Annotated in this window: 58 protein-coding genes and 2 pseudogenes (1 of these 60 cut by a window edge); 36 read left to right on the top strand and 24 right to left on the bottom strand. The window is 45.8% G+C overall.

Annotation, left to right across the window (positions count from 1 at the left end; all coding sequences use genetic code 11):
• The 7 genes from yflR to nosA all read left to right on the top strand — a co-directional run.
• Nucleotides 1-965, top strand: partial view of a two-component sensor histidine kinase CitS gene (yflR, locus tag BGM23_RS17955; RefSeq protein ID WP_046664323.1) — the 3' portion only. Its footprint begins 664 nt before the window's first position; 965 of the gene's 1,629 nt are visible here — the last part of the coding sequence; the start codon falls outside the window, past its left edge; its stop codon occupies nt 963-965.
• Nucleotides 937-1,617 carry a two-component response regulator CitT gene (gene citT, locus BGM23_RS17950; protein WP_038428596.1) on the top strand — a complete coding sequence of 227 codons (681 nt, stop codon included), beginning with the start codon at nt 937-939 and terminating at the stop codon, nt 1,615-1,617. Before yflR ends, citT begins: the two co-directional genes overlap by 29 nt.
• Nucleotides 1,618-1,619: 2 nt before the next feature.
• Nucleotides 1,620-2,579, top strand: a complete 960-nt coding sequence (locus BGM23_RS17945; protein WP_029946126.1) for a tripartite tricarboxylate transporter substrate binding protein — start codon at nt 1,620-1,622, stop codon at nt 2,577-2,579.
• 26 nt (nt 2,580-2,605) lie between these two features.
• Nucleotides 2,606-2,731, top strand: coding sequence for a hypothetical protein (locus BGM23_RS22315; protein ID WP_003233716.1), 126 nt, complete (start codon nt 2,606-2,608; stop codon nt 2,729-2,731).
• A gap of 43 nt (nt 2,732-2,774) precedes the next feature.
• Nucleotides 2,775-4,076, top strand: a complete 1,302-nt coding sequence (gene citM, locus BGM23_RS17935) for an Mg(2+)/citrate complex secondary transporter CitM (protein ID WP_003242978.1) — start codon at nt 2,775-2,777, stop codon at nt 4,074-4,076.
• A 55-nt stretch (nt 4,077-4,131) separates the two neighbouring features.
• Nucleotides 4,132-4,926, top strand: coding sequence for an MBL fold metallo-hydrolase (locus BGM23_RS17930; protein ID WP_003233712.1), 795 nt, complete (start codon nt 4,132-4,134; stop codon nt 4,924-4,926).
• 118 nt (nt 4,927-5,044) lie between these two features.
• On the top strand, nt 5,045-6,136 hold the full coding sequence (gene nosA, locus BGM23_RS17925; RefSeq protein ID WP_003233711.1) for a nitric oxide synthase: 1,092 nt from the start codon (nt 5,045-5,047) through the stop codon (nt 6,134-6,136).
• On the opposite strand, the gene BGM23_RS17920 is transcribed toward nosA, so the two are convergent.
• Nucleotides 6,127-6,402 (bottom strand): acylphosphatase, encoded by a 276-nt coding sequence (locus BGM23_RS17920; protein ID WP_003233709.1) that lies wholly within the window; start codon nt 6,400-6,402, stop codon nt 6,127-6,129. The genes nosA and BGM23_RS17920 overlap by 10 nt on opposite strands.
• 66 nt (nt 6,403-6,468) lie before the next feature.
• Here BGM23_RS17920 and BGM23_RS17915 point away from each other — a divergent pair, with 66 nt between their 5' ends.
• Nucleotides 6,469-7,134, top strand: coding sequence for an MOSC domain-containing protein (locus tag BGM23_RS17915; protein WP_038427523.1), 666 nt, complete (start codon nt 6,469-6,471; stop codon nt 7,132-7,134).
• A gap of 40 nt (nt 7,135-7,174) precedes the next feature.
• On the opposite strand, the gene BGM23_RS17910 is transcribed toward BGM23_RS17915, so the two are convergent.
• The 4 genes from BGM23_RS17910 to map all read right to left on the bottom strand — a co-directional run bounded on the left by BGM23_RS17910 (nt 7,175) and on the right by map (nt 8,876).
• A complete protein-coding gene (locus BGM23_RS17910; protein ID WP_003233704.1) occupies nt 7,175-7,312 on the bottom strand; it encodes a YflJ family protein in 138 nt (45 codons plus the stop codon).
• Between the two features lie 156 nt (nt 7,313-7,468).
• Entirely contained in the window at nt 7,469-7,624 is a 156-nt protein-coding gene (locus tag BGM23_RS17905; RefSeq protein ID WP_032722995.1) for a hypothetical protein, read from the bottom strand.
• Between the two features lie 106 nt (nt 7,625-7,730).
• Nucleotides 7,731-8,045 (bottom strand): DUF3243 domain-containing protein, encoded by a 315-nt coding sequence (locus BGM23_RS17900; protein WP_003233700.1) that lies wholly within the window; start codon nt 8,043-8,045, stop codon nt 7,731-7,733.
• An 81-nt stretch (nt 8,046-8,126) separates the two neighbouring features.
• A complete protein-coding gene (map, locus tag BGM23_RS17895; RefSeq protein WP_003223067.1) occupies nt 8,127-8,876 on the bottom strand; it encodes a type I methionyl aminopeptidase in 750 nt (249 codons plus the stop codon).
• 171 nt (nt 8,877-9,047) lie between these two features.
• On the opposite strand from map, the gene nagE reads away from it, so the two are divergent.
• Nucleotides 9,048-10,406, top strand: a complete 1,359-nt coding sequence (nagE, locus tag BGM23_RS17890) for an N-acetylglucosamine-specific PTS transporter subunit IIBC (RefSeq protein ID WP_003243372.1) — start codon at nt 9,048-9,050, stop codon at nt 10,404-10,406.
• A 32-nt stretch (nt 10,407-10,438) separates the two neighbouring features.
• Here the strand turns inward: nagE and ltaS are convergent, their stop codons facing one another.
• Nucleotides 10,439-12,388 carry a lipoteichoic acid synthase gene (ltaS, locus tag BGM23_RS17885; protein ID WP_003233694.1) on the bottom strand — a complete coding sequence of 650 codons (1,950 nt, stop codon included), beginning with the start codon at nt 12,386-12,388 and terminating at the stop codon, nt 10,439-10,441.
• A gap of 100 nt (nt 12,389-12,488) precedes the next feature.
• On the opposite strand from ltaS, the gene BGM23_RS21585 reads away from it, so the two are divergent.
• The 3 genes from BGM23_RS21585 to BGM23_RS17875 all read left to right on the top strand — a co-directional run bounded on the left by BGM23_RS21585 (nt 12,489) and on the right by BGM23_RS17875 (nt 14,577).
• Nucleotides 12,489-12,626, top strand: coding sequence for a hypothetical protein (locus tag BGM23_RS21585; protein ID WP_072557053.1), 138 nt, complete (start codon nt 12,489-12,491; stop codon nt 12,624-12,626).
• An 18-nt stretch (nt 12,627-12,644) separates the two neighbouring features.
• Nucleotides 12,645-13,037, top strand: a complete 393-nt coding sequence (locus BGM23_RS17880; protein ID WP_003233692.1) for a DnaJ family domain-containing protein — start codon at nt 12,645-12,647, stop codon at nt 13,035-13,037.
• A gap of 124 nt (nt 13,038-13,161) precedes the next feature.
• On the top strand, nt 13,162-14,577 hold the full coding sequence (locus BGM23_RS17875; protein WP_029726873.1) for an alanine/glycine:cation symporter family protein: 1,416 nt from the start codon (nt 13,162-13,164) through the stop codon (nt 14,575-14,577).
• On the opposite strand, the gene BGM23_RS17870 is transcribed toward BGM23_RS17875, so the two are convergent.
• The 4 genes from BGM23_RS17870 to BGM23_RS17855 are packed head-to-tail and all read right to left on the bottom strand — an operon-like array spanning nt 14,574 to nt 18,566.
• The gene (locus BGM23_RS17870; RefSeq protein WP_029726872.1) at nt 14,574-15,650 is read right to left on the bottom strand and encodes an endospore germination permease; all 1,077 of its coding nucleotides are present in this window, start codon (nt 15,648-15,650) and stop codon (nt 14,574-14,576) included. The two genes, BGM23_RS17875 and BGM23_RS17870, sit on opposite strands and share 4 nt — an antisense overlap.
• 23 nt (nt 15,651-15,673) lie before the next feature.
• Complete coding sequence (locus BGM23_RS17865) at nt 15,674-15,874, bottom strand: hypothetical protein (RefSeq protein ID WP_003233686.1); 201 nt, start codon at nt 15,872-15,874, stop codon at nt 15,674-15,676.
• A gap of 15 nt (nt 15,875-15,889) precedes the next feature.
• Complete coding sequence (locus BGM23_RS17860) at nt 15,890-17,044, bottom strand: Ger(x)C family spore germination protein (RefSeq protein WP_003243672.1); 1,155 nt, start codon at nt 17,042-17,044, stop codon at nt 15,890-15,892.
• Nucleotides 17,025-18,566 (bottom strand): spore germination protein, encoded by a 1,542-nt coding sequence (locus tag BGM23_RS17855; RefSeq protein ID WP_003233683.1) that lies wholly within the window; start codon nt 18,564-18,566, stop codon nt 17,025-17,027. The genes BGM23_RS17860 and BGM23_RS17855 overlap by 20 nt, the downstream gene beginning before the upstream one ends.
• A gap of 192 nt (nt 18,567-18,758) precedes the next feature.
• Here BGM23_RS17855 and treP point away from each other — a divergent pair, with 192 nt between their 5' ends.
• From treP to BGM23_RS17835, 4 genes are all read left to right on the top strand, one after another.
• The gene (gene treP / locus BGM23_RS17850) at nt 18,759-20,171 is read left to right on the top strand and encodes a PTS system trehalose-specific EIIBC component (RefSeq protein WP_003233682.1); all 1,413 of its coding nucleotides are present in this window, start codon (nt 18,759-18,761) and stop codon (nt 20,169-20,171) included.
• A 70-nt stretch (nt 20,172-20,241) separates the two neighbouring features.
• Nucleotides 20,242-21,930, top strand: coding sequence for an alpha,alpha-phosphotrehalase (gene treC / locus BGM23_RS17845; protein WP_029726871.1), 1,689 nt, complete (start codon nt 20,242-20,244; stop codon nt 21,928-21,930).
• A gap of 20 nt (nt 21,931-21,950) precedes the next feature.
• Nucleotides 21,951-22,667, top strand: a complete 717-nt coding sequence (gene treR, locus BGM23_RS17840) for a trehalose operon repressor (RefSeq protein WP_003233679.1) — start codon at nt 21,951-21,953, stop codon at nt 22,665-22,667.
• Nucleotides 22,668-22,806: 139 nt separating this feature from the next.
• Nucleotides 22,807-23,472, top strand: a complete 666-nt coding sequence (locus tag BGM23_RS17835) for an NAD(P)H-dependent oxidoreductase (protein WP_029726870.1) — start codon at nt 22,807-22,809, stop codon at nt 23,470-23,472.
• A gap of 37 nt (nt 23,473-23,509) precedes the next feature.
• Here BGM23_RS17835 and BGM23_RS17830 read toward each other — a convergent pair whose 3' ends face one another.
• A complete protein-coding gene (locus BGM23_RS17830) occupies nt 23,510-27,898 on the bottom strand; it encodes a multifunctional 2',3'-cyclic-nucleotide 2'-phosphodiesterase/3'-nucleotidase/5'-nucleotidase (protein WP_029726869.1) in 4,389 nt (1,462 codons plus the stop codon).
• A 242-nt stretch (nt 27,899-28,140) separates the two neighbouring features.
• On the opposite strand from BGM23_RS17830, the gene yfkM reads away from it, so the two are divergent.
• Nucleotides 28,141-28,659, top strand: a complete 519-nt coding sequence (gene yfkM / locus BGM23_RS17825; RefSeq protein WP_003233673.1) for a general stress protein 18 — start codon at nt 28,141-28,143, stop codon at nt 28,657-28,659.
• 39 nt (nt 28,660-28,698) lie between these two features.
• Here the strand turns inward: yfkM and BGM23_RS17820 are convergent, their stop codons facing one another.
• Nucleotides 28,699-29,889 (bottom strand): MFS transporter, encoded by a 1,191-nt coding sequence (locus BGM23_RS17820; RefSeq protein WP_003243812.1) that lies wholly within the window; start codon nt 29,887-29,889, stop codon nt 28,699-28,701.
• Nucleotides 29,890-29,981: 92 nt separating this feature from the next.
• Nucleotides 29,982-30,197, bottom strand: coding sequence for a DUF1128 domain-containing protein (locus BGM23_RS17815; protein ID WP_032723004.1), 216 nt, complete (start codon nt 30,195-30,197; stop codon nt 29,982-29,984).
• Between the two features lie 202 nt (nt 30,198-30,399).
• Between BGM23_RS17815 and yfkJ the strand changes: the two genes are divergently transcribed.
• The 3 genes from yfkJ to BGM23_RS17800 are packed head-to-tail and all read left to right on the top strand — an operon-like array spanning nt 30,400 to nt 32,059.
• The gene (gene yfkJ, locus BGM23_RS17810) at nt 30,400-30,870 is read left to right on the top strand and encodes a protein-tyrosine-phosphatase (RefSeq protein WP_014479169.1); all 471 of its coding nucleotides are present in this window, start codon (nt 30,400-30,402) and stop codon (nt 30,868-30,870) included.
• A 17-nt stretch (nt 30,871-30,887) separates the two neighbouring features.
• Complete coding sequence (locus BGM23_RS17805; RefSeq protein ID WP_046664321.1) at nt 30,888-31,208, top strand: hypothetical protein; 321 nt, start codon at nt 30,888-30,890, stop codon at nt 31,206-31,208.
• 23 nt (nt 31,209-31,231) lie between these two features.
• Nucleotides 31,232-32,059 carry a YihY family inner membrane protein gene (locus BGM23_RS17800; RefSeq protein WP_014479170.1) on the top strand — a complete coding sequence of 276 codons (828 nt, stop codon included), beginning with the start codon at nt 31,232-31,234 and terminating at the stop codon, nt 32,057-32,059.
• Between the two features lie 198 nt (nt 32,060-32,257).
• Here BGM23_RS17800 and BGM23_RS17790 read toward each other — a convergent pair whose 3' ends face one another.
• The gene (locus tag BGM23_RS17790; protein ID WP_003233661.1) at nt 32,258-33,433 is read right to left on the bottom strand and encodes an MFS transporter; all 1,176 of its coding nucleotides are present in this window, start codon (nt 33,431-33,433) and stop codon (nt 32,258-32,260) included.
• A gap of 167 nt (nt 33,434-33,600) precedes the next feature.
• Between BGM23_RS17790 and cax the strand changes: the two genes are divergently transcribed.
• Nucleotides 33,601-34,656, top strand: coding sequence for a calcium/proton exchanger (cax, locus tag BGM23_RS17780; protein ID WP_003242902.1), 1,056 nt, complete (start codon nt 33,601-33,603; stop codon nt 34,654-34,656).
• A gap of 70 nt (nt 34,657-34,726) precedes the next feature.
• The gene (locus BGM23_RS17775) at nt 34,727-35,521 is read left to right on the top strand and encodes a YfkD famly protein (RefSeq protein ID WP_003233657.1); all 795 of its coding nucleotides are present in this window, start codon (nt 34,727-34,729) and stop codon (nt 35,519-35,521) included.
• Between the two features lie 37 nt (nt 35,522-35,558).
• On the opposite strand, the gene mscC is transcribed toward BGM23_RS17775, so the two are convergent.
• Together mscC and yfkAB are read right to left on the bottom strand one after the other, a co-directional pair.
• Nucleotides 35,559-36,401 (bottom strand): mechanosensitive ion channel protein MscC, encoded by an 843-nt coding sequence (mscC, locus tag BGM23_RS17770; RefSeq protein ID WP_074794627.1) that lies wholly within the window; start codon nt 36,399-36,401, stop codon nt 35,559-35,561.
• Complete coding sequence (gene yfkAB / locus BGM23_RS17765; protein ID WP_003233655.1) at nt 36,402-37,523, bottom strand: radical SAM/CxCxxxxC motif protein YfkAB; 1,122 nt, start codon at nt 37,521-37,523, stop codon at nt 36,402-36,404.
• A gap of 144 nt (nt 37,524-37,667) precedes the next feature.
• Between yfkAB and BGM23_RS17760 the strand changes: the two genes are divergently transcribed.
• Nucleotides 37,668-37,853, top strand: coding sequence for an SE1561 family protein (locus BGM23_RS17760; protein ID WP_003223132.1), 186 nt, complete (start codon nt 37,668-37,670; stop codon nt 37,851-37,853).
• 100 nt (nt 37,854-37,953) lie between these two features.
• Nucleotides 37,954-38,745: a delta-lactam-biosynthetic de-N-acetylase gene (gene pdaA, locus BGM23_RS17755; protein ID WP_014479173.1), complete on the top strand. Its 792-nt coding sequence runs from the start codon at nt 37,954-37,956 to the stop codon at nt 38,743-38,745.
• 36 nt (nt 38,746-38,781) lie between these two features.
• Here pdaA and BGM23_RS17750 read toward each other — a convergent pair whose 3' ends face one another.
• Together BGM23_RS17750 and corA are read right to left on the bottom strand one after the other, a co-directional pair.
• The gene (locus BGM23_RS17750; protein WP_015715507.1) at nt 38,782-39,642 is read right to left on the bottom strand and encodes an NAD(P)-dependent oxidoreductase; all 861 of its coding nucleotides are present in this window, start codon (nt 39,640-39,642) and stop codon (nt 38,782-38,784) included.
• Between the two features lie 98 nt (nt 39,643-39,740).
• Nucleotides 39,741-40,700, bottom strand: a complete 960-nt coding sequence (gene corA / locus BGM23_RS17745) for a magnesium/cobalt transporter CorA (protein WP_003233650.1) — start codon at nt 40,698-40,700, stop codon at nt 39,741-39,743.
• A 117-nt stretch (nt 40,701-40,817) separates the two neighbouring features.
• On the opposite strand from corA, the gene BGM23_RS17740 reads away from it, so the two are divergent.
• From BGM23_RS17740 to BGM23_RS17690, 12 genes and pseudogenes are all read left to right on the top strand, one after another.
• Nucleotides 40,818-41,681, top strand: coding sequence for a DNA-3-methyladenine glycosylase family protein (locus tag BGM23_RS17740; RefSeq protein ID WP_015252552.1), 864 nt, complete (start codon nt 40,818-40,820; stop codon nt 41,679-41,681).
• Between the two features lie 113 nt (nt 41,682-41,794).
• Nucleotides 41,795-43,195, top strand: coding sequence for a 23S rRNA (uracil(1939)-C(5))-methyltransferase RlmD (gene rlmD, locus BGM23_RS17735; protein ID WP_003233644.1), 1,401 nt, complete (start codon nt 41,795-41,797; stop codon nt 43,193-43,195).
• A 600-nt stretch (nt 43,196-43,795) separates the two neighbouring features.
• Complete coding sequence (locus BGM23_RS17730) at nt 43,796-44,062, top strand: YfzA family protein (RefSeq protein ID WP_009966802.1); 267 nt, start codon at nt 43,796-43,798, stop codon at nt 44,060-44,062.
• Between the two features lie 736 nt (nt 44,063-44,798).
• Nucleotides 44,799-45,776 carry a tRNA dihydrouridine synthase gene (locus BGM23_RS17725; RefSeq protein ID WP_046664319.1) on the top strand — a complete coding sequence of 326 codons (978 nt, stop codon included), beginning with the start codon at nt 44,799-44,801 and terminating at the stop codon, nt 45,774-45,776.
• A 195-nt stretch (nt 45,777-45,971) separates the two neighbouring features.
• Nucleotides 45,972-46,424, top strand: coding sequence for a DUF6884 domain-containing protein (locus BGM23_RS17720; protein ID WP_003233638.1), 453 nt, complete (start codon nt 45,972-45,974; stop codon nt 46,422-46,424).
• 67 nt (nt 46,425-46,491) lie between these two features.
• Nucleotides 46,492-46,581, top strand: a pseudogene (locus tag BGM23_RS22220) (hypothetical protein); the annotation flags it as partial.
• Nucleotides 46,582-46,812: 231 nt separating this feature from the next.
• Complete coding sequence (gene acoA / locus BGM23_RS17715) at nt 46,813-47,814, top strand: acetoin:2,6-dichlorophenolindophenol oxidoreductase subunit alpha (RefSeq protein ID WP_003242898.1); 1,002 nt, start codon at nt 46,813-46,815, stop codon at nt 47,812-47,814.
• Between the two features lie 3 nt (nt 47,815-47,817).
• Nucleotides 47,818-48,845: pseudogene (gene acoB, locus BGM23_RS17710) on the top strand (acetoin:2,6-dichlorophenolindophenol oxidoreductase subunit beta).
• A gap of 13 nt (nt 48,846-48,858) precedes the next feature.
• On the top strand, nt 48,859-50,055 hold the full coding sequence (acoC, locus tag BGM23_RS17705) for an acetoin dehydrogenase complex dihydrolipoyllysine-residue acetyltransferase (RefSeq protein WP_029726865.1): 1,197 nt from the start codon (nt 48,859-48,861) through the stop codon (nt 50,053-50,055).
• Between the two features lie 20 nt (nt 50,056-50,075).
• Nucleotides 50,076-51,452, top strand: coding sequence for an acetoin dehydrogenase complex dihydrolipoyl dehydrogenase (gene acoL, locus BGM23_RS17700; RefSeq protein ID WP_029726864.1), 1,377 nt, complete (start codon nt 50,076-50,078; stop codon nt 51,450-51,452).
• 115 nt (nt 51,453-51,567) lie between these two features.
• Nucleotides 51,568-53,385 carry an acetoin dehydrogenase operon transcriptional activator AcoR gene (acoR, locus tag BGM23_RS17695; RefSeq protein ID WP_029726863.1) on the top strand — a complete coding sequence of 606 codons (1,818 nt, stop codon included), beginning with the start codon at nt 51,568-51,570 and terminating at the stop codon, nt 53,383-53,385.
• A 53-nt stretch (nt 53,386-53,438) separates the two neighbouring features.
• Complete coding sequence (locus BGM23_RS17690; protein WP_003244276.1) at nt 53,439-53,618, top strand: small acid-soluble spore protein H; 180 nt, start codon at nt 53,439-53,441, stop codon at nt 53,616-53,618.
• A gap of 35 nt (nt 53,619-53,653) precedes the next feature.
• Here BGM23_RS17690 and BGM23_RS17685 read toward each other — a convergent pair whose 3' ends face one another.
• The 6 genes from BGM23_RS17685 to BGM23_RS17660 are packed head-to-tail and all read right to left on the bottom strand — an operon-like array spanning nt 53,654 to nt 57,496.
• Entirely contained in the window at nt 53,654-53,983 is a 330-nt protein-coding gene (locus tag BGM23_RS17685) for a YnfA family protein (protein ID WP_010886445.1), read from the bottom strand.
• A 49-nt stretch (nt 53,984-54,032) separates the two neighbouring features.
• The gene (locus tag BGM23_RS17680) at nt 54,033-54,575 is read right to left on the bottom strand and encodes a YfjD family protein (RefSeq protein WP_029726862.1); all 543 of its coding nucleotides are present in this window, start codon (nt 54,573-54,575) and stop codon (nt 54,033-54,035) included.
• Nucleotides 54,576-54,584: 9 nt separating this feature from the next.
• Entirely contained in the window at nt 54,585-55,142 is a 558-nt protein-coding gene (locus tag BGM23_RS17675) for a YfjD family protein (RefSeq protein ID WP_029726861.1), read from the bottom strand.
• A gap of 31 nt (nt 55,143-55,173) precedes the next feature.
• Nucleotides 55,174-55,941 (bottom strand): hypothetical protein, encoded by a 768-nt coding sequence (locus BGM23_RS17670; RefSeq protein ID WP_003243767.1) that lies wholly within the window; start codon nt 55,939-55,941, stop codon nt 55,174-55,176.
• 11 nt (nt 55,942-55,952) lie between these two features.
• The gene (locus BGM23_RS17665) at nt 55,953-57,176 is read right to left on the bottom strand and encodes a hypothetical protein (RefSeq protein ID WP_003243998.1); all 1,224 of its coding nucleotides are present in this window, start codon (nt 57,174-57,176) and stop codon (nt 55,953-55,955) included.
• Between the two features lie 5 nt (nt 57,177-57,181).
• Entirely contained in the window at nt 57,182-57,496 is a 315-nt protein-coding gene (locus BGM23_RS17660; RefSeq protein ID WP_029726860.1) for a WXG100 family type VII secretion target, read from the bottom strand.
• Nucleotides 57,497-57,671: the final 175 nt, after the last annotated feature.

The following is a 57,671-nucleotide window of genomic DNA, read 5'->3' as shown; positions in this document are numbered from 1 at the left end:
TTTTCGCGATTCGAGAAGGGATTATTGCCACCAATCGTGAAGGCGTCGTCACCATGATGAACGTATCGGCGGCCGAGATGCTGAAGCTGCCCGAGCCTGTGATCCATCTTCCTATAGATGACGTCATGCCGGGAGCAGGGCTGATGTCTGTGCTTGAAAAAGGAGAAATGCTGCCGAACCAGGAGGTAAGCGTCAACGATCAAGTGTTTATTATCAATACGAAAGTGATGAATCAAGGCGGGCAGGCGTATGGGTTTGTCGTCAGCTTCAGGGAGAAAACAGAGCTGAAGAAGCTGATCGACACATTGACAGAGGTTCGCAAATATTCTGAGGATCTCAGGGCGCAGACTCATGAATTTTCAAATAAGCTTTATGCGATTTTAGGGCTGCTTGAACTTGGGGAGTATGATGAAGCCATTGATCTGATAAAAGAGGAATATGCGATACAAAATGAACAGCATGATCTTTTATTCCATAACATCCATTCGCAGCAGGTGCAGGCCATTTTGTTAGGGAAAATAAGCAAGGCATCGGAAAAGAAGGTCAAGCTGGTGATTGATGAGAACAGCTCACTCGCGCCTCTTCCTGCGCATATCGGCTTGTCCCATCTTATTACGATTATTGGCAATTTAATTGATAACGCTTTCGAAGCTGTAGCGGAGCAAAGCGTGAAGGAAGTTTTGTTTTTTATCACGGATATGGGCCATGACATTGTCATTGAAGTATCAGACACAGGGCCCGGTGTGCCGCCAGAGAAAATAGAAGCTGTGTTTGAGAGAGGCTATTCTTCAAAGGGGATGAGGAGAGGCTACGGTCTGGCCAATGTGAAAGACTCAGTGCGTGAACTGGGCGGCTGGATCGAACTGGCGAATCAAAAAACTGGCGGGGCGGTATTCACTGTGTTTATACCGAAGGAGAAACAAAGGGGGAATCCATTTGATTCACATCGCGATTGCGGAGGATGATTTTCGAGTTGCGCAAATCCATGAGAGATTGATTAAACAGCTTGATGGATTCAAGATTATCGGCAAGGCGGCTAACGCAAAAGAGACATTGGCGCTTTTGAAGGAACACAAGGCTGATTTGCTTCTGCTGGATATTTATATGCCGGACGAGCTTGGGACCGCATTGATTCCTGATATACGAAGCCGATTTCCTGAAGTGGACATTATGATTATCACAGCGGCAACAGAAACCCGTCATTTGCAGGAAGCGCTAAGGGCGGGAATTGCCCACTATTTGATCAAACCCGTAACAGCTGACAAGTTCAGGCAGGTGCTGCTTCAGTATAAAGAAAAAAGGAAGCTGCTCATGTCTCAGCCGGAGGTCAGCCAATCCATGATCGACCATATTTTTGGGAACAGTGTGAAGACAGCTTTGCCGGCAGAGAATTTGCCGACTGGCATTAATTCGATTACACTGCGAAAAATTAAGGAAGCGCTTCAGACTGCGTCAGAAGGATTGACAGCGGAGGAACTTGGGGAAAAAATGGGGGCGTCACGAACAACTGCCCGCCGTTATGCCGAGTACCTTGTGTCAAAGGAAGAAGCAAGAGCCGAGCTTGAATACGGGATTATCGGCAGGCCGGAGAGAAAATATTATTTGGCGGCGGATTAGATATGAAAAAATCTATAATCCTATTGATTATTCTATTGATCTTTATGCAGGGTGATATCAGGCAGGCGGCTGCGCCGCGCCTGCCGGACGGGCCGATAGAAATTGTCGTCCCTGCCGAACCTTCTGGCGGCTGGGATGTCACAGCGCAGGCGATCCAATCAGTTTTGAGGCAGAAGCAGATCGTGAAGGGTGATGTTCATATTGTCTATAAATCCGGCGGCGGGGGAGAGAAAGGCTGGAAATATGTCAACAAAAGCAGCAAACAAACCATCAGCATGACGTCCAGCCTAATATTGAGCAATGATCTTCTCGGGCAAAGCAAATTAAAAATGGCCGATTTTACGCCGCTCGCCATTCTCTCCAAGGAATGGCAGACGGTTGCATTGCCAAAAGGATCAGCGTTAACAAATGGCAAGGATGTGCTGAATGAGATCAACATGCATCCCGGCAAGGTGAGAATCGGCTTTGCCCCGGGGTTTGGCAATGATGATCAGCTCTCGTTCGTCAGAGCGGCAGATATGTACGGCATTGACCCGTTTGACATTCAATTCTCACAGTATGACAGCAGCGAACAGCTCATTCAGGCGCTGATCAGACATGAGATAGAAGCGGCCTCCATGACACTTTCTGAAGCGAAACCATATGAACGAAACGGCGATATCACGTTAGCCGCTGTAACATCTGATAAAAGACTTCCCGGTTTTCCAAATGTACCGACGTGGAAGGAGCAGGGAATCCCGTTTGTTTTTTCTCATTGGAGAGGGATTTTGGGCCCGAAAAATATGTCTGAGGAAGAGATTTCTTACTGGGATCAAGCGCTAAAGAAGGTCACCTCTTCACCTGAATGGAAGCGGAAAATAAACGAACAGGACTGGGAAAGCTTTTATTTAAACAGCAGGGAAACGAAACGGTTTTTAGAAGAGCAATCTGCTTTTTATCAAAGCATCATGACAGGAAATTAAGATCCCGGCATCCCGGGATTTTTTTCATGCCGAAAATTGATCAAAAAGAACAAAACGGTTTTAAAAAATTAAAAATACAAAAAAACCAAATTATTTACTTGCGGTTGGTTTTCCCATACGATGGCAAAAAGGCAAGACAAAAAGGGGAGTAAGGGAGAAAAAAATGTAAGCGGATTCATTTAAGGGGGAATGGATGTGTTAGCAATCTTAGGCTTTCTCATGATGCTTGTGTTTATGGCATTGATCATGACAAAACGGCTTTCTGTTTTAACAGCATTAGTTTTGACGCCGATTGTGTTTGCGCTTATCGCCGGATTTGGATTTACTGAAGTTGGGGACATGATGATTTCCGGGATTCAGCAAGTCGCGCCGACTGCGGTCATGATTATGTTTGCGATCTTATATTTTGGAATTATGATTGATACAGGCCTGTTTGATCCAATGGTTGGCAAAATTTTAAGCATGGTCAAAGGAGACCCTTTAAAAATTGTTGTCGGGACAGCGGTTCTTACAATGCTCGTCGCCTTGGACGGAGATGGCTCGACAACGTACATGATTACGACAAGCGCCATGCTTCCGCTCTATTTGCTGCTAGGCATCCGGCCAATTATCTTGGCAGGAATCGCGGGAGTCGGCATGGGAATCATGAACACGATTCCATGGGGAGGTGCGACGCCGAGGGCGGCGAGTGCGCTGGGGGTTGATCCAGCTGAGCTTACAGGGCCGATGATTCCTGTCATTGCAAGCGGGATGCTTTGTATGGTGGCAGTTGCGTATGTGCTTGGAAAAGCGGAACGAAAGCGCCTTGGTGTGATTGAACTGAAACAGCCAGCCAATGCCAATGAACCGGCTGCTGCGGTTGAAGATGAGTGGAAGCGGCCGAAGCTTTGGTGGTTCAATTTATTGTTAACGCTTTCTTTAATAGGATGTTTAGTATCGGGTAAAGTCAGTTTAACCGTACTGTTTGTCATTGCGTTTTGTATTGCGCTGATTGTGAATTATCCCAATCTCGAGCATCAGAGACAGCGCATCGCGGCGCATTCCAGCAACGTGCTGGCTATCGGTTCAATGATTTTTGCCGCGGGGGTGTTCACGGGGATTTTGACAGGCACGAAAATGGTTGATGAAATGGCGATCTCGCTCGTGTCCATGATACCGGAACAAATGGGCGGATTGATCCCGGCGATTGTTGCCTTAACAAGCGGCATTTTCACATTCTTGATGCCGAATGACGCGTATTTCTACGGGGTGCTGCCGATTTTATCAGAAACAGCTGTCGCATACGGTGTGGATAAAGTGGAAATTGCCAGAGCCTCTATTATCGGCCAGCCGATTCATATGCTGAGTCCGCTTGTGCCATCCACTCATTTGCTTGTCGGACTCGTCGGAGTTTCTATTGATGACCATCAAAAATTCGCATTGAAATGGGCGGTTCTCGCAGTGATCGTCATGACGGCTATCGCTCTATTGATCGGTGCGATCTCTATTTCCGTATGATAATTCAGGCGTAATGACACACACTAACGGCATACAACATTCCGGAGGTGTCATTATGAGTGATCCTTATATGCCGCTGACTTCAATCAGAAGCGGAACGGGGTTCGAAGCGGCAAAAGGGGTGCACGGCCTGACTGTGCAAATTGCGAATGTCTATTTTATTCAGATGCCTTCTGAACCTCACTCATTTGTTTTAATTGATGCCGGCATGCCTCAATCAGCCGGCATGATTGTCAATGAAGCCAAACAAAGATTCGGTGAAGGGTTTCAGCTGAAGGCGATTATCTTCACACACGGGCACTTTGACCATATTGGGGCAATCGAAGAGATCCTTGAACATTGGGATGTACCTGTTTATGTCCATTCTCGGGAAATGCCCTATGTAACAGGTAAAGAGGATTATCCTCCGGCTCGTCCTGACAGCAAGAGCGGGCTGGTCGCCAAGCTGTCGCCGCTGTTTCCGCGGCACTCCATCGATATTTCCTCACATGTCCAGGCACTGCCGGAAGACGGTTCAGTTCCTTTTCTTGACGAGTGGATGTGGATCGCGACACCAGGACACACGCCGGGCCATATTTCGTTATTCCGCGATGACGGCCGCGTGCTTGTGGCAGGTGATGCTGTTATTACAGTGGAACAGGAGAAAATGGCTGACGTCTTGATACAAAAACAGGAGCTTCACGGGCCGCCGGCTTATTTCACGCCTGACACAGAGACGGCCGCGGAGTCCATTCTAAAGCTGGCCGGTCTTGAACCGGAAGCGTTATTGACAGGGCACGGCATACCGATGACCGGCAAAAACTTTCGAAGTGACTTAACTGAATTGGCAAATCGGTTATCGTCTATTTGACACCCGCACCACGCGGGTGTTTTTTATTGTTTTCCAGGAAGTTGCAGAAAAATCATTTGTCTTGCCGCTTAAAAACGATACAATGAAAAGCATGAAGTGATGTGAAGGGGAGAGTTTGTTGGAAGAAAAAGAAATACTCTGGAACGAAGCGAAAGCGTTTATTGCCGCATGCTATCAGGAATTGGGAAAGGAGGAGGAAGTGAAAGACCGTCTCGAGGACATTAAAAGCGAAATTGACCTGACCGGAAGCTATGTACATACGAAGGAAGAGCTGGAGCACGGAGCGAAAATGGCTTGGAGAAACAGCAACCGCTGCATCGGCAGATTGTTCTGGAATTCGCTGAATGTTATCGACAGACGAGACGTCCGGACGAAGGAGGAAGTGCGTGACGCCCTCTTTCACCATATTGAAACCGCCACCAATAACGGGAAAATCAGACCGACCATTACGATTTTCCCTCCGGAAGAGAAGGGTGAAAAGCAAGTCGAGATCTGGAATCATCAGCTGATCCGGTACGCTGGATATGAGTCAGACGGAGAAAGAATCGGCGACCCGGCTTCCTGTTCCCTGACAGCAGCCTGCGAAGAGCTCGGCTGGCGGGGAGAGCGAACGGATTTTGACCTGCTGCCGCTCATTTTTCGCATGAAAGGGGACGAACAGCCTGTCTGGTATGAGCTGCCGCGTTCACTTGTGATCGAGGTTCCAATCACACATCCCGACATCGAGGCGTTTTCTGATTTGGAGCTGAAGTGGTACGGCGTGCCTATTATTTCTGATATGAAGCTTGAGGTCGGGGGCATTCATTATAATGCCGCGCCATTTAACGGCTGGTATATGGGCACGGAGATCGGAGCGAGAAACCTCGCAGATGAAAAGCGGTACGACAAGCTGAAAAAAGTAGCGTCCGTGATCGGCATCGCCGCTGATTACAATACGGATTTATGGAAGGATCAAGCGCTAGTTGAATTGAATAAAGCAGTGCTGCACTCGTATAAAAAGCAGGGTGTCAGCATCGTTGACCATCATACAGCGGCAAGCCAGTTTAAACGGTTTGAAGAACAGGAGGAAGAAGCGGGCAGAAAGCTGACGGGGGACTGGACGTGGCTGATTCCGCCAATTTCACCCGCTGCCACTCATATCTTCCACCGATCCTATGATAACTCAATCGTTAAGCCGAATTACTTTTATCAAGATAAGCCTTATGAGTAAACAATAGAAAATCGATGATGGCCTTCAAGGCTGCGGGATTCAGTCACAGAGATGTCGGTAACCTTTGAGAAAGGGCTTCCGTTCTTTACAGCCTCAACAAACGATTGCAGGGCGTTTTCCGGACCCTCTGCCAAAATCTCGACACGCCCGTCATCACGGTTTTTGACCCAGCCGGCCAGTTTTCGCTTATCAGCTTCCATTTGAACAAAATAGCGAAAGCCCACACCTTGAACCCGGCCGTTTACAATGATTCGGTATTGAAGCATGTAAAAACCACCTTTTCTTTTTATGATAATCAATCATTTTACAACCTGTAAAGGGGATGTGTTTGTATGAAACCAGAGTGCTATTCAGTTCTTTCTCTTAATCTGGGAAAACCGCAGACGCTTGAATATGACGGAAAGAAAATCGAAACCGGCATCATGAAGCGGCCGGCTGAATCAGCCGTCATGCTGTATCGGGAGAATTTTGAAGGAGACGGACAGGCGGACCTCGTCAACCACGGCGGACCTGATAAGGCTGTCTGTGTCTACCCGGCGGAGCATTATCCGTTTTGGGAAGAGTTCCTCTCAAGACCGCTGTCAAATGCCGCATTTGGAGAAAATTTGACGGTCGCGGGCCTGACTGAGGAGAATGTTTGCATCGGGGATGTGTTCAGGCTTGATGAAGCTGTTGTTCAGGTCAGCCAGCCGCGCCAGCCGTGTGTAAAGCTGGCGAAAAAGTTTGGTGTAAAAGAAATGGTGCTGAAGGTCCAGCAAACCGGCTATACAGGGTTTTATTTTCGCGTGCTGGAGGAGGGCAGGGTGTCTCCCGGCGCGAACCTTGAATTGCTGTCCAGAGGAGAGAAGGGCATATCCGTCCAGTTCGCCAACCGCATCAACTACCATGATGCAAAAAATCTCACCGCCATAGAACTGATTTTAAGTGAGGCTGCACTATCGGAAAGCTGGAGAGCGTCCTTTATGAAAAAAAAGGACAGGCTGCTGCCGGTTGAATAGAAAAAAGCCGCGCATATCAACGTGCGCGGCTTTGCCATATTTAAGATTGTTTTTTCTTTGATTCAAGCAGGTTGGCAAGAAAATAGGTTTTATAGCTTTGAAGCTTTCTTCCTTCATGGTGCGTGATCCCCTGCTTTTTTAGTTCTGCCACATACCAGCCTTTACTGCCGTAATGCATGTCAGAAAACTCCTTTCCCTATCTGATTTCGAAACGATTGGCATTGTAACATCTATAAAAAGATGCTGAAAAGAGATGCGGGGAAAACTGAGCCTTTCGAACTAGATGTACGAATGTTCTTCTGTATGTATATGCGGAGCAAAAGCCGAATATGATTTAATGGCCGGTTAGTTTGATCATGACAACGCCAAATGTCATAATGGCGAAAACAATGCCGATATATGTGAGCATCCCGTTTTTTTTCTTAACGCCGTAAACGGTTATAATGATGCCTTCAATGAAAAAAATGATGCCGAAAATAATAAACCACATGCAGATAAAGGCTCCTTTCACAGACATAATAGTAGTGTAGCATATCTGAAAGAGCCGGGCTGTGACAATATCAAGAAAGCCGGGCGCATATCGCCCGGCTCATGTTTTATTGTTTATCAACCAATTTGACCAGAAGCTGTGCCAAATGTTCTTTCTCATCTTCGTCTGCAACGCTCCAAAGCTCTTGCAGCAGCATTTCTTCACCGTTTTGCGGCTCTTCATGCTTTGCGAGGTAGTCTCCCAAGATCGCAGCGCTTTTTACAAGCTTGCCGTCATCCAATCCCAGCTTTTTGCCTCGGTTGACTTGTTTTTTCAGGTAGCCTTTAAATTCATCAAAGTCTTTTAAAATGTCTTCTTTTATTGTGCCATGCATCGCGTTCATTTCGTTTTCAATTTGGATTTTTTCTTGATCTCTGTTCATTGCAAGACCTCCTCGTGCAGAATAATGATGTTTTACCTGCTATTGGAGGAGGTTAAACCTGCCGGAAGCCCGGAATGTGTTTTACAGTTTCGTCAGGATAATCGGTTCATCTTTTGTGATGACGATCGTGTGTTCAACTTGGGCAACCATGCTTTTATCCGGCGTCTTGAACGTCCAGCCGTCTCCAGCTTCAACAATCGTTTCTGCTTTCGTTGAAATAAACGGTTCAAGCGCGATGACTGTGCCATTTTTGAACAGCGCATTATCAAACGGATCATAATAGTTCATGATGTGGTTCGGCGCTTCATGCAGGCTTCGGCCGATTCCGTGGCCGGTCAGGGTTTTGATGACGGTAAAGCCTTGAGAGCGTGCTTCATGATAAACGGCTCTTCCGATCTGGTTTTGGCGCTTGCCCGCTTTTGCCTGCTGAAGCCCCTTTTGAAAAGCGTCTTCCGCGCATTGGCAAAGCTTATGAAGGCGTTCTTCTCCTTCACCGAGCACAAATGAGATGCCTGTGTCGGAATAGAACCCGCCAAATTCAGCGGAGATGTCGATGTTGACAAGGTCCCCTGCTTTTAAAATCTTGGAAGTGCTCGGTATGCCGTGAGCCACTTCATCATTTACGCTGATGCATGTCACACCTGGAAAATCGTATTCCTTCTCAGGAGCTGAAACGGCGCCATGCTCATCAAGCACAGCTTTTCCGATAAGGTCAAGGTCTTTTGTGCTCATGCCGGGCTCTGCCTTCCGCTTCATTTCTTCACGCGCAAGCGCGACGATTCTTCCGATTTTTTTCAGGCCTTCTAATTCTTGATCGTTTGTTACAATCATCTGTCATTCCCGCTTTCTTTTTAAATAATCTAGATTAAGCTTACCACAACTGTCTTAAAAATAGGAAACACACGGACCTGGGAAAAAAGAAATACCCCCGGGAAAATTGGTATAGATCACTAGATATCTTATATGGTATATTTGAAAAAAAAGGGTATGAGGGGGATGGGTATGCTTTCATTTTTACAAAAACTCGGGAAGTCATTTATGCTCCCGATTGCGGTTCTGCCTGCGGTTGGAATTATCCTTGCGCTTGGCAGAGAGGATGTATTTAATATCCCGTTTGTCTATCAGGCGGGGACGGCGGTTTTTGATCATCTGCCGCTTATTTTTGCGATCGGTATTGCCATCGGCATTTCAAAAGACAGCAATGGGGCAGCGGGTTTATCAGGGGCGATATCGTATCTGATGCTTGACGCGGCAACAAAGACAATTGATAAAACAAATAACATGGCGGTGTTTGGGGGAATTATTGCCGGTTTAATTGCCGGTTACACCTATAACCGCTTCAAGGATACCAAGCTGCCTGAATATCTCGGGTTCTTCAGTGGCAGACGGCTTGTGCCGATTTTAACAGCCATTATTACGATCATTTTAGCGGGCATATTCGGAGTGGTCTGGCCGCCGATTCAATCGTGTATCAACTCGTTTGGAGAGTGGATGCTCGGGCTCGGCGGCATCGGGGCAGGCATATTCGGCCTATTCAACAGGCTGTTAATTCCGCTTGGCCTTCACCATGTGCTGAACAATATTTTCTGGTTCCAATTCGGAGAATATAACGGAGTGACAGGGGATTTGGCGCGCTTTTTCGCGAAAGATCCGACTGCGGGCACATATATGACCGGATTTTTCCCAATCATGATGTTCGGTCTTCCGGCGGCGTGTCTGGCTATGGTTGTGACTGCGAAGCCGTCTAAACGGAAAGCGACGGCTGGAATGATGATTGGATTTGCTTTAACGGCGTTTATCACAGGGATTACGGAGCCGATTGAGTTTGCATTTATGTTTTTATCTCCGCTTTTATACGCTGTTCACGCGGTCTTAACCGGGTTATCTTTATTTATCGTCAACTGGCTCGGCATCCGCTCAGGCTTCTCTTTTTCAGCCGGAGCTATCGATTATGTGCTCAGCTATGGAATCGCGGAAAAACCGCTGCTTCTGCTTTTGGTAGGTATATGCTATGCGGCAGTATACTTTATCGTGTTTTATGTACTGATTAAGGCTTTGAATTTAAAAACGCCTGGACGGGAAGACGATGATGTGGATGAAGTGCTGGATGAAAATACTGTTCAGGATGTAAATGAAAACATCATGCTGAAAGGGCTCGGCGGAAAAGAAAACCTTCAAACCATTGATCATTGCGCCACAAGGCTGCGACTGACTGTGAAGGATACCGCTTTGGTGGATGAAGCGCTGCTAAAGAAAGCAGGCGCAAAAGGGGTTGTCAAATCGGGCGGGCAATCGGTTCAAGTCATTATTGGCCCGAATGTGGAATTTGCAGCTGAGGAATTGAGGGCTGCTGTCAAATAAAAAAGCGGAGAGGGCAACCTCTCCGCTTTTTCTTATTTATCTTCGTTATCCTTTGACGTTTCGGAAGAATCTTCGTCATGTTTTGTGTAATCATAATCAGAAGGATTCACCTTCTTAAAACCTTTCGGCTCGTAGAACCGCAGCAGGTCTCCGTTTATGATTTTATCGGACATTTCAAGTTCCTTCTTGACGAGTGAGTCTTCTGACTTGTCTACTTCGGATTCATCGAGTTCTTTTCCGGTTTTCGTGTCGTAATACTTACCGGATATTTTCGTGTACTTCGGTGAAATAAAGTCTCCGTTTCGGAACGGAATCACTTCACGGTGTTCTTTCGATAAAATATCAGAACCGGACATCAGATAGTCCTTCGTATCCACTCCGAGCAGATGCAGAATGGTAGGAGCCACATCAACGTCTCCGGCATATTTATGAACTTTCTCGCCCTTCACGCCGGCAGCGTGGATAAAGAGCGGCACCCGTTGAAGCTGGGCGTTGTCGTAATCAGTGATTTCATCCTTGCCAAGCACTTTCGCCATCGCTTTATTGTGGTTTTCAGAGATGCCGTAGTGGTCTCCGTACATTACAATAATCGATTTATCATATAACCCGTCTTTTTTCAGATCATTGAAGAATTGTTCAATGGACTGATCAAGGTAATGGGCTGACTGGAAATAGTTATCGACGACAGAGTCACCAAAGTCTCCAGCCGGGAAGTCTGTATCCCCCTCATCCATTCCGAATGGGAAGTGGTTGGAAAGGGTAATGAACTTCGTATAGAACGGCTGCGGCAGGCTTTCCAGCAGCGGCATTGATTCTTTGAAGAACGGTTTGTCTTTCATGCCGTAGTTTTTCGTGTTTTCTTCGTTCATGTCATAGTAGGCAGAATCAAAGAATTTATCAATGCCTTCCGCTTTGTACATTTCGTTACGGTTCCAGAACGTCTGCGTGTTCCCGTGGAAAGTAGCAGATGTGTAATTCTTAGACTTCAGAATCGCCGGAACGGATTGCAGCGTGTTTTGCGCTTTGTTTACGAAAACTGAACCTTGAGCCAGCGGGTACAGAGAGTTTTCCATCATAAATTCAGCATCAGATGTTTTACCTTGTCCCGTTTGGTGGAAAAAGTTATCAAAGTAGAACGTTTCGTTATCATGTGCCAGTTTATTTAAGAACGGTGTCACTTCTTTGCCGTCAATTTTATAGTCGATGATAAATGACTGTAAAGATTCAAGTGAAACGTAAATGACGTTTTTTCCTTCCGCTTTGCCGAAATACACGTTATTCGGCACATCGTAATTGGCTTTCATGTAGTTTTCTACTTCCGTCACGTCGCTGGAATCGGCAAGCGCGCGCTGGCTGTTGGACTTGATATTCTGTACAGCGTCATAAATCGTGAAATTGTATGTTCCCAAGTATTTCACAAGATAGTTCCGGTCGAATGATCTTGTCAGCAATTCAGGACGGTCTGATTCCGCAACTGCCAGGTTGATCAAGAACACAAGAATTGAAGACGCAAAAATAATTCGGAACGATTTTTTGCTTGACGTTTCGGCAGGCTTGTTTACTTTGATCGCCAAGATGATCAGGATGATCGTATCGATAAAGTAAAAGGCGTCAGTCGGTCTCATCAGCGAAAATGCGCTGTCTCCGAGTTGGCCGCCGTTTGTTTTAGCCTGCATAATGACCGGAATTGTAATAAAATCATTGAAAAATCTGTAGTACACAATGTTGGCGTACAGTAAAAAAGACATTAAAAAATGAATCACTATAATGGCTGTCTGCTGTAATTTTTTCTTGAACAAGAGTCCAAAGCCAAGAAAGAACAAGCTTGAGCTAAGAGGATTCACAAAAAGCAATATTTTTTGTATCGTGTTGTCTATTCCTAAGTTGAAGTTCAGGACATAACCGACATACGTTTTGATCCATAACAGGACGACCGCGATTAAGAAGAAGGCCAGTCCTCTTTCTTTTATAAATGTTTTCATTGTTACACTCCTTTTTTCCGATCCAGTTCGAGCGAAACGATAGAAAAAACGAACGTATCCAATATAACACGAATCAGCAGATTAGAAAAGTGAAAATCGTATGATGGAGAAAGTGGCGAAAAACGCCGTCGAATCAACGTTTCGCTTTGATATTACCAAATGTAAAACAAGGTATCTTTCTAGAAATAAAGGAATAAAATGGTACATTGAGAATTGTATGATAAAATATAAGGTATAGATAAAAAGAGGTGAAATGATGGATTTTTCCCATATTGTGTCTGAAGATAAAATTAAGCGCGCCATCAAAGACGGGGACTTTCAAAACCTCCCGGGAATGGGGAAGCCGCTGCCGAAGGATGACGCGGCACACTTGCCGGAATCGCTGCGCATGGGCTATCGTATTTTGAAAAACGCGGGAATGGCAGAGGACGAGGGCGCGCTCAAAAAAGAGCTTATGACCATCGACCATTTAATTGAAAAGTGCTATGACGAAAAAGAACGCGAGCAATTAATCAGAAAAAAATCTGAAAAGCAATTGCTGCTTGATAAGCTTGTCGACAAAAAAGGCATGTTTTCAAAGCCAGCATCCGCTTTTTATAAGAATAAAGTATATGACCGGCTTGGACGAAACAGACCTTCTTCCAGCTGATTTGTCTTGTCTGCAGGATGGCGATTGATAAAAGCCATCCTTTTTATGTTCCAAGTTCTATGTCAAAAGGTTTATGTTTTTCCATCTATGGGAAATGATTCATAAACGAAAAAAGGGTGATGGGATGGAACGACTATTAGTATGGATAGAGCATATATCTGATTGGCTGTGGGGTCCGCCGCTAATCATCCTGCTGACGGGGACGGGCTTGTATTTCACTATTTTGCTGAAAGGTTTTCAATTTCGCTATCCTTTATACATTTTCAAACAGACAATCGGCAGTGTAGGAAAAAAGCCGAAGGGAGAAGGCACAGTCACACCGCTTCAGGCATTGACCTCAGCCCTCAGTTCAACGATCGGTGCAGCGAACATTGTCGGTGTGCCCGCCGCTATTATGTTTGGGGGGCCAGGAGCGGTTTTTTGGATGTGGCTTATTGCCTTATTTGCCATGGCGATTAAGTTTTCTGAAAGTGTTCTTGCTGTTCATTACAGAGAAAAAAATGAGCAGGGTGAATACGTCGGGGGACCGATGTATTACATAACAAAAGGGCTGCGCATGAAATGGCTCGGCGTATTCTTCTCTGTTGCGCTGATTGTGGAGCTGATTCCCAGCATTATGGTTCAGGGAAATTCGGTTTCAGTCTCGCTTGCCGAGACGTTTTCTTTCAATAAAATATACGCAGGAATCGGAATTGCATTTTTGATTGGGTTAGTGGTGATAGGAGGGGTAAAGCGGATCGGAAAAGTAACAGAGTTTGTCGTGCCTCTTATGGCAGGGGCATACGCAGGTGCCGGTCTCCTGATTGTTCTCATGAATCTATCATCAGTGCCGGCGTTTTTCTCTCTCGTCTTTTCAAATGCGTTTACCTCTTCTTCAGCAGTTGGAGGGTTCGCAGGTGCTGCGTTGGCGGAAACCGTTCGCTGGGGATTTGCCCGCGGGCTGTATTCTAATGAAGCCGGAATGGGAACAGCCTCGATTGCACATGCGGCAGCAATGACTGATCATCCTGTGCGGCAAGGGTTTTGGTCTGTGATCGGCATTGTCATTGACACCTTGATCATCTGCACGACCACCGCTTTTGTCGTTCTTGCATCTGGTGTCTGGACAGGGAAGAACGCCTCAATTGACCCGGCAGCACTGACGACGGCTGCATTTCAGCATTATTTCGGTTCTGGCGGAGGGTACTTCGTTTCGGTTTCCCTAGTCTTCTTTGTCGTATCAACCATTATGGTTGTCATTTTTTACGGCGTAAAGCAAGCTGAATTTCTGTTCGGGCGGCTGGCAGGACACGTGATCAAATTCGTTTATTTAGCGGCTATTATCATAGGTGCCGCAGGCGGAGCAAAAGCCATTTGGGGCTTTTTGGACTTAGCATTGGCTTTTATTCTCGTTCCAAATGTGATTGCGCTGTTGTTATTGAGCAGAAAGGTAAAAGCGCTGTACACCGAATTCTTTACATCTGAACAGTACTACCTGAAAGATATAAGAAAAACAAAACAGAATCCTGTTTATCAAACAAAAGAAGCTAAAAATTCCTAGTGCTTTGCTTTGGCGCTGAACAACGCTTTGCTTTTTATGATCAAATAAATGAGTAAAGGCAGCAAAAGAGAAATCACTACATTAATGATTGGTTTGATTCTGTTAAAGTCGATTAGCTGATTTGTATTTAAAAAGAACCAAAAGCCGCATACGACTGAGAACATGCCGGTTGGTGTATACATGGCTTTCGGGTCGATTTTTGAGTGTAAAAACGAAAGGCCGTATACCACGATATATAGGGAACCTGCTATCTTCACCATAATGACCGGAATCCAAAAAGCCGCGATGATCAGGTCTGAGCGATCCAGAAAATCCGTAATGCGGATCTGCCTGATGACCATATAAGCAGGATCAAAGAAAGTAGATGTCAGGTTGGGACCAAAGACAGAAATTGAAGAAAATAACATCACGGCCAGCAATAAAGCGCCCAGCAGTATCGCGAAAATGGTGTATTTTAGCGGGACGCTCCGGTTTGAGAAGAGAAGCGGAAGGATAATCAATTCCCCCATTGTCCCAAACGCGTAATAGCCTGATTGAAGGTATGGGATTAGACCTTCAAAAACAGGTGTCAAGTTTTGAAGCTCAATTTGTGTGGCCAGCGTAAATGGAAGGAATAAGACCAGGATGCCGAATGGAAATAGGAATATCTGCGCCATTCTGGTCAATGTTTCTTTTCCCTCTCTGGCAATACAGATCGCCACAAAGATAATAACACCGCCAAGAACAGCCATTGGTGTTCTCGGGAGAAATAAAATGTTAATCAAATTGATGAAAAAACGTATATCATGAGCATTGATTAACAGGAAATACAAAGAAAACAGTAAAATGATAATCCGGCCTGCGATTGGTGAGGAATCGCTCAGCAGCTCATAGATATTTTTATCCTGATGCTTTTTCATCAGCCTATGCATGAGCCAGAGTGCCGGAATCACGATGACAACGCCGAGGATGTAGCTGTGCCAGGCATTTTGTTTTGCTGATTCGATCATGAGAATCGGAGCATGCTTTAATCCGACTGCTAACGTATACAGAGCTCCGAAAAATAATCCTTGGTATGCAGAGGTCTTGTCCATAAAGCACATCCTTTCTGTCATGTTCAAAACGGAATATATTTAAACAGGTGCCCCAGCCGCGGAAGCAGGGGATTCACTCTCATATAAATCCATAGAAAAGCACTTCCTGCAATTAGCAGGCTGAAGGCCCATTTTGTTAGATTGTTAGCGGAACGAAAATTCTTCCATTCATATGCGTATATGGCAATGCACACAATCAATGTCTGTACGATATAGCTGATCATGCTGACGCACCTCCATTAATGGCTGATCGTTTTGTATAGGACACCGCCCTGCTCAATCGTCACAATTGGGACGACGTGAACCTCCATATCCTTATATACCTCTTCCCATTCCTTTTTCAGCAGATTCTTCGTGGTTGCCGTGCTTCTGATGGTCCTGTCTTGAAAGCCGGCCGGGTCCGCCTTTAGCTTTTGCAAACGATGAACGGTGCTGATCACGTCCTTCTTTATGGTTCTGTTTAATGCTTTTTGAATGATGTAATACTGGTCATTTTCTCTCGTCTCATAGGTTGATTGGTTTTCCATAATAATTCCTTTGGCTCTGATCTCGATTGTCATTGACAGCTTTCCGTTTTTTTCAGCGGCATGAAAGGATGCATTGGACTTTTGAAGCTGAATGGATGCTTGCCCCATTTGATTCGGCAGGTCTACTATGAATTCTGGCTGGCGGGCTTGATTCAGCAACATCAGGGCTGCTGTCATGTGTTCATCTTTGAAAATATCCATCAATCTGTCCTTTTTAAAGATCGCAAGCCCGTCAATTTTCAAATTAGATTTGCCTTTCCCTCCAGGTTTTGTTTTAGATGCAGAGATGACCGGTGCATACGGATCACTGCCTATTTCTACTAGATCAGACATGAATCTGCTTAAGAAAACGGGGCGGCTCGTTGCGATAATGGCCAGCTCCCGAATCATTTCCGCCGGAAACTGTTCAAGCTGAACATCGGTATTTAAAATGTCCCGCGCTTCTCCCCGGCTGACTAAAATGAGCGCCGTTAATCTGTTCTGCGGATTTCGCGTTAAAATATCAAAGACTGGGGCAACGCCGTCTCTCGCCATATCCTCTCCAATAATGACTGTACGTCTGTGGGACGTATTGATTGTCCGTGACAAGGAGGTTTGCAGCTTGTTGTTCGCTTCTCTGATCGTAGTGCCGGAAGCTGAATCAACATACCATGTTTTTGAACCGGCAGTTCCGCCGCCGCCCCCTGTTTGTCCGCCTAATTGGCCGACCAAGGGAATCTGCATGGCCACTCGATACTGATCTTTTTTCTTATCAATGGCTGAGCTGACAACAAATGCAATGTCATTGATTTCTGTCCGGTCCCAGCACCCCGTTAGAAGGATACAAATGAGAAGCGGCAAAACACACTTATATATTGTTTTCTTCATCTTTTGGGTCCTCTCTTTTCGCTCCCTTCTGTCCGTTGCCGCGCGAATACGTGCCCGGCCTTCTGGTCATCGTCCACCAAGGCGCCCTGACAAAAATATCTTTTACTTCATCTCGTTTAAACGGAGAAATCCCGGATAAATAAGGAATGCCGAAAGATTGCAGCTTGCATAAATGAAGCACTAAGATAATCGTGCCGAGCATAATGCCGAATATCCCAAAAATACTCGCCAAAAACATAAGCGGGAAACGAAGCATCCTGATGGAGATAGCTAAGTTAAACCGCGGAATTGTAAATGACGCGATCCCTGTTAACGATACGATGATCACCATGGGGGCAGACACAATTCCCGCTTCAACAGCGGCTGTCCCAATGACTAGGGCCCCGAGAATACTGACGGTCTGGCCGATGGTTTTCGGCAGGCGCACTCCCGCCTCACGGAGAGCCTCAAAAGAAATTTCCATAATCAATGCTTCTATGATGGCGGGGAAAGGAATCGGTTCACGCGCAGAGGCCACACTGAACATTAAGTTTGTCGGCATTAAGTCCTGGTGGTATGTAATAACGGCAACATAAATAGCCGGCAAATATAAAGCAACGAATAAAAACATATAGCGAAGCCAGCGGATTAAGTTAGACATCAAATAACGCTCATAGTAATCTTCACTGGCCTGCATAAGCTGCCAAAACGTAATCGGGCCTGTTAAGACAAAGGGCGTATTATCTGTGAAAATGGCAAATCGGCCTTCGAGAAGCTGGGCGGCGACGGTGTCCGGCCTTTCTGTGTATTGCAGCTGGGGGAATGGCGAGTACGTGTCGTCTTCGATAAATTCTTCAATATATCCGCTTTCTAAGACAGCATCAATCTTTATCTTTTTGATTCTTTTTTTTGCTTTGTCAATAACCTTTGGATCGGCAAGCCCGTCAATATAGGCCAAGACAACATCGGTTTTGGTTTTCGTGCCGATTTTAAAAGAGATCATTTTAAGCTGAAACGTTTTGACGCGAAAGCGCACAAGAGCGGTATTGACCCTGAGGCTTTCAGTGAAGCCCTCTCTTGACCCTCTGATGGTCGATTCTGTTATCGGCTCTTCAATGCTTCTTCTTTGTCCGCCTTTTATATTTAAGATCAGGCCTTTTGAGTGCCCGTCGGCAAATAAAACCGCGTTCCCCTCAATGATGGATGCAGCCACTTTGCTCATACTCGTTTCTAATGCAACACTTGAAATTGATAGAGTATTTTGCAGCGCCTCTTCATGTTCATCTATTTGATCCGTCAAATGCATTAAGAAAGGGCGGAGGGCGTGATCCTGAATATGTTCAGATTTTACAATTCCTTCGATATAAACAATAAATCCGCACAGCCCGTTTCCAAAGTCAAATTGTCTAAATACGATGTCTGAGCAGCCTTCTGTTAATAAGGTCAGATTTTCGAGGTTTTCCTTCAAATTGGGAGAGATCGGTCTGTCCTGATTGTCTTCAAGCTCTTTGATGAGCTGAAGCGCTTTGTCGCGTTTATTCATAGAGGCTCACCCTGCTTTTTAATGTCATATTCAATAAGTGCTTGTGACTTTTAGGGTAACCTTGTCTGTTTCATATATTCCAGACTAGGATGAAAGCGCTATAAAAAAGTGTTGACTACCTGTATATACAGGAATACAATATGATTATAAGTTGTATATACAAGTTATAAAAACGGATACGGAGGGGTTGGCATGGGGGAACTGAACAAATCGGCACGTCAGATTGTCGAAGCAGTCGGCGGTGCTGAAAATATTGCAGCGGCAACTCATTGTGTTACACGTTTGCGTTTTGCTTTAATAGATGAAAGCAAGGTTGACCAAGAGATGCTTGATCAAATTGATGTGGTAAAGGGATCATTCTCGACAAACGGACAGTTTCAGGTCGTAATCGGCCAGGGAACTGTCAATAAAGTATATGCTGAACTGGTTAAGGAAACGGGGATTGGCGAGTCAACAAAGGATGAAGTGAAGAAGGCCTCAGAAAAAAATATGAATCCTTTGCAGCGTGCTGTGAAAACGCTTGCAGATATTTTTATTCCAATATTGCCTGCGATTGTCACGGCGGGTCTTTTAATGGGGATCAATAACATTTTAACGGCGGAAGGCATTTTCTTCAGCACAAAATCGATTGTGCAGGTTTATCCGCAGTGGGCGGATCTTGCTAATATGATTAACCTGATTGCAGGCACGGCCTTTACGTTTTTGCCTGCGTTAATCGGATGGTCTGCCGTCAAGCGGTTCGGCGGCAATCCGCTTCTCGGCATTGTGCTCGGGGTTATGCTCGTGCATCCTGATTTGCTGAATGCGTGGGGATATGGCGCGGCAGAACAAAGCGGAGAGATCCCGGTATGGAATCTATTCGGCCTAGAGGTGCAGAAAGTCGGCTATCAGGGCCAGGTGCTCCCAATTTTGCTTGCTTCTTATATGCTGGCGAAGATTGAGGTATTTTTAACAAAACGCACACCTGAGGGCATACAGCTGCTCGTTGTCGCACCAATTACGCTTCTCTTAACGGGATTTGCCTCTTTTATCATTATCGGCCCGATTACATTTGCGATCGGTAATGTACTGACTTCAGGGCTTATCTCGGTGTTTGGTTCTTTTGCCGCACTGGGCGGTCTGTTATATGGCGGTTTCTACTCAGCGCTCGTGATTACCGGTATGCATCACACGTTTCTTGCAGTCGACCTGCAGCTCATCGGTTCAAAGCTCGGCGGCACCTTTTTATGGCCGATGCTGGCGCTTTCTAATATCGCACAAGGTTCGGCGGCTCTGGCCATGATGTTTATCGTGAAGGATGAGAAACAAAAAGGCCTCTCCCTCACATCAGGGATTTCTGCTTATCTTGGCATTACAGAGCCTGCCATCTTTGGGGTGAATCTGCGATACAGATTCCCGTTTATCATTGCAATGGTCAGCTCTGGCCTGGCCGGAATGTATATTTCTTCTCAAGGTGTGCTGGCAAGCTCCGTTGGTGTCGGCGGCGTGCCGGGGATTTTCTCAATCATGAGCCAGTACTGGGGCGCGTTTGCAATCGGGATGGCTATTGTATTGATCGTGCCGTTTGCCGGAACATACGCGTATGCGAGATTCAAACATAAATAACAAGTGGGGAGCGGGACGTGTTGAACGTTCCCTTTTCCCGTTTTCAATTTAAATATGGTGGTGGAGACAGATGAAAACAGAACAAACGCCATGGTGGAAAAAAGCTGTGGTTTATCAAATTTATCCGAAAAGCTTTAACGATACAACGGGAAACGGTGTCGGCGATTTGAACGGCATTATTGAAAAGCTGGATTACTTAAAAACACTTCAGGTGGATGTGCTATGGCTGACGCCGATTTATGATTCTCCTCAGCATGATAATGGGTACGATATTCGTGATTATTACTCGATTTATCCTGAATATGGAACGATGGAGGATTTTGAGCGGCTAGTGTCCGAAGCACATAAAAGAGACTTGAAAGTCGTCATGGATCTTGTTGTCAATCATACGTCAACAGAGCACAAATGGTTTCGCGAGGCGATCTCTTCAATAGACAGCCCGTATCGTGATTTTTATATATGGAAAAACCCGCAGGAAAACGGTTCTCTTCCGACGAACTGGGAATCGAAATTCGGCGGCTCGGCATGGGAGCTTGACGAAGCATCGGGCCAATACTATTTGCATCTGTTTGATGTGACGCAGGCTGATTTGAATTGGGAAAATGAAGAGGTCAGAAAGCATGTCTATGACATGATGCATTTTTGGTTTGAAAAGGGAATAGATGGCTTCAGGCTTGATGTCATCAACCTGATTTCTAAAGATCAGCGCTTTCCGAATGCGGAGGACGGCGGCGACGGCCGCTCTTTTTACACTGATGGGCCGCGTGTGCACGAATTTCTGCATGAAATGAACGAAAAGGTGTTTTCGCATTACGACAGCATGACGGTCGGTGAGATGTCTTCAACAACCGTAGACCACTGTATCCGGTATACGAATCCTGACAATAAAGAACTTGATATGACATTCAGCTTCCATCATCTCAAGGTTGACTATCCAAACGGCGAAAAATGGGCCTTGGCGCCGTTTGACTTTTTGAAGCTGAAGGAGATCCTATCCGACTGGCAAACGGGGATGCACGCAGGAGGGGGATGGAACGCTCTGTTCTGGTGCAATCATGATCAGCCGCGCGTTGTATCAAGATATGGAGATGATGGCGCATATAGGGTGAAATCGGCGAAAATGCTTGCTACGGCCATTCACATGATGCAGGGCACGCCTTATATTTATCAGGGAGAGGAGCTGGGGATGACGAATCCGAAGTTTACTGACATCAGCTCCTATCGGGATGTCGAATCGCTGAACATGTATCACGCCTTTAAGGACAAAGGAATGGCTGATCAAGAGATCACAGCCATTTTACAGGCGAAATCCCGTGACAACTCCAGAACACCCGTTCAGTGGGATGCTACCGAGAATGGCGGTTTTACAACGGGCACCCCATGGATACCGGTTGCAGGAAATTATCGGGAAATCAATGCTGAAGCGGCGCTGAGGGATCAAAATTCGGTGTTTTACCATTATCAAAAATTGATTCGAATTCGCAAAATGTATGACATTGTGACAGAGGGAACGTATGAGATAATCGCAAAGGATGACCCGAACATTTTTGCGTATCTCAGACACGGCAGCAATGAAAAGCTGCTCGTGATCAATAATTTTTACGGGACAGAGGCGGCCTTTACACTGCCGGACTCTTTAGCGCCTGACGAATGGAAGGCAGAGGTGCTGTTGACGAACGATGAAGCAAGGGAAGGGCTTCAGAACATGACGCTTCGCCCGTATGAGTCCATTGTTTATCGTTTAACGAAACCGTGTTAAACTAAGCTGGGTGGTCCATAATGAAGGTGAATAAATTCATCACAATTTATAAAGACATCGCACAGCAAATTGAAGGCGGCCGATGGAAAGCGGAGGAGATTCTTCCGTCTGAACATGAGTTGACCGCACAGTACGGTACATCAAGAGAAACGGTCCGAAAGGCGCTTCATATGCTCGCGCAAAACGGTTATATCCAGAAAATCAGGGGAAAAGGCTCCGTCGTGCTCAACCGTGAAAAAATGCAGTTTCCCGTTTCGGGCCTTGTCAGCTTCAAGGAGCTCGCGCAAACGCTTGGCAAAGAAACGAAAACAACTGTACACAAATTCGGGCTGGAGCCTCCGTCAGAGCTGATCCAAAAACAGCTCCGGGCCAATCTGGATGACGACATCTGGGAAGTCATCAGGTCTAGAAAGATTGACGGGGAACATGTGATTTTGGACAAGGATTACTTTTTCAGAAAGCATGTCCCTCACCTGACGAAAGAAATTTGTGAAAACTCCATATATGAGTATATAGAAGGAGAGCTCGGTCTTTCGATCAGTTACGCCCAAAAAGAAATTGTCGCCGAGCCGTGTACGGACGAGGACAGAGAGCTGCTCGATTTACGCGGCTATGACCATATGGTCGTGGTGAGAAACTACGTCTTTTTGGAGGATACCAGTTTGTTTCAATATACGGAAAGCAGACACCGTCTCGACAAATTCCGATTTGTTGATTTTGCGCGGCGGGGGAAATGAGAGAGGCGCCTGCCTGCGGCAGCGCGCTTTTTTGTTTGGTATCAAAATTGATACTATCCAACAAAAATGTGCGTACTTTTACTTTTTATCATAATGGCTACAATAGAGATGAGAGTAACCTAAAGGAGAGGTGTTTTACATGGCAGATCTAAAGAAACAAATTCTGGATGCATACAATTTCAGGCATGCGACTAAGGAATTTGACCCGAATAAAAAAGTGTCAGACAGCGATTTTGAATTTATTTTAGAAACAGGAAGACTGTCTCCGAGCTCACTCGGCCTTGAGCCTTGGAAATTTGTCGTCGTCCAAAATCCGGATTTCCGCGAGAAGCTTCGTGAATACACATGGGGCGCGCAAAAGCAGCTGCCGACCGCAAGCCATTTCGTCCTGATTCTTGCGCGTACAGCGAAGGATATCAAATATAATGCGGACTACATCAAACGTCATTTAAAAGAAGTAAAACAAATGCCTCAAGACGTGTACGAAGGCTATTTAAGCAAAACAGAAGAATTCCAGAAAAACGATTTGCATTTGCTTGAAAGTGACAGAACATTGTTTGACTGGGCATCAAAACAAACCTATATCGCGCTTGGCAACATGATGACTGCCGCTGCACAAATCGGTGTTGATTCCTGCCCGATAGAAGGCTTCCAGTACGATCACATTCACCGTATTCTTGAAGAAGAAGGCCTTCTGGAAAACGGAAGCTTCGATATTTCTGTGATGGTGGCATTTGGCTACCGAGTGAGAGACCCTCGTCCGAAAACAAGATCTGCTGTTGAAGATGTTGTGAAGTGGGTTTAAATAAAGAAAGCTGCTCGCTTAGCGAGCAGCTCTTTTTTTATGCCTGATTCGCTCTATTCTGTTTTCTCCTCTGATGTAAGTACATTGCGGTGCCGAGTGCGCTGATCAGAAATCCGGCCAACAGGATCGAGTACATGGATGTGGCTGTGTCCGGAAGCAGGCCGCCAGCCGGACTGTCTGTTCCTGATCCGCCCGAACCGTTTCCACCAGAGCCGTTAGTCGGTTGAGTGCCAGGAGGCGTATCATTTCCTCCGTTCCCGTCAGTTGGCTGTTTTCCGCCTGGTTTGTCGGAGCCTCCGCCATGATTGCCGTCATCACCGCCTGTCGGTTGGTCGGACGGGAATGCCGGCGGTTTGTTGTTCGAACCGGAATTTAAGATCGTGTATTCGCTGAAGTGGTTTGTATATCCTGTCACCATATCATCGTCAACTGATCCGTTATCTGTCTTTGTGAAAGCTTTCTTTTTCCTGTCGACGTGGTAAATGGCAGGGTTATGGGCTTCTTCAATATCAAACATGCGAAGCGAAAGCTGAACGGGCTCCTTGAATGATTTTATTTCCTTTCCTTTTTGCTTCACTGTAAAGTCATATACATCTGCCAGTGACACATCCAATTCTCCCGTCGACTTGATTCCGATTGCAGTGTCTGCGTTTTTAAGGTTCGCCATTGGCATTTTCATGCTGTACCAGTAGTTGAACACAGTCAATGAAGGATCTGATTCTCTTTCTTTCAAAAGTTTGACCTGATCTTTTTTCATTTTAAGATTGATAGGCTTCTCTTGAGATCCTTCATGTGTTCCATAATAGACAAACGGCGTGTTGGCATTTTTAGCGTAAATCGCAAATTTGTCTTCATCAAGTGTCCAGCTGCCGTCCTCCTGCTTTGTCGGCAGGAATACTTCTTTGATCCGTCCTTCAAGCTTAGGAGAGACCTTGTTTCCTAGTTTTTTCAGCTGTTCGGTGAAAATCTCATAATCAACGTAGCCAAGGTCTTCACCATGGGAGGCTTCTGTAAAGACAGAATATCCGTCTCCTCCGGCACCGACAAAATTATTTGTTGCCACGCGGTAGGTATCATCCGTATTTATAGCAACTTTGTCTCCGTTAGGCGATTCAATTTTCACTTCTAACACACGGTGTCCAGGTTCGTTGTTTAATGTAAAGGTATATTCGATTCCGGCCACCTGAGGGAAAGCGCCGCCGCCATTTTCCACATTGCTTAGGCCTTGTTCAAGGGCTTCTTTAATTTGTTTTCCGGTTAAATCGGCCACGTAAAGCGTATTGCCGAACGGCATCACGTTGAGCACCTCGCCGAGTGTGATATCACCTTTGTCAATGCCTGCTCTGATGCCGCCGCCATTTGTTATCGCTATTCTGGCGCCGGCTGCTTCTTTCGCTTTTGCCAGCATACCGTCCGCGATGAAGTTTCCGAGATTCGTTTCTTTCGTGCGCACATGCTCACGCTGGCCGTCAAGCGCCACATCCGTGTAGCCGACTTTTTCAATTTTCACGTCCTCTAATTCGCTTTTGAACTGATCGAGCTCTTGTTTTGCTTCTGGGTTTTCTTCTGTATGTTCATCAATCGGCATCACGCTCAGATTTGATTTGTCTGTTTGCACAACGCCGTTTTCATCAAATGCGACATCAACGCGCCCTAAGTATTGGCCGTATTCTTTTGCCTGCGCCACGATCGTCGGTTCTTCGTTGTTCACGATCTCCATTTTGTCAACGAGGGTGTGAGTGTGTCCGCCGATGATCAAGTCAATGCCTTTTACTTTTTTGGCTAGCTCAAGATCCCGGTTATGCCCGATGTGGGTTAAAGCAATAATTTTATTTACCTTTTCTTCTTTCTGAATCGCTTTGACGGTGTTTTGTGCTGTTTCAAAGGCATCATTGAATACGATGCTTTTGCCCGGGCTTGATGTGGTGGCTGTATCTTCCGTTGTCAGGCCGAATACGGCGACTTTCTCCCCGTCAACGTCTAACAGAATGTAAGGGTGGATGCCGGCCGCTTTCTTTTCACCTGCCGTAAAGGTTTGCGGCTTTTTGACAAATGATTTCAGCTTGGGCTCATTTGACATATCTACGTTTGCGCTGACAATCGGAAATTCCGGCGCTTCAAAGTGATAGCGGTTCGCTGGATCAACGGTTGCGCTGTTTCCGCTTAGAAAATCAGAAAGCACTGTCGGGCCTTTATCAAATTCATGGTTCCCGAAGGTCATGGCGTCATAGCCCATCATGTTCATCATTTTCAGATCGGCCAAACCGTTCCATTTTGTAAAATACAGATCGCCGGAAAACACATCTCCCGCATCAAGGAGAATGTTGTGATTTGTTTCGCTGCGTACTTCGTTGATTTTCGTCATTCGTCTCGCTGCATCATCGAGATGGGCGTGCGTATCATTGGTGTGCATGACGGTCAGATCCCACAGTCCGTCTTTAGGAGGATCTGGATTTGAATCATCATCGAATTGCAGCTTATACACACCATAGCCTTCATTCGCAGACTTGCCTACATAAGCGACATCGTCTGCTTTATCGGCAAATGGCTTCGCCAAAAGCGAGGATTCAAACGTCAGATTCGTGCCGGAAACAGGCGCGATTGACCAGTTGTTGTCTGCCTTTGGATTGACTGTTTTATGTTCAATAATGTAATCCATCAGCACCTGCCTATTTTCAACTGCAGAGCCGTGGACAATTTTATCGCTCGTCAGATGAGGGAACCCGCCGCCTCCGGACGCCCGATAGTTATTGGTGACCACGAGAAATTCCTGGCTTGGGCTGATCGGCTTGCCTTCATAGGAAAGATTGATGATCCGGGATGAATCCGCATTGATCACTTTTCCGTTCTCATTGTATTTAGCCGGTTTTGTCACATCGACCTGATATGTGACACCGTCAATCACGTCAAAATTATAGGAGCGGAAATTATCGTTCAGCAAGGCCTGATCGCCGCCTTTAGCTAAATCAATTTGGTTGAATTGGCCTGCTGACATCTCCAGCCAGTCCTTGACTTCGCTGCCTGTCAGCTTGACGATTTGAACAGTATTATCGTAAAGGTACAAGTCACCGACATTTTTAATCGCAAGATCTCCGGCTGGAATGTTTGTATAGTAATTGGCTCCGTTTCTGCCGCCTGCTTTAAACGGCGCTCCAGCGGATAAAATCGGCAGGTTCTTGTACTCGGTATCCTTCATTTCTTTTTCGGCGTACCATTTCTGCGCGTCAGTCACGATCTGAATGGAAGGATCATCTTTGACCTGTGCAAAGAAGCTGTTAATATCTGCTTCGGTTTTGCCGACTGGCTTTCGAACATACTCCAGTGTGTTTTGGTGTGTTTGCTGAATGGTGTTTGTAACGGTTTCGTTTCTTGATGTGACGTTGCCGGCAATGGATTCAATACTTCCTTTGGAATCTGCTACCTTCCATGAGCCGTCCGCCTTTTCAAGCTTGAGGTCAATCACGCCTAAATATTTGCCCCAGCTGCTTGGCATGACGACAGGAATGCCGTTAATTGTTCCCTTTTCCACATCGAACTGAGCAACACCCGCATACTCGGCGGAAGGAAAGAGTCCGTGCTGATGGCCCGAGATAATCGCGTCAATGCCTTTCGTTTTGGTGGCAAGGTCAAACACGGCGTTTTCTGCACCTGTTGATTGTGACTGCTTTTCAATGCCGGTGTGGGCGAGGGCAATAATGACATCTGCGCCTTCCGCCTTCATTTTCGGGATCGTTTCATTGGCGGATTCTACGATATCCTGCACCTGCACCTGCCCCTCGAGATTCTTTTTGTCCCATGTCATGATTTGCGGCGGGACAAAGCCTATGTAGCCCACTTTTACTTTTTGCTCATTACCGTTTTCATCAATGAAGGTTTTTTCATTAATCACATACGGCGTATAACGGTTTTCACCGCTAGTTGTTTTGACGTTGGCATTTACAATCGGGAAATCGGCTCCTTTGATTGTGCCGTCGAGAAAGTCGAGCCCGTAGTTGAATTCATGATTGCCAAGCGTTCCGGCGTCGTATTTCAGCGCATTCATGACGCTGATAATCGGGTGGGTTTTCGCGCCGGAGATAATATCGTCTTTTTGATATTTCACCGCGTATTCACCCAGCGGATTCCCTTGAATCAAGTCGCCGTTATCCACAAGAAGGGTGTTAGGGTTTTGCTCGCGGTGCTTTTGGATCAATTGCGCTGTTCTCGCCAGACCGAAATCCGCCGTTTCTTTGTCGCTGTAGTAATCGTAATCCATCATGTTGGCATGAATATCAGTCGTAGCCAAAATACTCAGATGCACCTGAGGAGCCGCGCTTTCTTCTGCATGAATGGGTGGTGTTGGGAGGATTAGGCTAAGTATCATAATTGGGGGCAAAAGAATACGGAGAATGTTTTCGACGTGTGTTCGTCTTTTCTGTATTCTCACCAGTTCTCCACCTTTCAACGAAATTTGTGTTACAGCTCCTATTGTAAGAATATTTTGTAACTATTTGTAGGTGTTTCTTTATGATTATTGTAAAAGGGAGAAAAATGAGTATTATGTAGCGGTATCCAACGACAAATACTGGGTATTTATGCTTATCGTTTGTCACAATCGCGGAATGTTTATTTTAGTGTGGCTGGGGTAGAGTGTTTTATGTAGACATATAAAGCGGGAGGTTATGAATCATGGGAAAAAAAATTGCAGTGGTTTTAACAGATTATTTTGAGGACAGCGAGTACACTGAGCCTGCGAAAGCTTTTAAAGAAGCGGGACATGAACTGACTGTTATCGAAAATGAAAAAGGAAAAACAGTAAAAGGCAAGCAGGGAAAAGCGGAAGTGACGGTTGACGCGTCCATTGACGACGTAAATCCTTCAGACTTTGATGCGCTTTTGATTCCTGGAGGATTTTCACCAGATCAGCTTCGCGCTGACGATCGTTTCGTCCAATTTACAAAAGCGTTTATGACTGACAAAAAGCCGGTATTCGCCATTTGCCACGGCCCGCAGCTTTTAATCAATGCGAAAGCGCTCGACGGCCGAAAAGCGACGGGCTATACGTCTATTCGTGTTGACATGGAAAACGCCGGTGCCGACGTTGTGGACAAGGAAGTGGTTGTTTGCCAGGATCAATTGGTCACTAGCCGCACACCGGACGATATACCGGCATTTAATCGCGAGTCATTGGCATTGCTTGAGAAATAAGAAAAAACGGACGCTCTTGGGCGTCCGTTTTTTTGTTGCTTAGGCTTGAGCACCTGTCAGTTTCTTGTACCTGTAATACAAGAAAGCAGCTGCAGCCGTTCCGATGACCGCAATGCCGAAGTCGAATATGAAAATATGAGCGATGCCCCCCGCTTTTGCGATAAGCCCTGTTGCAATCGGCAGCAGAATCGATGCAAGGCTTGAAGCGGTCGCTACAATTCCGGTAACGGTTCCTTTTCGCTTCCAGAAAAGCTCTGTCATTAACGTAATGGTAATTTGAAACACACCCGCAGTTGAAAAGCCTAAGAAAAAGGCAGTGATGTCCAGCACAACTGGGATATGAACGGTCAGCATGACTGCGAGCGTACATAAAGTAATAATAGGATATAAGAGCGTTATGAAGACAGGTTTGACCCATCTGTTCAGCAAAACGGCTAATAATAAAACAGATGCCAGAGATCCTATACTATAATAGCTCAGCAATTGTACAGATGCTGATTCAGCTAAACCGGCTGCCTTTTGCGCGTAGCTCGGGAGCCAGATTTGAGAAACCGTAAATAAAGCCGTGGATGTAAAACCGATGATAATCAGTGCGGTGCCTTCTTTCTGAAAAACGGGTTCAGACAAGAAAACGGGAGATTCCTGTTGTCCGCTATTAGTTGGTTTCTTATGTTTTTTAGGAAACGAAAGCGTTGATAAATAAATAATATTCAGGAGATAGACCGCTGCCGGCAGATAAAAAGCAAATCCGTAAAACATGCTGTGGTCTGCTAAAAATGTGATCAAAAGCGGCAAAAGTGCGGCCCCGACAGACATAAAGGCTTTGACCAAGACATTCGCCGAACCGGAAGCAGATGGAAAGAGCTCGGTTAGGGCCGGATATGTTCCGGCATCCATCGCTGAATTTGCTACTCCGGCTAATAAGGCGAACACAAACGCCAGCTCATAGCTCGGTGATAAAGGAATACCGACTAAAAAGACGGCCATAATTCCCGCAGAAGCGACAACAAGCGGCTTTCTGCCGATTTTATCTGATAGAACTCCGGAAATGCCGTATGTCAGCAGTTTGCCAAACCCGATAGCGGCAATGACATAACTGATGCCAGTCGGATCGGTATTCCATTGTTTTGTTAATGAAGACATATTGGATGCGAGAATGATGTTGACCATCCCCAGAAAGAAGTAGTTGATATACATTCCGGATGCTGTTTTGATAGATGTCGTTTGCATGCTTGTACTCCTTCAAATCTTATTCGAACACTTTGCTGTTTTGGTTTGGGGAAATGATAAAAAAGACTCGCCGAGTTTCCGGCCAGTCTCCATTATTTACGAAGCGAGGCTAATTCTTGAGCAATCGCCTGCATTTCACTTGGGCTGAATGATTCTTTTCTCATCACCATTCTGTGAAGGTACGTGAGGTCTTCAATCTTCTCATCACTGAAATCCTCCGCTTTGATTACGCCGACGTTCAGCATGTTCAGCTTTTGGGAAATCTCTTCAATCATTTGAGTTAATGTTTCTGTATTTGGGCTGGACAAAGGGTTCCATCCTTTCTATGCGCAATATAGGTATGTTTTATTCTAACAGAATTCCATCAGAAAAAAACCCTATTCTAAAAGCAGGCTGTTCATTCCAAAAAAGTGAAGACATCAGTTGAAAAGAAAATGAACATCCTACTAAGATATTCATGAAGGTTTCTTTTTAGAGAAATAGGGGCAAAGAATAGGGAGGTTGGACATCATGATAAGCGTGTTATTTGTTTGTTTAGGTAACATTTGCCGGTCTCCGATGGCGGAAGCGATTTTTCGGGACCTGGCAGCCAAAAAAGGATTAGAGGGGAAAATCAAGGCGGACTCAGCCGGTATTGGCGGCTGGCACATCGGCAACCCCCCGCATGAGGGAACGCAGGAGATATTGCGCAGAGAAGGAATCAGCTTTGATGGCATGCTGGCGCGTCAAGTCAGCGAACAGGATCTGGACGATTTTGATTACATCATTGCAATGGATGCAGAAAATATCGGAAGTCTCAGAAGCATGGCGGGATTTAAAAACACCTCACATATCAAAAGGCTTTTGGACTATGTTGAAGATTCAGATCTGGCTGACGTACCCGATCCTTACTACACAGGGAATTTTGAAGAAGTCTGCCAATTAATCAAATCGGGCTGTGAGCATCTGCTTGCGTCTATTCAAAAAGAAAAACAATTGTGAGTGAAAGGAGAATTTGCATGAACAACGAACGTTTAATGCTGAAAGGGATATTTCTCGGAGCTGCGGCAGGCGCGGCGTTATCACTGCTCCATAAGCCGACAAGACAGGCGTGCGGCATGAGATGGCTGACATGCAAGCATAAACTTTCACTGTACAAAAGCAATCCGGAGCTGTTAAAAAACACTGTCATCACAAAAGTGGATGAGGCTAAAAAGCTCGCCCAATCGCTTTCAAAGGAAGTCGACTTTGTGAACCAGCAGGTGAAAGAGCTGAAGAAAACAACGCCGCAAGTGATGGAACTCGTGCAAGAAACGAAAGAGCATTTTTCAAAAAAATGATCAAACATGCGAGGTGAGACGACATGAGTTTTTTGAAAGAGCTTTTCAGCAGATACACCCTTCATGAAGGACAAAGTAAATCAGCGGAGCTGGCGTATTTTTTTCTATTGTCACTGTTTCCGTTTTTGATTTTTATGCTGACGCTCACCGCGTATCTTCCGCTTTCTACCGATGATGTTTTAGGAGTCATAGAACAATATGCTCCCGCCAGTGCGATGTCTCTCGTTGAATCCATTACCCATCAAACCTTAAATAATCGAAATGGCGGTTTGCTGTCATTCGGGATTATCGCCGCATTATGGTCTGCGTCTAATGGAATGAACGCGATCGTCCGGTCGCTAAACCACGCGTATGATGTGGAAGAAAACCGCTCTTTTATCATTGTTCGTCTAACCTCTATTTTTTTGACGATTGCCATGGTATTTACGATTTTAGTGGCTTTGCTTCTGCCGGTATTTGGCCGGGAGATTGGAAGGCTCGCTTCTGACTTTGTCGGCGCATCGGATCTGTTTTTATCCGTCTGGGCCGCCATTCGCTGGGGTGTCAGCCCGCTTGTGCTTTTGATTGTTTTTTCCGCGCTGTATGTGATTGCGCCGAACAAAAAGCTGTCTCTCCGGTTTGTCATGCCGGGTGCGGTCTTTGCGACCATCGGCTGGATCGTTGTCAGCACATTGTTTTCATTTTACGTCAGCACGTTTGCGAACTATAGCGCCACTTACGGGAGCATCGGGGGAATCATCGTTCTGATGATTTGGTTTTACTTGAGCGGCATTTTAATTATCCTAGGCGGAGAAATCAACGCTCTTTTACATAAACGTAAAAAGCTTCCTGATGAAAATCCCTACCATTAGCGCACCCTATAAACGAACTTCGGTTCAAAAAGAAGTCGGGGGGATATCGTGATGACCAAGCATACGAAAAAAGGCGGAAGCCATAACAAACAAAATTCGAAAAGCAAATCGAGCCATAAAACAAGCGGAAGCGCCAACGGACAAAACGGCTACCATTAGCATAAAAGCCTCCTGACATGATGTCGGGAGGCTTTTTGATTAAGAAGATGAAGAATAGGTTTCAGCCGGTGACCAGCTTTTCGGTTTGCCCAGCACAAGGGCCAGCCACACAGCGCTAAGCGTGAGAGTAATGAAGTAGAACAAGTTTGCGCTTTCAAATGTCTGCATATACCAGCCGCCGGCAACCGGGCCGAGGATGCTGCCGAGACTGAATGTAATGCCGCAAAGCAGGTTTCCCGCCGGCAGGAGGTGAGGCGGGAGAAGATCTGTCATATAGCTGATGCCAAGTGTAAAGGTTGATCCGACTGCCATTCCTGCAATAAAAAAGCAGCCGCCGATCACGTAAGGCGAAGGAAATACACCGGCGATGAAAAAGCAAAGAGCCCCAGTCAGCAAAATCACCAGCAGCACATTCCGCCTGCCGTATCTATCGCTGAGGATGCCGAGCGGAAACTGAAAGATAATGCTTCCAATCGCAAATGCGGGAAGGATGATCGCTACTGCGTCTACTGATATCCCCAAACGGAGCGCGTACACCGGAAAGCTTCCGTTCAGCGCCGTTTCCAGAAAGCCATAGCCAAATGTAGGCATAAAGGCAACCCACCCAAACAACATGGCCTGATAAAATCGCCTGAAACTATTGTCTGATTTGGTTTCATGAGGACTGGTTTCCGGGTATGCATTTTGTAGAAAGAAAACAAAAAGCCATGCAAACAGACTGATGCAGCCGGACACGATAAAAGGAAGCGACGGACTCAGCTTGACAAGCGGCACCATGAACGGGCCTGCGGCAAAGCCAAGGCCAAAGGAAAGCCCATAAATAGACAGGTTTCTTCCGCGATTTTGTTTTGATGACATGGAGGTCACCCACGTTTGCGTAGAGAAGTGAAGCATGTGGTCGCCGATTCCAATGAACAGGCGAAGCAGGAACCAGACCCAAACTGACTGAAGCCAAATAAATCCGAATAAGCTTAAAATGACAATGCTTCCGCCCATGACGATCAGCGGCTTGAACCCGAGCTTTCTGAGCGGCGCTTCCATAAACGGCGAAGCCAAAAGCACACCGATATACAGCCCGGTCGCGTGCAGGCCGTTGATAGCAGCGGATTCTCCATTTGTTTCAAAAATGATTGAAATGACAGGCAGCAGCATGCCTTGTGAAAACCCGGAAATGGATACGAGCAAGACAAGGATAAAGAAATGAAATCGTGACATCGTGTCAGTTCTCCTTATGTGGAATCTATGTTGATCGTACAACGTTTTCCAAAAGCAGGCAACCTGAAAAAAGCCTATATCACGCTATACATTTGCCCTCGTGTAATCATGAAGGTTTTTGTGAAGAATAAAAATAAAACAAGTCATAAAAAAGGAGCTATTTCACCATGAATCGTATCTTTTTTATTTTAGTGGCGGCCGGTGTTCCGCTTTCTGTGATTGGCAGTTTGATGCATTGGCCTTCCGCGGTTCTTTTTGCCGTTTATTGCGTGACGATTATCGCGCTTGCAAGCTATATGGGGAGGGCGACAGAATCACTTTCCATCATTGCAGGACCGCGTATCGGCGGTTTGTTGAATGCCACCTTCGGGAATGCGGTGGAGCTGATTATTTCCCTTTTTGCATTAAAGGAAGGCCTGACAGGAATCGTGCTTGCCTCTTTAACCGGTTCAGTGCTGGGGAACCTGCTGCTGGTAGCGGGCCTATCGTTTTTTGTCGGCGGTTTAAAATATAAGCGGCAGGAATTTAATATCCATGATGCCCGCCATAATTCCGGGCTTCTGATTTTTGCCATCATTGTCGCCTTTGTGATTCCGGAGGTATTCTCTGTTGGTATGGGAAACGCCAGCAAGCTCAATTTAAGCATCGGCATCAGCATCATTATGATTCTGTTATATGTGGCGGCGCTGTACTTTAAACTTGTCACGCATCGGGGCGTTTATCAGCCGAATAATGCCGCTCAGACTGAAGAAGAGGAAGAGCCGGAATGGTCAGGGAAGGTTGCGACGATTGTCTTGTTTGCGGCAACGATTGTGGTTGCATACATATCCGAAAACCTGGTCCATACCTTTCACTCGGTGGCTGAACAGTTCGGCTGGAGCGAGCTGTTTATCGGGGTCATCATCGTGGCGATTGTAGGAAATGCGGCGGAGCACGCGTCAGCGATTATTATGGCCTTCAAAAATAAAATGGACATTGCGGTTGAAATTGCAGTCGGCTCTACGCTGCAGATCGCTATGTTTGTCGCACCGGTTCTCGTCATCTGTTCTATCTTTTTTCCGACAAGCATGCCGCTTGTATTTACATTGCCTGAGCTCGTCGCGATGGTATCAGCGGTTCTCTTGATGATCGCGATTTCGAATGACGGGGATTCCAACTGGTTTGAAGGGGCGACACTGCTTGCTGCATATGTCATTATGGCGATCGGCTTTTTCCTTCTTTAACCTGAAAAAATGATGGATAACAACAAAGCGGGATGAAAAGACTAAAGGAAAATGCCATAGAAAGAGTGATATGATGAAAAAGCTATTTCATTCCACACTTATCGTGTTGTTATTCTTTAGTTTTTTCGGCGTTCAGCCCATCCACGCGAAAAAGCAGTTTAAGGTTCCTAATTCTGTCGCAAGCATTTCAAAGGAAAACACGTATCCGAATGCTTCACAGGATCAGCCAATGCTTCAGCCGAGCAAGCTGGCAAAGGAATTGCTCGATCATTCTGAGGTGAAGATTGAAAATCCGCATCTCATCAAAATGCTGAATGAATCCAACATATCCGGCACACCGCTTGCAGTAGGGTACCGGGCGACAATATTTCTCGGGAAATGGGCGCTCGGCTATGAATCAAATGAAACAGTCGCAAACTGGGAATATAAAAAAATCAATACAAACCGTGCGGATAACCGCGGCGGGAAAGAAACGGCTGAAATGCATTATGCCCAGGAACAGCAGTACAGAGTGAAGGGCGGCCTGACAGCTAAAGTTCCAAATGCTGAAGATGTCAAAAGCATGATGATGCAAAAAGCAATGAAGAAAACGAACCTTCCGCTTGCATTTGAGACGGTCATTGGGGCTGGCACAAAACGGGATCAGATTTATAAAGTCGCTCCTAAAAAAATCGGTTATTTACATGCATATGCACCGGCTGTGAATGAAAAAGGAAAAGTGACTTACGGAGAAGTGTACTTAGTGCTGAAAGGAAATAAACGAAAACTCGTCGTGAAAAATGTCACGTCACAGGGCATCGGTGCGTGGATTCCGGTTCAAGATCATGTCACATTTGGCTTTCAGCTTTCCTCACTGCCAAGATAAATAAAAAACTGATTCCAACTCGGAATCAGTTTTTTGTTTATTGGGTTCTCTCGATTCTGACCGCTTCCTCAAGCATTTGCACATTGTTTTGGTAGAGCTGGCGAACGAGAACCCGTCTGACTGCAAGGCTGGCACTGAAATAATCATCATCTTTCACCATGCCTTTAACCGTAAATTCGACGCCGCGATTGATTTTATTCAATGCGGTGATGCCGTGGATTTGAAACGGTTCTGTCGGATTGCCGAATTCATCCCGCTTCAATGAATCACGAAGCTCTTCATTCAGCATGTCACATGCCTCTTCCAACACGCTGTACACGCGGTCCGGATCTTCTTTAAAGCTGATAAGAAAGGATTCGGTAATCCGCATAAAATCAATATTATAGTTCTCTATTTGTCTGACCTCGCCGTTGCTGATGGTGAGTAGCTTCCCGCTCCATTCCCGGATTTGCAGCGAGCGGAGGCCGATTTCCTCCACTGTCCCGTTGAACAAGTTGTTGACGGTGACATAATCGCCTTTGTGCAGCTGGCGTTCATATATTAAGAACACACCAGCCAGCACATCTTTAATCAGCGATTGGGCGCCAAAACCGATCACGATACCTGCTACGCCCGCCCCGGCCAATATCTTGCCGAAATCATGCACAAATAAAGAAATAACGTAAAAGATAAAACCAATTGTCGCCGTATACTGTGTGACAGAACGGACAAGGCTTTCAATCGTTTTTTCCTTTTTTTCTTCAATAAAATCCGTCCGTTTAAAAAATAGCTGTACCAGCCGGTTGATGATAAAGACACCGATCCAAAGGATAACGGCAACGAGGAGAATATCGATGATTTTATTTTGAAAAATCTCCGTAAGTGTTTCTTTCATCCGCATCTAACTCCTGGCTTGACGTTTTGTGAAGTCTGTATCCTGATAATAACTGTTTTTGACTAGAACATTCGGTCCGAGGCACCGGACATTCGGGCAGTGGCAACTTAGTTCTTTCGCAAGCTTGGTCTCTCTCCACTTTTCATAGGCGGAAGGGAGGCTGTCCGTCTGAATGTTGCCAAGCGGCGGGGTATCACCGAAATCGGTCACGATAATGTTTCCGTCGAAAATGTTCACATTCAGGCGGGATCGGCCGTCAGGGTCATTTCGCACTGTGACGTTTTTCGCCGCGCGAAGCCGGCGAAGCAGCTTTTGGTCGTCTTCGTCCGGACTGCAGGCATAAAACGGCAGCGTTCCGAACAGCATCCACGTATTTTCATCACGAATATCCAGCAAGCGGTGAATGGCCTGTCTCATCTCTTTCAGGCTGAGGGATTCAAGAGCGCTTGCGAAATCGCTTGGATACATTGGGTGGACCTCGTGACGCTGACATTTCATATCTTCTGTGATTTGGCGGTGAATATGCTCAATATGCGGAAGAGTTCGTTTGTTCAGCATCGTTTCCGCAGATACCATTACTCCGGCATCCACGAGCGTGCGGCTGTTTTCGATCATTTTTTCAAAATAGCGCGCGCGCTGTTCGAAGGTCGGTTTTCTGTCCATCATGGCAAAGCCGATTTCAGCAAAATCTTCAACTGTACCCCAGTTATGAGAAATATGTAGCACATCGAGATACGGAATGATCCATTCGTACCGCTCGATGTCGAGGGTCAGATTTGAATTAATTTGTGTCCGCACACCCCGTTCATGGGCATATTTCAATAAAGGAACAACATATTCTTTTACTGATTTCAACGAAAGCATCGGCTCTCCGCCTGTGATGCTGATGGATCTGAGGCGCGGGATTTCCTCCAGCCGTTTTAACAGAAGATCTATTGGCAGAGCATTCGGGTCTTTAGGCTGCAATGTATAGCCTACAGCACAATGCTCGCATCTCATATTGCACAGTGTCGTCGTTGTGAATTCAACGTTTGTCAGCTGCATGTCTCCGTATTGGTCAACATCCATATAGGCTTCCCAAGGGTCAAACTCGGGCGTAATCGGACGCAGCTTCGTGTTTTGTGTCATGACTATCTAACTCCTTTATAAATGGGCATACTAACGCTGCCAACAGTTAATTTTAGACCTGATTTGCCAAGATCGCAAGTAGCGCGGCGATTGAAAAACGGCAAAAAATGAGCTACCATAATAAAAAATGAATGGAGGAACAGAATGGGGAACGCCGTAAACAATAAAGATCAGCAGATTGATTATTTAAAGAACAGACTTGACATGTTTATGAACGTCATCGATTCATTAGACCCTGAAGCAACCGACGTTGAAGATATAGACAGGCTCATCAGCATGCTTGATGACCTGGAAGCCAAATACGAACGTTTTAAAAAAGATTGGGAATAAAACCGCGCGCCCGCCGCGGTTTTTTTATTGGCATAAAGCAACAGTATAAAACAAAGCCCCTATCTGTAAAATAAGAAAAAATGCAGAAGGAGCGCTGGCCATGAAGTGGATGTGTTCAATATGCTGCGCCGCCGTATTGCTTGCCGGAGGTGCAGCACAGGCGGAAGCGGTGCCGAATGAGCCGATTAATTGGGGCTTTAAACGAAGTGTCAATCATCAGCCGCCAGATGCCGGGAAGCAGCTGAACAGTTTAATTGAAAAATATGACGCGTTTTATTTAGGGAATACAAAGGAAAAAACGATTTACTTAACGTTTGATAACGGATATGAAAATGGCTATACGCCAAAAGTGCTTGATGTCTTAAAAAAACATCGCGTAACAGGAACGTTTTTTGTCACCGGGCATTTCGTAAAGGACCAGCCTCAGCTGATCAAACGAATGTCAGATGAGGGCCATATTATCGGCAACCATTCCTTTCACCATCCGGATTTAACGACAAAAACAGCTGATCAGATTCAGGATGAACTAGATTCAGTCAACGAAGAGGTTTATAAAATTACGGGAAAGCAGGACAATCTGTACTTGCGTCCGCCGCGTGGCGTGTTCAGTGAGTACGTACTGAAAGAAACGAAACGCCTCGGCTATCAAACCGTTTTCTGGTCGGTCGCTTTTGTTGATTGGAAAATCAACAACCAAAAGGGGAAGAAATATGCCTACGATCATATGATTAAGCAGGCGCACCCGGGAGCCATTTACCTGCTGCACACCGTATCAAGGGACAATGCTGAAGCACTGGATGACGCGATTACAGATCTGAAAAAACAGGGCTACACTTTTAAAAGCATTGATGATCTGATGTTTGAGAAAGAAATGAAGATGCCGTCCTTGTAATGAGAAGAGCCTCTCCTGAAATGGAGAGGCTTTTCTTTATTTTATACATTTAATCAGTGCGGCCCAGTCCAGATCTCCGAAGCCCTGTTCAATCCCGCTTTCAAAATGGCTCTTGGCCAGCTCGGCAAGAGGAAGATTTGCAGAAACCCGTTTTGCGGCGGCGAGTGCCAGGTTGGTATCCTTCAGCCCTAAAGACATTTTGAAGCCGGCCGGCTCAAATTTCTGCTCGGCCATAATGGTTCCGTAATTTTGATAGACTGGAGAACCAAAGAGCGCGCTGGCGATTTCTAAAAATTGTTTTTGTTCTAAGCCGTATTTCTCCATCATTAAGAAGGATTCAGATAACGCCTCCAGCATGGACACGAGCAAGAAATTGATGCTGATTTTGGCTGCATTTGCCGTCTTGCTTTCTTCGCCGACGTCAAATACCTGCTGGCTGAGGCTGTCGAGCAGAGGCTTGGCAGCTTGCTTTGCTTCCGCCGGTCCGGCTGTTATGATACGGAGCGCGGCTTTGGCTGCGGCATCCGGTCTGCCAAGGACAGGAGCGGCGAGAAAAAATTGTCCTTTCTCTGCATGAGCCGCTGCGAGCTTTTCTGAGAACTCAACACTGATTGTGCTCATCGAGATGTGAATGCCGTTCTCTGCTAATCCTTCAAGCAGCCCGTCTTCTCCGAATGTCACGGTGCTGACAGAATCATCATCTGCAAGCATTGTGATGACAATATCAGCGGATTTTGCCGCCAGCCGCGGCGTATCAGCTGCCTGTGCGCCTTCTGTGACAAGGTCTTCTGTCTTTTGTTTCGTCCGGTTATAGACAGTCAATTCGTAGCCTGCTTGAAGAACATTTCGGGCAATGGGCTGTCCCATATTGCCGAGTCCGATGACAGCAATTTTCAATCTAATCACTCCCTGAATATTTTTTCCATTATAAACAATATGAACAGAATATGCATAGCGATCGGCTTACAACAAAAAAGAACAGCTTCCCGCTGCCCTCATTTAAAAATATTGAACCATCCTTTATGTACAAACCAAATCAGCATTCCAATCACAAGCGCGGCCATCAGGCCAAGTACAGCGAAATATCCGTATTTCCAATGCAGTTCCGGCATAAAGTCGAAGTTCATACCGTATACACCGGCAATAAAGGTGAGCGGGATGAAAATGGTTGATACGATCGTCAGTGTCATCATAATCGCATTCATCCGGTTTGAGTTTAGCGTCACGTAGCTGTCACGCAAGTCGGACGTCATGTCACGGTTGGATTCCACAATTTCAGACAACTTTAACAAATGATCATATATGTCGCTGAAATAGGCTTTCGTTTCCCGCTGCTCTTTCACATGGTCAAGGCTTAAAATCCGGTAGAGCAAATCACGCATCGGGATAATCGTCCGTCTCAAATGCAATAGGTCTGTTCTGAGATCAAACACCTCATTCATCAGCGTTCCATACGTTTTGTGGGGACGGCTTTCTTCAATTTCATTCAGCCGGTCTTCGATTTTATACACGAGAGGAAAATATTCATCAACAAGCTGATCCATGATCATATAAGAAATATGCCCGGGCCCTTTTTTCAATATGTCCGGTGAAGCATACAAACGCTCCCGGACTTTAGCGATACCGGGCGTTTCGTGTAAATGAAAGGTGACGACAAATTTTTCGCCTTGAAAGATATCGACTTCCTCCGTCTCAAGTGTTTCCTTATTCAGCGCATGAATCACGTAAAAACGATAGCCGTCATAATGGTCAAGCTTCGGCCGCTGCATATGCTGGAAGCAATCCTCAATGGCAAGCGGGTGAAAATGAAAAAAATCTCTCAATAACGCCGTTTCCGTATCCTCCGGGCCGTAAAAATCAACCCAGTACCATGCAATATCAGGCTGTTCCACTCGTTCGATCGGTATATTTTTCAGCAGCTGATGCTCTGTTGTGATTGCGGTAATGTTGATCATAAACAACCCTCCACCTGCCATTATATCATGCGGTCTTTATGAGAAAAGTATACGGTACTCTCTGCCTAATTCAAGCGGCATGTTATACTGAACAAAAACGGAAAAAGGGTGGATCTCATGTGGAAGGAAAAAGTATCTGTCACGCCTCCGTATCATTTTGACCGCGTGCTGGACAGGCTGTCTTTAGACCCCCTCAATGCTGTTGATCGAGAGGCGAGGGAAGTCCGTGTGCCAATCAGAAATCAAGCGGGGGACGTATGTATTGTAAAGGTACAGGCGTTAGGCCATGCGGGTGAGCCTGAGTTCCTCGTCAGCGGGGAAACGGATCAGGGAGAAATGATGAAGGAAATCAAGCGGATTTTTCAATGGGAAAATCATTTGCAGCACGTTCTGGATCATTTTTCAAAAACGAGCCTGTCCGCCATTTTTGAAGAGCATGCCGGGACGCCGCTTGTTCTGGACTACAGCGTGTACAACTGCATGATGAAATGCATTATCCACCAGCAGCTCAATCTTTCCTTCGCTTACACGCTAACAGAACGGTTTGTTCATGCGTTTGGCGAGCAGAAGGATGGCGTGTGGTGCTATCCAAAGCCGGAAACGATTGCAGAACTCGATTATCAGGATCTGCGTGATCTGCAATTCAGCATGAGAAAAGCGGAATACACCATTGATACATCAAGGATGATCGCAGAAGGCACACTCAGCTTGTCAGAGCTGCCACATATGGCGGATGAAGACATTATGAAGAAACTGATCAAAATCAGGGGTATCGGCCCGTGGACCGTGCAAAATATCCTCATGTTCGGACTTGGCCGTCCCAATTTATTCCCGCTTGCCGATATCGGCCTCCAGAATGCCATCAAACGCCATTTTCAACTGGACGATAAGCCGGCAAAGGATGTCATGCTGGCGATGAGCAAGGAGTGGGAGCCTTATTTAAGCTATGCGTCTTTGTATTTGTGGAGAAGTATAGAATAATTCGTCTGACAATGAAGGAAATCCTGCAAACGTGTTATACTAGAAAGATGTGAAAAAACCATTTCACTTTCTGCCAGCTGCAGAAAGCTTCATATAGAAACGGAGAGAACAACGTGAACCAACAAAAGAAACAGGCGCCCGTCGAACTGAAGGTCGGACAAACTTTTCCGCTGACGATTAAGCGTCTCGGCATTAACGGAGAAGGTGTCGGCTATTTTAAGAAAAAAGTCGTCTTCGTGCCCGGCGCGCTTCCTGGCGAAGAAGTTGTTGTGCAGGCCACAAAGGTCCAGCCGAAGTTTTCGGAGGGCCGCATTAAGAAAATCCGCAAGGCATCTGAGCACCGGGTGGCACCGCCTTGCCCTGTTTATGAACAATGCGGCGGCTGTCAGCTTCAGCACCTTGCATACAGCCAGCAGCTTCGGGAAAAACGCGATATCGTCATTCAGTCTCTTGAACGCCATACGAAGTTTAAAGTTGAAAACATGGAAATCAAAGAAACGATCGGCATGGACAACCCGTGGAATTACCGCAATAAAAGCCAATTCCAGATCGGGCGCTCGCAAAGCGGCAGCATCATCGCCGGCTTATACGGCCTTGATTCTCATGACATCGTTCCGATTAAAGACTGTATCGTTCAGCATCCGGCAACGAACAAAACAACAGGCATCGTCCGCCGCATTTTAGAGGACTTCAATGTGTCTGTTTATAATGAAAGAAAACGAAAAGGCGACGTTCGCACGATCGTGACGAGAGTCGGCTTTGAAACAGGCGAAGTGCAGGTCGTGCTTGTAACCGCAAAAGAAACGCTTCCGCACAAGGAAGAAATCGTCAAAGCGATTCAAAAGCGATTGCCAGAGGTCAAATCCATTATTCAGAATGTAAACGGGGCGAAAACTTCAGTGATTTTTGGCGAGAAAACAAAACAGCTCGCCGGAAAAACAGTAATTCAAGAAGTGCTGGGCGACGTATCTTTTGAATTGAGCGCCCGCGCTTTCTTCCAGCTCAATCCGGAACAGACCGTCAAGCTGTATGATGAAGTGAAAAAAGCGGCGCAGCTGACCGGAAAAGAAAAAGTCGTTGATGCGTATTGCGGCGTCGGCACTATCGGCATGTGGGTGGCGGACGGAGCAAAGGAAGTCCGCGGCATGGACGTCATCAAGGAATCAATTGACGATGCTAAGAAAAACGCCAAAAAACACGGCATGGCAAATGCCACATACGTAACAGGAACAGCCGAGCACTGGCTCCCGAAATGGACGAAAGAAGGCTTCCGCCCGGACGTCGTCATTGTAGACCCGCCAAGAACGGGCTGTGACAGCACGTTCTTGGACACGATCAAAAAAGTCAAACCGAAACGCTTTGTCTACGTTTCCTGCAATCCATCCACGCTTGCGAAGGATTTGCAGACGCTTTCGAAGGACTATCGCGTGGACTATATTCAGCCTGTCGATATGTTTCCGCAGACGGCGCATGTTGAAGCAGTGGCGAGACTTGTATTGAAATCGTCTAACTAAAATAAACAATACCTAATAAGACCTGGATTTCGGTAAAATAAACAATTCCGATTTCCGGGTCTTTTTCGTGCGCAGCCCTTGTCCTAACTGTCTTTCCCCAATTTTATCTTCCTTCTCATTCTCGGAGATCTTTATTTTAACTGGCGAAAAGAATTGAAAAAACGTGTTGAAAAGCGGGTGAAAAACAGCGTTATTTAACCGGAAAAATTTCCTTCCAGTATGATTAAAATACATGAGTAAAATGATGTAAAATCATAGATAAATTTTTCATAATTTGTAAAATTATATATTGACTTGCAGTTATTACGTGTGAAATATTGATTATAGGAATATAAGGAAAGGTATGGCGTATATCATTTCAAGAGTCATTCGATGTAAAAAGTTGAAACATTGTAATAAACGAAAGAGGTGAAAATGATGGCCAACCCCATTTTAAAATGAATAACGTATGAGCACTAAAATAATAGTGCCGAGACGATAAAAACTATTACAGTAATACCTACAATGGTTATATCCTTGCGACAATCATGCTTCATAATATAATGATTTTAGATTGACACTTGGCTAAAAAGTATTGCAGAGAAGGAAATGGATAATTAAATGGATAAAGTATATAAAAGAAGTTGGTTTCAAACATTTTTGGCATTTTTAGTATCTCAGCTTTATTTTAATTTTGTAGAATTAACGGGATGGGGTCCTAAGTATAGAGAAATGAATGGATTCCCAGCAAACATAGTTGAACTAGATTTCTTTCAAACATATCTTTCATTCTATGATAATCCATGGTTTAATATTATTACTGTTTTCTTGGGAGTTTTCACTATTATACAAATAATTACAGGGATAACAAAGGATATTCGAAATTAAAGCAATAACTTCTGATGCCTTATTTAATGATGAAAGAAAATGAACACTTTCTTAATTATCTTATGAGTGAAGACTGCGACATTTAGTCAGCAGTCTATTTTATTGGTTCTGGATCAGGATTACCGAATTATAACCCTATACAAATATATAGTAGGTTGCCACTTGCTGCGTTGGTTATTTTCTAAATCATGAGCAAATCCCAAATGATTCAGATTGAAGTTCTTGAATTCTTTTAAATAAGGATTTATTTTCTCTTCTCATCCTCTTTACTCCATGTGATTCACAAGTGGTAGCAGCTTAAGTAGAGTTTTTTTTATTCTCTTGAGTACTCAGTTATACCACCCCCAACTCAATTTGCTTTATCTCTATTAGTTTTTCCGCAAATATGATATAGAGATACGGATATGGTGTAGTGTTAAATATCTTATCTTCAATAACAGGGCAATTATTTTGCGTTGGTAATATGGAGAACTCATATGATATTCTATTTAGGTTGGAATCCTTTTTATCCAAAAGTTCAAAAGTAAGGCCACTAAGAAAGACGAAGGTCAGCGCGAGTTAACCACAATATAAAAAATAGGGTAGATAATTATCCCACGTGAAATGTTCAAAATTTACTATAGATTGATAAGAAATGCTTTCGCATGCGATAAGTGTAAAAAGAAGCATGGTCAGTTTTTTAATATTGAGATACAGGTCTAGCTGTATCCTCTAATGAAAGGATTTGATTTTTGTTATGACAGAAAATTTCTGGCGTGAATTGCCACGGCCATTTTTTGTACTGGCACCAATGGAAGATGTGACAGATGTTGTTTTCCGGCATGTAGTAAGTGAAGCAGGCAGACCGGATGTGTTTTTTACAGAGTTCACAAACTCAGAGAGCTATTGCCACCCGGATGGGAAGGATAGCGTGCGCGGCCGTTTGACTTTTACAGAGGATGAACAGCCAATTGTGGCCCATATATGGGGAGATAAGCCTGAAAACTTCCGTAAAATGAGTATTGGCATGGCAGAGTTAGGATTTAAAGGACTAGATATCAATATGGGCTGTCCTGTGCCTAATGTGACACAGAACGGTAAGGGAAGCGGTCTTATCCGCCGGCCGGAAGTTGCAGCAGAGTTAATACAAGCAGCAAAAGCAGGGGGATTGCCCGTAAGCGTAAAAACAAGACTTGGTTTCACGGATGTAGACGAATGGCGCGAGTGGCTGACACACATACTGAAACAGGATATTGCCAATCTTTCTATTCATCTGCGCACAAGAGCAGAAATGAGCAAAGTAGATGCGCATTGGGAACTCATCCCGGAGATTAAGAAACTTCGTGACGAGGTGGCACCAGATACATTGTTAACAATAAACGGGGATATCCCTGACCGCCAAACTGGCTTGAAACTTGCTGAACAATACGGTGTTGATGGAATTATGATTGGGCGTGGTATTTTTACAAATCCATTTGCCTTTGAAAAGGAGCCGAAAGAGCATAGCAGCAAGGAATTGCTTGATCTCTTAAGGCTGCATCTGGATCTCCATGATGAATATTCAAAAGAAGAAGCCCGTCCATACAAGCCTCTTCCTCGCTTTTTCAAGATTTATCTCCGCGGATTCCGAGGGGCAAGTGAATTAAGAAATCAATGCATGAACACAAAGTCAACAGATGAAGTGCGTGCATTGCTCGACGACTTTGAGAGAAAGTATCTTGATGGGATAGAGTAACAGCAGTGCTTGATTCAAAAAAGGCTAACAAAATAAAGGGATTTTTACACAATTCTTGACTAAAATAAACCTGGATTTTCGGTAAATCCGGGTCTTTTTTGTACGCAGCTTTTACTCAGCCTGTCTTTTCTCTAATTTATTGTAAGAAAATAATGGTATATTTAGTGGAGATATCATATAAAGGGGGAGAGGAAAATGAAACGGCTATGCATCATCCCCTGCGGCAAGAAAAAAATCTGGGATGTCCAGCCTGATGCCGGGCCGGTAAGAGCAGAGGACGCTTATCTCAGCCCGTTTCATCAGGCGTGCGAGCGGTATGCAAAAACATTTTTCGATGAGTGGGTGATTTTGTCGGCGAAGCACGGGTTCCTCCGCCCTGATGATCTCGTTTCGGGAAATTACGATGTCACTTTTGGCACCGGTCATCCGGAAATCATGACAGCGGACGAGCTGCGCCGTCAATTTCACGAAAAAGGCTTTTCTGATATCGAAGAGCTAGTCATGCTTGGCGGAAAAAAATATCGAAGCGTTCTAAACGCCGTCATCGGAGAACACCAGCATATCAGCTGGCCGCTATCATCATACAAAGGCATAGGCTATATGCTCCAAGCGCTGAACCGGGCTGTTGAAGAAAAGCATGAACTGTAGCATGCACATATGAAGAAAAGAGTGTGAACATGTGTGCCAGCAGGTTATCAAAAACAGATGCCGAAAAGACGGCGGTATCGGCTATGTCAAATATTCAATTGATTTTCTTTCAAAAGCAGCTATTCAGTCAAACGATGCAGAGGAACTAGGAAGTTAAAAAGATTTCCAAGGAAATAAATACGTCGATCATTGTCAAAGGCCGGGTGATATCCGGTCTTTTTTTTGCAGGCTGTAAAACGAGACAAATGAATCAGTTTGAGACAAAACGAGACACACGTCTCAAACTGTCTCCAAAGTGAAGATGAGAAGACTGATTTTACGGGCTCAAAAGACTGGCACACTTCTTGCATTTATAATGGTGAACCCTAAATAGAAGGAGGCGCACAAAATGAAATTGTTAAAACGAGAAGGCTTGTCATTAACTGAGGAAAAAGCGCTGTGGATGTACCAAAAGATGCTGGAGATCAGGGGCTTTGAAGACAAAGTGCATGAACTGTTCGCCCAGGGAGTGCTTCCCGGATTCGTTCATTTATATGCCGGTGAGGAAGCCGTGGCTGTAGGGGTGTGCGCTCATTTACATGATGGCGACAGCATTACAAGCACCCACAGGGGACATGGACATTGTATCGCCAAAGGCTGTGACCTGGACGGCATGATGGCGGAAATTTTCGGGAAAGCGACCGGATTGTGCAAAGGCAAGGGCGGTTCTATGCACATTGCGGATCTTGATAAAGGCATGTTAGGCGCAAATGGAATCGTCGGGGGCGGCTTTACGCTCGCATGCGGATCAGCGCTCACGGCTAAATATAAACAGACTAAAAATGTAAGCGTTTGCTTTTTCGGGGACGGGGCAAATAACCAAGGCACCTTCCACGAAGGGCTGAATTTAGCGGCTGTATGGAACCTTCCTGTCGTATTTGTTGCCGAAAATAACGGCTATGGCGAAGCCACCCCATTTGAGTACGCATCAGCCTGTGATTCAATCGCCGATCGGGCGGCTGCTTATAACATGCCGGGGGTTACAGTTGACGGCAAAGATATTTTAGCAGTTTACCAGGCAGCCGAGGAAGCGATAGAAAGAGCAAGAAACGGCGGCGGCCCGTCTTTGATTGAATGTATGACCTACAGAAACTACGGCCATTTCGAAGGAGATGCCCAAACCTATAAAACGAAGGATGAAAGAGTTGAGCACCTTGAAGAAAAAGATGCCATTCAAGGTTTTAAAAACTACCTTTTAAAAGAAACAGATGCTAATAAGCTGTCAGACATTGAACAGCGTGTCAGCGAATCGATTGAAAAAGCCGTTTCGTTCAGCGAAGACAGCCCATATCCAAAAGATTCGGAGCTGCTGACAGATGTGTACGTGTCATATGAAAAAGGAGGAATGTAAGAGATGACGAGAGTCATAAGCATGTCAGACGCGATCAATGAAGCAATGAAGCTTGCGATGAGAAGAGACGAAAATGTGCTTTTGATCGGTGAGGATGTCGCCGGGGAGCGGCGGTCGATCATTTGCAGGATGATGAAGCATGGGGCGGTGTATTAGGGGTCACAAAGGGACTCGTACAGGAATTCGGGCGTACAAGAGTGCTGGACACTCCGATTTCTGAGGCAGGCTATATGGGAGCGGCTATGGCTGCGGCATCAACCGGTTTGAGACCGATTGCCGAGCTGATGTTTAACGATTTTATCGGCACGTGCTTTGATCAGGTGATCAACCAAGGGGCGAAATTCCGTTATATGTTCGGCGGAAAAGCGCAGGTGCCGATTACCGTCCGCACCACATACGGAGCAGGGTTCCGGGCCGCTGCCCAGCATTCACAAGCGCTGTATGGCCTTTTCACGAGCATCCCTGGACTGAAGACGGTTGTTCCATCCAATCCGTATGATGCCAAAGGTCTTCTGCTTGCAGCAATAGAAGATAATGATCCGGTGTTCTTCTTTGAAGACAAAACGTCCTACAACATGAAGGGCGAGGTGCCGGAAGATTATTATACAATTCCCCTCGGAAAGGCGGATATCAAACGCGAAGGTAAGGATGTTACGCTCTTTGCAGTCGGCAAGCAGGTCAATACTGCACTTGAAGCGGCTGCACAGCTTTCAGAGAGGGGCATCGAAGCCGAGGTCCTTGATCCGCGCAGTCTGTCCCCTCTGGATGAGGATGCGATTTTCACATCGTTAGAAAAAACAAACCGGCTGATCATCATTGATGAAGCCAATCCGCGATGCAGCATTGCCACGGATATTGCTGCGATTGTCGCTGACAAGGGCTTTGATTTGCTTGATGCGCCGATTAAACGGATTACAGCGCCGCATACACCGGTTCCGTTTTCACCAGTGCTTGAGGATCAATATTTGCCGACACCAGATAAAATTGTCAGCGTCACGCTTGAATTGCTTGGCGAGCCGGCAATGAATTAAAGGGGGGACACAAATGGCGGTAAAAGTAGTGATGCCAAAATTGGGAATGGCCATGAAACAAGGGGAAGTATCGATATGGAATAAAAAAGTAGGCGACCCGGTTGAAAAGGGAGAAAGCATTGCCAGCATTCAATCGGAGAAAATTGAAATGGAGATCGAAGCGCCTGAAAAAGGAACGCTGATCGATATCAAAGTGAAAGAGGGAGAAGAGGTTCCGCCCGGCACAGCTATTTGCTATATCGGGGACGCCAATGAGTCGGTGCAGGAAGAGGCGGGGGCGCCTGTTGCTGAAGACAATATGCCGCAAGCCGTTCAGCCCGTCAAACAAGAAAACAAACCCGCAGCCTCCAAAAAAGATCGAATGAAAATATCTCCAGTCGCCAGGAAAATAGCAGAAAAAGCAGGATTAGACCTAAAACAACTGAAAGGAACTGGACCAGGCGGACGAATCGTGAAGGATGACGTAACAAAGGCTCTTGCTGAACAGAAAAAAGATCAAGCAAAGCCTGTTTCGGAGCAGAAAGCGCAGGAAATCCCGGTGACAGGCATGAGAAAGGTCATCGCTGCCCGAATGCAGGAAAGCCTGGCAAACAGCGCGCAGCTGACGATCACGATGAAAGCTGATATCACCAAGCTTGCCACTCTTCAAAAACAGCTTTCACCAACTGCGGAAGAGAGATACGGCACAAAACTGACGATCACTCATTTTGTCTCAAGAGCCGCCGTTCTCGCTCTGCAAGCTCATCCTGTGCTGAACAGCCTTTATCAAAATGAGCGCATTATCACACATCCCCATGTACACCTTGGTATGGCTGTAGCCTTGGAAAATGGCTTAGTGGTGCCTGTCATCCGCCATGCTGAAAAGCTATCGCTGATTGAACTGGCTCAATCCATCTCAGAAAATGCCAAAAAAGCACGCGAGGGACGTGCGGGAAGCGAAGAACTGCAAGGCTCTACCTTCTCCATTACAAACCTTGGCGCGTTTGGAGTTGAGCATTTCACACCGATACTAAATCCGCCGGAAACAGGCATTCTCGGCATCGGAGCAAGCTATGACACACCGGTGTATCAAGGAGAGGAGATCGTCAGAAGCACGATCCTGCCTCTCAGCCTGACATTTGATCACAGAGCGTGTGACGGCGCCCCTGCCGCTGCATTCCTGAAGGTGATGAAAACATATTTGGAAGAACCCGCAGCATTAATTTTATAGGAAAAGCAGGTGAAAACGACATGACATTAGCCATTATCGGCGGCGGACCTGCAGGCTATGCGGCTGCGGTTTCCGCGGCACAGCAGGGCAGAAACGTGCTGCTCATTGACAAAGGCCAGCTTGGGGGGACCTGCCTGAATGAAGGCTGCATCCCGACAAAGTCTTTGTTAGAAAGCGCAAACGTTCTTGATAAAATCAAGCATGCCGACAGCTTTGGAATTGAACTTCCGGCAGGTGCGATATCAGTCGATTGGAGTAAAATGCAAAGCCGAAAACAACAGGTTGTCAGTCAGCTTGTCCAAGGCGTTCAGTACCTAATGAAGAAAAATCAAATACAGGTTGTAAAGGGAACAGCCTCCTTTCTTTCTGAAAGAAAGCTCTTGATCGAAGGAGAAAACGGAAAAGAAATCAGAGAGGCGGACCAAGTATTGATTGCCTCCGGGTCAGAGCCAATCGAGCTGCCTTTTGCCCCGTTTGACGGCGAATGGATCATCGACAGCAAAGACGCGCTTTCTCTTTCCGAGATTCCGTCTTCACTAGTCATTGTCGGCGGCGGTGTCATCGGGTGTGAGTATGCAGGGCTGTTCGCCAGATTGGGATCGAAGGTGACCATCATTGAAACAGCGGACCAGCTGATCCCGGCTGAAGATGAAGATATTGCCCGTCTCTTTCAGGAGAAACTTGAGGAAGACGGTGTCGAAGTGCATACCTCATCCAGATTAGAGCGGGTGGATCAAACGGCCAAAACGGCAATATGGAAAAGCGGTCAGCGAGAGTTTAAAACGAAGGCCGATTATGTGCTGGTGGCGATCGGCAGAAAACCCCGTCTTGACGGATTACAGCTGGAACAGGCCGGAGTTGATTTTTCTCCAAAGGGCATTCCGGTGAATGGGCACATGCAGACGAACGTGCCTCATATTTACGCGTGCGGAGATGCTATAGGGGGCATTCAGCTGGCGCATGCCGCTTTCCATGAGGGCATCATCGCTGCTTCTCATGCTTCCGGAAGGGATGTCAAAATCAATGAGAAACATGTGCCGCGCTGCATCTATACGTCCCCGGAAATCGCGTGTATCGGAATGGCAGAACGACAGGCAAGAAGCATATACGGGGATGTGAAGATCGGCGAATTTTCTTTTTCCGCAAACGGCAAGGCGCTCATTAAACAGCAAGCGGAAGGAAAGGTCAAAATCATGGCTGAACCGGAATTCGGCGAAATCGTGGGTGTCTCGATGATTGGCCCGGATGTAACCGAGCTCATCGGCCAAGCGGCAGCGATCATGAATGGTGAGATGACGGCAGATATGACGGAGCATTTTATCGCCGCCCATCCGACTTTATCGGAAACATTGCATGAGGCGCTGTTAAGCACGATCGGCCTTGCGGTACATGCATAATAAAGGAAAAAGCAGGCGCATGGATATAAGGCGCCTGCTTTTTTATTGTTGAAAGCGCTTTATTTTTCCCCTACAATAGATGAAAACGGCGTGTAAGGGAGGAGCGATCAAGGAAATGAATTCGGTCCCAAACGATTTGCAAACCTGGAAACGTTTTGTGAAAGACGGTGTGCTTGACGAAGCCCGATTAAGAAAACGGATTGCAGAGTCATGGCATCGCTGCAAAAAAGCTGAGGTCAATCCTTATTTAGAAAAAGGCCCGAAGGTTTTACAGCAAACGGAGCTGGATCAGCAGTCAAAAAAACATTCATTCTTCTTGACGACCGCAAAGCCTTACCTCGAAAAACTGCTGCCTGCCATAAAAGAAATGGAAATGATGGCGCTGTTAATTGATTCAGACGGTGTTGTTCTGGCATTGGACGGCCATCCCCGCGCGCTCTATGAAGCCAAACGCATCAACTTTGTTGAAGGGGCATGTTGGACGGAAACGGCTGTCGGAACAAATGCGATTGGCACGGCGCTCCACATCAGCGAGCCGGTTGCGATACAAGGATCAGAGCATTACTCCATTGCTTCCCATCTTTGGAACTGTTCAGCCGCTCCGATTCACCATGAGGATGGCAGCCTTGCGGGTGTGATTGACATATCGTGTCCGGCAACAGGCGCTCATCCTCATATGCTCGGTATTGCCACTGCGATCGCCTATGCAGCTGAACGGGAACTCGCAGCAAAAAGCCGTGAGAAAGAGCTCGAGCTGATCAGCCGTTTTGGAGAGAGGGCTGCATCCAGTGTGCCGATGGTGCTATGCAATATCAAGCAGCACATCATCAGTGCCAGCATACCGATTCGAACCTCAATGCCGGATTGGCAGGGCCGGCACCTGTATGAGTTGAAGGAACGGGGCTACTCAATCGAAAAAGCTGTCACCATAGGAGATGGCGGCACTTGTTTTTATCTATCGGAACAAAAGAAAAAGAAGGTGTTCCGATTCAATGGAGTGATCGGGAAAAGCGGCCGATCGCAAGCGATGCTGATGAACCTTGAACGTGCAGCTGCGGCAGATGCAACGGTCTGTTTGTCGGGCGAAACTGGTACGGGAAAGGAAGTCGCGGCTCGCGCTCTTCATGAGAACAGTGAGAGACGTCACGGTCCGTTTGTTGCTGTCAATTGCGGAGCGATTCCGTCTGATTTGATTGAGAGCGAACTGTTCGGATATGCAGAGGGCGCTTTTACGGGAGCGAAACGAAATGGCTATAAAGGCGCCTTTCAAAAAGCGAATCAAGGCACATTATTTTTAGATGAAATCGGAGAAATTTCCCACTCGATGCAGGTTGCACTTTTACGGGTGCTTCAGGAACGCAAGATAACGCCAATCGGCGGGACGAAAGAAATTCCGGTTGATATCAGAGTTATTGCCGCCACACATTGTGATTTACGCGAGCTTGCCGAAAACGGAAAAATCAGAGAGGACTTGTTTTACCGTCTTCATGTCTATCCAATTGAACTCCCTCCATTACGCGATCGCACCGAGGATATCCCGGATCTCTTTGAGTACTACAAACAGAAGAATCATTGGCCAGGCGAACTTCCTTCTGATTTTTGTAATGTGCTGAAGCAATGGAAGTGGCCGGGGAATATCCGTGAGCTGTTTAATGTGTTTGAACGTCTTTCTATCAGATTTCCGGACGGCCGGCTGAGGGATGAATCGCTTCCCGCTTTACTGGAAGCCGCTGGATTGCCGGCCAGCTCTGCAGAAAAAAAGCCGGCTGCTGCCGGCGTGCTTACTTTTCGTGAGCAAATCCAAAAGGATATGATGATCAAAGCGCTTGAATCTGCAAAAGGAAACGTCTCTCAAGCCGCAAAAATCAGCGGGATCCCCCGAAGCACTTTCTACAAACGCCTGAAAAAATTCAACTTGTCCGCTGAATCATAAAGCATACTTCCTTCAGGAAATGGAAACGTTATGTATTGAAGGAGGGTGTTACGATGAATATTCAAAGGGCGAAAGAAATTGTAGAATCTCCCGACATGAAGAAAGTAACATATAACGGCGTTCCTATTTACATTCAGCACGTAAATGAAGAAACTGGAACAGCAAGAATTTATCCGCTTGACGAACCGCAAGAGGAGCATGAAGTGCAGCTGAACAGCTTAAAAGAGGATTAAACAAAAATGGCCCGCTTCATAAGCAGGCCATTTTGTTATCCGCGCGGCGCAAATAAAATGACACAGACACCGATGAGACAAATGAATGCGCCGATCCAGTCATACAGATCAGGTGTTTTTCGGTCAACAAGCCATCCCCACAGGACCGCAAGCACGATGAATACTCCGCCATAAGCGGCGTATACACGGCCGAAAGATGGGAAGGACTGAAACGTCGGAAGAATGCCGTATACAATGAGGATCAGCGCCCCGGCGATTCCGTAGCCGGCTGGCTTTGCCTCTCTCAGCCATAGCCAAACCAGATATCCGCCGCCAATTTCAGCAAGCCCTGCCGCGAGAAATAAAAGAATGGTAATCAGCATCATGAGCACTCCTCAATTTGCATTTATCTTTCATTATAGAGGAGGAGAGCTTTTAAAGCTTCGGATGATTCTCAAATTCCTTCAAATACGCTTTTCGCTGAACCTCTGTAAATTGGCTGATCCAATTGTTTTGAGCCTCTTCATTCAAATGGGGAAGGATATAACGTTCAACCGCTTCGAAAAACAGCGGATTCGCGATGATGTTCCAGGTCGGGATGCGAACGATTTTCCCGTCTGTTTTTTCGATGATAATATCCTCAAAAAAGATCCCTTTCAAACTGTATTGATGACGTCCCATATAAAGCCGCTTCACCTCGGAAAACAGCACGCTGCGCTTTCTCGAAAAGATCTCGCCATTAGGTCCGGTCTTTATGCTGAAAATGACATTTCCACGGCTTGTGAAGGCAGGAAAAGCCATAAAGAATGTGATCAATCCATAAATCATAGCCAGTAAACCGCCGCCCAAATAAAGCAGGGCATATTTAGATTCAAACGTGAGAGCTTCAGACACCAGCCAGACGCCCACAATAAAGGCGCCCCCTGTAGCGAGGAACAGCCAAGCCCTTAGAAGCATCATGCTTTTTACTTCAATCATGTGCTGCCCCTAAAGCTTCGGATGATTCTCAAATTCCTTCAAATACGCACTGCGTTGGATGTCTGTAAACTGTCCGATCCAATTGCTTTTCGCCTCTTCACTCAAATGGGGAAGGATATAGCGTTCAACCGCTTCGAAAAACAACGGATTCGGAATGATGTTCCAAGTGGGAATGCGAATGGTCTTCTGATCAACGGTTTGGATCAATATATCTTCTTGGAAGATTCCTTTTAGACTAAATTTATGGCGGCTCATCTCAATTTTCTTGATATCAGTAAACGTAACAGACACTTTGTCAGTGAACACTTCTCCATTTTTTCCTGTTTTGATGCGGAAAATGGTATTTCCCCGCGGGGTGAAAGCCGGAAAGAAGATGATAAATAAATATAAACAAAACAAGGTGAACAGAAAGCCAGCAGGTATGGCTAATAGGTAATATTTCGTTTGAAACGTAATACCCATATAAAAGAGCCACAAACATGCTAATCCCATACCGGCAGATCCGACAAAAGCCCATATTCTCAGGAACATTTTGCTTTTGACTTCAATGATTTCTTGGTTTTTCAATGCTTTTCTCCTTTTGTTAATTCAATTCTTATCATTTTGAAATGATTTGATTTACAACATCCTTATGAGCAGGGAGGATAGAAAATTCATTCTGGGTGATGCCTGTGACAAGCCAAGTATGGTGGGCCCCCGGCAGGACGAATGCCATGTCAGCCACTTCAGGAGTGTTATCTTTGCCATATGCCAGACGCATAAGTGTATCCATTTTCCCTTTCCGCAAAGCCAGATCATTTGCAAATCGGGTAACGTCCTCTTGGTGGTCATGTTTTTCAAGGAACTCTTTTAGATATGAAGGGTTGTCTGAAGCGCCCTCCAAGAGTTTTTCAAATTCATTTGATGTCAATGTCACAATCGATTCTCTTTTATCCTCTGTATCTATTATATGTAAAAACTCATCTGTCTTAGCAAGTAACCCTTCACTTGATTCCATTTTTGTAATGCGATGGACTTGTTCATCAAAAAGGAGTTCGTGAGAGTAGGTGCCGAATTTTGATACATGGCAGGACACATTCTGTTCGGCGCCTTGCCCGTTAAATTTAGAAAGCTTCACTGTATAGTCGGCGTCGTTTAACACATGGATAAACGGACAGTATTCGTCCTTTAGCCGATATTGATGATTCCGATATTCCGCCGCATCTTTGGCTAAGAGTGAGCGGCACGCGGCTTCAAATAAGGCGCCGAGCTGTTCATCTTCTATTTCGGGAAAATAGGCTTGTTTTAAGGCCATTCCCTGTTCGAAAAACCCTTCGCTGTAAAAACAAAACAAGAGTTCTTCTATGCTGATTGTAAACTGCTTCATTGTTTATTCTCCTATCCAAATGAAAATTTCCCTTTAAGGAAATGGGTTGCGCCGTGTATAAGCGAATCCGCTGTTTTCTTTGCTTTTTCCATTCCTTTTTTTGCGCTGTCTATCCCTTTATGTATCGATTTATTTGCCGCATCTATGCCGTCATTCACTGATTTGACGACTTTGCCGGCTGATTCCAGCCCTTTTTTGGCTGTATCAACAACAGCATGGATCGGTTCTTTCAGCTTTAAGGCTGCTTTTTCAGCAAAACCGGCTGTATATTTGGCGATTTGTTCTCCGACGACTCCGCCAATGTATGAACCTGCTGCCCCAAGAAGGACAGTACCCACAGGTCCTGCAAAGCTTCCGATTGCACCGCCGATGACAGCACCAGCTGTGGCACCGCCGGCAACAAAAATCGTATTATTCACAGCATTCCCGACGGCCTTGGCGTTTTCACGCTTGAGAACTTCGGGTTTGTCCTGGTATTTTGCATAATTTTCAGCAATTTTCACGCCTGCTCCGAATGTTTCGGTCGCTCCGGTAATCAGTGTGGCGGTAATGGCATTTCCTTTCGCGAATCTCAAGCCCGTTTTTCCCACATCCTTCAAAGTGGAGCGTACGCCGGCTTCATTAAGAAATCCTTTTGTGTAGCTTCTGACGCTGTTTGAAAAATCCACCGTGTCCTGAGGAAAGTATTTTGTAAACTTTTTATGTACCAAATCTGAAAATGGACGGTTGGTCTTTTTTAACAAATATTTAGGATTCAAAAGCACTCTTGCCGCTTTTTGATAACGTGAGCTGTCAACGGCCCTAGAAATATCCAAGAGCAGTTTTGAGTGCTGGGCTGTATGCAAGCCGCTTGGCTGTTTCACAAATTTCGTAAGCCCTAATCCGTAATATTTTCCCTGCGTCAGCATAAGAGCGGTTAAGCTTGTCATCGTACCGTATTTGTCGTAGGCATTGTAGAGCTTTCGCAAAATATCATCTTGTTCCACAAATTTATCGCCCGTTTTTCTGATGAAAATCTCATTGTCACTCAGCTTGGTGACGAGCGCTTTTCCTGAGCTCCACGCATCGCCCACTCCGGAAAAACAGCTGCTGTAGCGGGGATCGCATTGCAAAATCATCTGCCCCAGCTCCACATGCAGGTCCTTATATTTGTTTTCCATATCAGTTAATTCAGTGACAACATCATTTGCAAGCTGTTCGAGCTTATCCGGATCAACTGCAATGTTTCCTGACACACCGTTCACCTCCCGAGTTTATGTCTTTCCTCTCTTGCTTTACGCTCCAGTTCTTCCATTCTGGCAATTTCAGCTTTTCGTTCTTCTATTTTGACAGCGGCAGCCTTCAGCTCTTGGCTTGTTTCAAGCAGCTCCTGTTCGAATTGATCGTAGGCGGCTTTCGTTTCCTCGAAATCCTGGTCAAACGAATCTCTTGATTTGCCCTGCCAAGCTTCTCCCATTGCAGATAACCGGGATTCAAGCAGCATTTTGGAGCTTCTGACCTCTTCTGCGGCCGCACTGTACTTGTTTGCCAGCTCAATGACTTTATATGAGTCCAACTTTTGTCCCCTGCCTTTTCTAAATTCACGCACAATTGGATGTTTTATATAAATGATTATAAATAATTCGGCATGTATCCGAATCGTACAAAAGAACCTTTTCATAAGAATTGGAAGGGCGTATATTCACTTAAAATTCACAGTTGGTGAGACTTTAAGATTACAAAAAAGGTAA

The organism is Bacillus sp. FJAT-14266, from assembly GCF_001719225.1.
In the GTDB taxonomy this organism is placed as follows: domain Bacteria; phylum Bacillota; class Bacilli; order Bacillales; family Bacillaceae; genus Bacillus; species Bacillus subtilis.
This window is presented reverse-complemented; position numbering and strand designations above follow the sequence as displayed.

Coding starts and splice junctions, on each gene's coding strand:
- BGM23_RS17945 (WP_029946126.1), top strand. CDS start 1,620: ATGAAAAAATCTATAATCCTATTGATTATTCTATTGATCTTTATGCAG.
- BGM23_RS22315 (WP_003233716.1), top strand. CDS start 2,606: ATGCCGAAAATTGATCAAAAAGAACAAAACGGTTTTAAAAAATTAAAA.
- BGM23_RS17930 (WP_003233712.1), top strand. CDS start 4,132: ATGAGTGATCCTTATATGCCGCTGACTTCAATCAGAAGCGGAACGGGG.
- BGM23_RS17920 (WP_003233709.1), bottom strand. CDS start 6,402: ATGCTTCAATACCGAATCATTGTAAACGGCCGGGTTCAAGGTGTGGGC.
- BGM23_RS17915 (WP_038427523.1), top strand. CDS start 6,469: ATGAAACCAGAGTGCTATTCAGTTCTTTCTCTTAATCTGGGAAAACCG.
- BGM23_RS17910 (WP_003233704.1), bottom strand. CDS start 7,312: ATGCATTACGGCAGTAAAGGCTGGTATGTGGCAGAACTAAAAAAGCAG.
- BGM23_RS17905 (WP_032722995.1), bottom strand. CDS start 7,624: ATGTGGTTTATTATTTTCGGCATCATTTTTTTCATTGAAGGCATCATT.
- BGM23_RS17900 (WP_003233700.1), bottom strand. CDS start 8,045: ATGAACAGAGATCAAGAAAAAATCCAAATTGAAAACGAAATGAACGCG.
- map (WP_003223067.1), bottom strand. CDS start 8,876: ATGATTGTAACAAACGATCAAGAATTAGAAGGCCTGAAAAAAATCGGA.
- nagE (WP_003243372.1), top strand. CDS start 9,048: ATGCTTTCATTTTTACAAAAACTCGGGAAGTCATTTATGCTCCCGATT.
- ltaS (WP_003233694.1), bottom strand. CDS start 12,388: ATGAAAACATTTATAAAAGAAAGAGGACTGGCCTTCTTCTTAATCGCG.
- BGM23_RS21585 (WP_072557053.1), top strand. CDS start 12,489: ATGATGGAGAAAGTGGCGAAAAACGCCGTCGAATCAACGTTTCGCTTT.
- BGM23_RS17880 (WP_003233692.1), top strand. CDS start 12,645: ATGGATTTTTCCCATATTGTGTCTGAAGATAAAATTAAGCGCGCCATC.
- BGM23_RS17875 (WP_029726873.1), top strand. CDS start 13,162: ATGGAACGACTATTAGTATGGATAGAGCATATATCTGATTGGCTGTGG.
- BGM23_RS17870 (WP_029726872.1), bottom strand. CDS start 15,650: ATGGACAAGACCTCTGCATACCAAGGATTATTTTTCGGAGCTCTGTAT.
- BGM23_RS17865 (WP_003233686.1), bottom strand. CDS start 15,874: ATGATCAGCTATATCGTACAGACATTGATTGTGTGCATTGCCATATAC.
- BGM23_RS17860 (WP_003243672.1), bottom strand. CDS start 17,044: ATGAAGAAAACAATATATAAGTGTGTTTTGCCGCTTCTCATTTGTATC.
- BGM23_RS17855 (WP_003233683.1), bottom strand. CDS start 18,566: ATGAATAAACGCGACAAAGCGCTTCAGCTCATCAAAGAGCTTGAAGAC.
- treP (WP_003233682.1), top strand. CDS start 18,759: ATGGGGGAACTGAACAAATCGGCACGTCAGATTGTCGAAGCAGTCGGC.
- treC (WP_029726871.1), top strand. CDS start 20,242: ATGAAAACAGAACAAACGCCATGGTGGAAAAAAGCTGTGGTTTATCAA.
- treR (WP_003233679.1), top strand. CDS start 21,951: ATGAAGGTGAATAAATTCATCACAATTTATAAAGACATCGCACAGCAA.
- BGM23_RS17835 (WP_029726870.1), top strand. CDS start 22,807: ATGGCAGATCTAAAGAAACAAATTCTGGATGCATACAATTTCAGGCAT.
- yfkM (WP_003233673.1), top strand. CDS start 28,141: ATGGGAAAAAAAATTGCAGTGGTTTTAACAGATTATTTTGAGGACAGC.
- BGM23_RS17820 (WP_003243812.1), bottom strand. CDS start 29,889: ATGCAAACGACATCTATCAAAACAGCATCCGGAATGTATATCAACTAC.
- yfkJ (WP_014479169.1), top strand. CDS start 30,400: ATGATAAGCGTGTTATTTGTTTGTTTAGGTAACATTTGCCGGTCTCCG.
- BGM23_RS17805 (WP_046664321.1), top strand. CDS start 30,888: ATGAACAACGAACGTTTAATGCTGAAAGGGATATTTCTCGGAGCTGCG.
- BGM23_RS17800 (WP_014479170.1), top strand. CDS start 31,232: ATGAGTTTTTTGAAAGAGCTTTTCAGCAGATACACCCTTCATGAAGGA.
- BGM23_RS17790 (WP_003233661.1), bottom strand. CDS start 33,433: ATGTCACGATTTCATTTCTTTATCCTTGTCTTGCTCGTATCCATTTCC.
- cax (WP_003242902.1), top strand. CDS start 33,601: ATGAATCGTATCTTTTTTATTTTAGTGGCGGCCGGTGTTCCGCTTTCT.
- BGM23_RS17775 (WP_003233657.1), top strand. CDS start 34,727: ATGATGAAAAAGCTATTTCATTCCACACTTATCGTGTTGTTATTCTTT.
- mscC (WP_074794627.1), bottom strand. CDS start 36,401: ATGCGGATGAAAGAAACACTTACGGAGATTTTTCAAAATAAAATCATC.
- yfkAB (WP_003233655.1), bottom strand. CDS start 37,523: ATGACACAAAACACGAAGCTGCGTCCGATTACGCCCGAGTTTGACCCT.
- BGM23_RS17760 (WP_003223132.1), top strand. CDS start 37,668: ATGGGGAACGCCGTAAACAATAAAGATCAGCAGATTGATTATTTAAAG.
- pdaA (WP_014479173.1), top strand. CDS start 37,954: ATGAAGTGGATGTGTTCAATATGCTGCGCCGCCGTATTGCTTGCCGGA.
- corA (WP_003233650.1), bottom strand. CDS start 40,700: ATGATCAACATTACCGCAATCACAACAGAGCATCAGCTGCTGAAAAAT.
- BGM23_RS17740 (WP_015252552.1), top strand. CDS start 40,818: ATGTGGAAGGAAAAAGTATCTGTCACGCCTCCGTATCATTTTGACCGC.
- BGM23_RS17730 (WP_009966802.1), top strand. CDS start 43,796: ATGGATAAAGTATATAAAAGAAGTTGGTTTCAAACATTTTTGGCATTT.
- BGM23_RS17725 (WP_046664319.1), top strand. CDS start 44,799: ATGACAGAAAATTTCTGGCGTGAATTGCCACGGCCATTTTTTGTACTG.
- BGM23_RS17720 (WP_003233638.1), top strand. CDS start 45,972: ATGAAACGGCTATGCATCATCCCCTGCGGCAAGAAAAAAATCTGGGAT.
- acoA (WP_003242898.1), top strand. CDS start 46,813: ATGAAATTGTTAAAACGAGAAGGCTTGTCATTAACTGAGGAAAAAGCG.
- acoC (WP_029726865.1), top strand. CDS start 48,859: ATGGCGGTAAAAGTAGTGATGCCAAAATTGGGAATGGCCATGAAACAA.
- acoL (WP_029726864.1), top strand. CDS start 50,076: ATGACATTAGCCATTATCGGCGGCGGACCTGCAGGCTATGCGGCTGCG.
- acoR (WP_029726863.1), top strand. CDS start 51,568: ATGAATTCGGTCCCAAACGATTTGCAAACCTGGAAACGTTTTGTGAAA.
- BGM23_RS17690 (WP_003244276.1), top strand. CDS start 53,439: ATGAATATTCAAAGGGCGAAAGAAATTGTAGAATCTCCCGACATGAAG.
- BGM23_RS17685 (WP_010886445.1), bottom strand. CDS start 53,983: ATGATGCTGATTACCATTCTTTTATTTCTCGCGGCAGGGCTTGCTGAA.
- BGM23_RS17680 (WP_029726862.1), bottom strand. CDS start 54,575: ATGATTGAAGTAAAAAGCATGATGCTTCTAAGGGCTTGGCTGTTCCTC.
- BGM23_RS17670 (WP_003243767.1), bottom strand. CDS start 55,941: ATGAAGCAGTTTACAATCAGCATAGAAGAACTCTTGTTTTGTTTTTAC.